The organism is Paraburkholderia sp. GAS206C, assembly GCF_050435645.1.
Classification (GTDB): Bacteria; Pseudomonadota; Gammaproteobacteria; order Burkholderiales; family Burkholderiaceae; genus Paraburkholderia; species Paraburkholderia phenazinium_B.
The window spans coordinates 457086-514261 of the sequence record NZ_JBNDKR010000005.1 but is presented as its reverse complement, the minus strand read 5'-3'; the positions used below and the strand labels follow the sequence as shown (position 1 = coordinate 514261).

The following is a 57176-nucleotide window of genomic DNA, read 5'->3' as shown; positions in this document are numbered from 1 at the left end:
TCGCGTAGCTTCTTTGCCACCTCGTAGCCGTCCATTCCCGGCAATCCAATGTCAAGGAGCACAACGTCCGGCCTGAAAGTGCTGGCGGCTTCCAAACCCTGAGGGCCATCCAGCCGTGTCTCCACCACATGCCCTTCACTCGCCAGAAGCATGGCCAGGGCCTCGCTCGCATCGGCGTTGTCGTCGATGATGAGGATCTTGCCCGGAGACGCCTTGATCGGTGTCTGCGGTGTGCCGATCTGTCCCACCCCGGGCGGAATCATGCCCACTGGAAGGTCGACGATGAACTCGCTACCGGTCTTGCCATCGCTGACGGCCTCGACCGATCCGCCATGCAACTCAACCAGCCGCCGGACCACCGATAGCCCTACTCCCAGCCCGTTATGAAGCTGACCGTGGAGCACGGGACCCTTGACGAACATGTCGAACAGCGTGCTGAGCATCGAAGACGGAATCCCCCTTCCGTTGTCCTTGACACGAAGCGAAAGCCGATTGCCCGTTCTTATTGCGGTCAGGCTGACCGTGCCGCCGGGCGCCGTGTATTTAGCCGCGTTGATCACGATGTTTTCGACAACCTGAGACAGACGGGTAGGATCGACATACAGCAATACCGGCTCGTCCGGTAGCGACACCGACAGCGTGTGATGCCGTTCGTCCACAATCGGCCGGCAGACCTCGATCGCGCTCTGGACGATCGCTTTCAGCGTGACAGCTTGACGATGAAGCTCGATGCTGCCACTCGTCATACGTGTGAGATCGAGCATCTCGTTGACCAGTTGCGTCATGGACCGACCCTGTCGCTGTATGACTCCGACGGCCCAATCTCTCTGCGCTGAATCGACCGTTTCCGAGGCGAGCAGGTCTCCCGCCGAACACAGGGCCGCAAGTGGATTGCGCAGCTCGTGCCCAAGCATCGCCAGGAATTCGTTCTTGCGTCGGTCGGCCTGTGCCAGGCGCTCAGCGCGTTCACGAAGCTGGGCGTTGCTCATACCGCGGTCGGTGAGCTCGCGTTCCGTCGTCGCGACAGACATGGCATTGCCTTGGCCGTCAGAGAGAATCGACAGGGTGATCCAGATATCGATCACGCGTCCGTCCCTTGTGACCCGCTGGGCTTCATAGGAATGCAGCGCCTCATTGTGCGCAGCGTAGCGGATGAAATCCAGATGATCTTGCCTCGTGCCGGACGGTAACATGTCGGAGACAGTCATACCCAACGCTTCGGCCTCGGTATAGCCATACAACACAGTCGCGGCCCTGTTCCACGCAATCACATGGCCGTTCAGATCGAACACCGTCATGGCGTCATTCGAATCCTGAACCACTGCGGCAAGACGGCGGGACCGTTCGTCTGATGCCTTGACGTGGGTAATATCGGTCCAGGTCACCACCACGCCCGCTACCGGCGCACCAGGCGTGGCGATATACGGCGTGATACGTCGAACGTACCACTGTCCGGTCGCCGTTTCGATTTCTGTGCCATCCTGGCCGGCCTGGGTCGACCGTACCCGGCGAATATCCTCCAGCAGGGCGTCGCCCAGAGGATTCCCGAGCGCATTTACGATCGGGCGGCCGATGTCAGCCAATGCCAGACCCAGGATGCGGGCAGCGCTTGGAGTAAAACGCCTGATCTCGCCGTGCTGGTCGAGGAGCAGCGTCGCGATTTCCGTGCTGGCCAGAAGATTCGTCACGTCCGCGCTAAGCACCTCCAGCTGATGAACCTTCTGTCCCATTTGGGAATTGACTACATTCAGTTGCTCGTTAAGAGCCTGCAGTTCCTCTTTCGAAGTCTCGAGTTCTTCGTTGGCGGAGCGCAGCTCCTCGTTCATTGAGAGGATTTCCTCGTTCGACACCCGCAATTCGCCATTGCTTTCTTCCAGTTCCTCGATCGTGCTGCCAAGCTCGACCTGCGTTGTGTGAAGTTCGCTCTCGAGGTGCCAGAGATCGGAGTCCACACCGGTCGGCACCAGCAACGCCGGGCGGTCAACCATCGGCAAGCGGGCGAAGAGGACAAGCCATGCCTTGCCTGCATGAGCCGTGTCGAATGGGCGCGTCACTGTTATTTTTATCGCCGGGGCGCCACCATCGGAGACGACCTCAGTGACTGGCGAGGCTCCTGGGTCCTGGGTCGCGCGGCGCAATACGATCCGCAGCTTGAGGCGCAGCCCCTCGCGTGCCATGTCGAGAATGTTGCCCGTCGGTTCGCCGGCTGGCTGCCTCAGGTACTCATCGGCCGCCCCGCTTACATAGAGAACCTGGTGAGCGGTATTGATCAGCACCGATGCCGAATTGTGCTCCTCGAGCAGGGTGGCATTGACCAGTTCTGCATATCCCTTGCTACGCACGCCCACGCGACTCGACGGTGGGAATGCCTCACGGCGCACCGTGGCTGTGGAAAACCGATAGCCCGACACGGCCGGGATGACGACAGGACTGCGTTGGTAGATTCGCCAGGCCCTCGAAACTTCCTGAAACTGGCTGGAATCCGGATCGGTGCTCTCGGATCGCCCCAGAAACAGATAGCGCTTCGGGTTGAGCGCAAAGTGAAACACCTCGAACACACGCTGCTGCGCTTCAGGCTCCAGGTAGATAAGCAGGTTTCGGCAGCTGATCAGGTCGACGCGGGAAAACGGCGGATCGGCAATGAGGTTCTGTGGTGTAAACAGGATCTTTTCGCGCAAGGCCTGATCGATCTGATAGCCATCGCCGTTTGCACGGAAAAAGCGCTCGAGTCGCGCCTCACCCACGGGTAAGGCGACACCAGGCGCATAGATGCCCTGTCGGGCACGCGCGAGGGCTGCACGGTTTACATCGGAGGCAAGAATCATGAATGACCGGGTAAGCTTACGCATCTCGATCTCTTCCGTAAGCAGCATAGCTATCGAATAGGCCTCCTCCCCCGTTGCGCACCCGGGCACCCAAACCCGCAAGGGCTGATCGCTCTGCGGCTCGTTGAGCAGATTGCTGAGGACGCGTTCGGCCAAGGCCTTCCAGGCCTCAGGATCGCGAAAGAATTCCGTTACCCCGATCATCATGTCCAGACTCAGCGCCTGGCTCTCCTCTGCCGAGGTCCTTAGGATTTCGTAATACGCGTTGAGGCTGTCTACCTGGTTGACCGTCATGCGCCGCGCAATGCGACGCTCGAGGGTACCTCGTTTGTAACCCCTGAAGTCGGAGCCGGCCGTTGCCAATGCCCTGAGAACCGGCTCGAGATCGGCCATTGCCCCGGGTTCACCTGACCCCGGCAATACTCCTTCGGTGGAACGCGCAATGTAATCGAACAACACAGCTGGCATTTTTTCGACCGGCAACACGTAGTCAACCAGCCCCGTCGCGATCGCATGCGTGGGCATCGAATCGTGTTCAGCCGTATCGGGCGCTTGCGCCATCACCATCCCACCAGCCGCCTTGATGGCTCTCAGGCCCGCCGAACCATCCGCGTTAGCGCCGGTGAGAACAATCCCGATCGCACGATCGTGCTGGTCGGCGGCCAGCGAAATGAAGAATTCGTCGATCGGCATCGGAATGATCGGGCGTTCGACCCCAGGCCACAGCCTGAAAGCGCCATGCTCGATAACGACCGACACTTTAGGTGGAATAACATAGACGTGTCCCGCACGCAGCGTTATGCCGTCCTCAATGGCCGATACAGCAAAAAACGTATCTTTGGCCAGCAGCTCCGGGAGGTGGCTTTCGGCGCCGGGCGCCAGATGGACCACGACCGCGAAGGCGATATCGTGCGGAATGGTGGAAGCCGCGCGAAAAAACAGGCTTAGGGCATGAAGAGCGCCGGCTGACGCACCGATAGCGACGATTCGGAGAGCACTAGCAGTTCTGGGTGTCGAAGAAATATTGTTGGCATTATTCATGACACGTCGCTTTAGACTGCTGGAACCTCAGTGTAGCCGCTTAAAGATAGCGGCTGGGAGAAAACTCGAGCACCACGCGCGATGGCACATCGCCGTGTGCCAGGCGCTGGAACACGTTGTTGATCGCCGAAAGCGGCTGCAGCTCGATGTCGGCCTTGACCTTGCCGTCGGCAGCAAAGGCAAGCGCTTCCGCCATGTCGCGGCGATTGCCAACGAAGGAGCCGCGAATCGTGATGCAGTTGGCCACGACATCGAACAGCGGCGTGGGAAATTCACCCGGCGGCAGTCCCACCAGCACGCAGGTACCGCATTTGCGCGTCATGCCGACGCCTTGTTTGAACGCCCCAAGAGAGGGCGCCGTAATCAGCACGCCATGCGCGCCGCCGCCAGTGGCCTTTCTCACGGCGGCAATCGGATCGCCGTCCTTCGCATTGACCACGGCGTCGGCGCCGAGGCGTTTCGCATGGGCTAGCTTGTCGTTGTCGATATCGACCGCGCACACGTGCAAGCCCATCGCTTTGGCATACTGAATCGCTAGATGCCCCAATCCGCCAACGCCGGAGACCACGACCCATTCCCCTGGCCGCGCCTGGGTCTCCTTGATGCCCTTGTACGAAGTGATGCCGGCGCAGATGAGCGGTGCGGCTTCGCGAGCCACCAGACCCGCCGGTATGCGGGCGACGTAGTTCGGGTCCGCCACGATGTATTCGGCAAAGCCACCGTTTTTCGTGTAGCCGCCGAACTGTGCTTCGGCGCACACGGGCTCGCGCGCCGTGAGGCAGAACTCGCAGTGTCCACAGGCGGAATACAGCCAGGGCACGCCGACACGGTCGCCCTCCTTCACCGCCGTCACACCCGCGCCAAGAGCGGTGACGATACCGATACCCTCATGGCCCGGCGTGAATGGCAACGTTGGCTTTAACGGCCAGTCCCCGTTCGCGGCATGCAGATCGGTGTGGCATACGCCACAGGCTTCGGTCTTGACCAGAATCTGGCCGGGAGCGGGTTCCGGAATATCCAGTTCCTTAAGCACCAGCGGTTTGCCGAACTGTTCGACAACGGCAGCTTGCATTTTGGATGTCATGGCTTGTTCCTCGGTTGCGATGGGTTCAGCGTGCTAAGCCACAGCGGGCAATCCGAGCCCCCTGACCGCTTCGCTCATCTTGATGAGCACGGTCTGGGCGTCGCCATAGACCATGTTGCACTTGTCTGCGTAGAAGAGTTCATTAACGATGCCTGCGTAGCCCTTGCCTTCCCCGCGCTTGATCACGAACACCTGCTTGGCGTGGTCGGCGTTGAGAATCGGCATGCCGTAAATGGCCGAGGATTTGTCGCTACGCGCGGCCGGGTTCACCACGTCGTTGGCGCCGATTACCAGCGCCACATCGGCGGTGGCGAACTGGTCATTGATGTCCTCGAGCTGGAAGATCATGTCGTAAGGGACGCCAGCCTCGGCCAGCAGCACGTCCATCTGGCCCGGCATGCGGCCCGCCACCGGGTGAACCGCAAACTTCACCGACACGCCGCCCAGTTGCAGCAGTTTGACGAATTCGTATAGCTTGCCTTGACCTTGCGAGACCGCGAGGCCGTAGCCCGGCACGATGATCACCGACGCGGCATAGCGCATCGCGATACCGGCGTCGCCCGGCTGTGTGGGCTTGAGCTCGCCCTTGATCTTGCCCTGCTTGTGCGTGACCACGTCACCGAAATTGGTGAAAATCACATTGCTCACAGAGCGGTTCATCGCCTTGGCCATCAGCAGCGTCAACAACATACCGGCCGCACCCACCACCATGCCTGCGATCATCAATGCAGGGTTCTGCAGCACGTAGCCTTCAATGCCTACTGCCAGGCCGGTAAAGGCGTTAAAAATTGAAATGACCACCGGCATGTCGGCGCCACCGATAGGCAGCGTCATCAGGATGCCGAGTGCCAGCGCGCAAGCGAAGAAAAGGTAAATCCATGTGGGCATGGCCAGGATCAACGCCGCATTGCCCGCGCTAGCGAAGACGATATAGGCGCCGACAACGACCGTCAGCAGCAGCACCAGCCCGTTGAAAACCTGCTGACCCTTCACGCGTACCGGCTTGTTGATGACGCCGTCGAGCTTGGCCCACGCAATCAGCGACCCGGAGAAAGATACCGCGCCGATCAGCGCGCCCAGCAACGTCATGATCAGTGCGGGTGCGCCTTGGGCCTTGTTGCCGAACAGTTCCACCGCGGCAATCGCGCCGGCCGCGCCGCCGCCCATGCCGTTGTATATCGCCACCATCTGCGGCATGGCGGTCATCGCCACCTTGCGGCCGCCCCACCAGGCCACCCCGCCACCGAGCACCAGCGCGACGACGGCGAGCCCCAGGTTGACCGGCAGGTTGGGCCGGGCTGCCGCGCCGACGTCAAAGGCGTACAGAAAGCTCGCGAGCACGGCCACTGCCATGCCGATCCCTGCGACGAAAATGCCCGAAGGCGCCGTCACCGGCGAAGACATGCGATGCAGGCCATAGAGAAAGAGAAAAGCAGCAGCGAGATCGACCGCGCCGATGCCGAGTTGGGGGATCAGGGTCAGCATGGGGGCGCCCTCAATGCTTCTTTGCGTGGATTGACTTCACCGAGCCGGACTTACCATGTGCGCCGTGCCCCGCGGGGTGGCCGCTCGTCCTGAACATGGCGAGCATGCGGTCGGTGACGGCATAACCGCCTGCGGCGTTGCCCGCGCCGAACAGCACGGCGACGAAGCCGATCACCTGCTCCTGTACCGTACTCGCGTTCAGGAGCGCATAGATGCCGCCCACCACCACGATGCCGTGTACGAAATTCGAGCCCGACATCAACGGCGTATGCAGGATGGCCGGCACGTGTCCGATGATCACCCAGCCGGCGAACGCGGCCAGCATGAAGATGTAAATTGCGACGAAGCCGGAAATGCTGATCTGGAAGTCCATCTCTATGTCCTTGGTTCGGGCGTGTTCGTGTTCGTGTTCGTGTTCGTGCTGGTGTCGATGCCGGTGCCTGATAACATTGCTCACGCGGGCGTAACAGGTGCGGCTTTCGCTGGCGGCTTTTTCGCAGGAACAACAGGTTTTGCTGCCGCGTCGCTCGCCTCTGCCTTGTTTTCGCCCGCGTGGGTGAGCACCGTTTCGGCGAGAACTCCGTCGCTCCAGTCGATCTCGATGACGTTGTCTTTCATGATCAACGCGAGCAGGTTGTACTGATTCTTCGCATACAGCTCGCTCGCGTCCTCGCCGAGCAGCGAAGGCACGTTCAGCGGCGCGACGATCGTCACGTTGCCGATCCGCGTAGTCTCGCCAGGCCGCGTGTCTTCGCAGTTGCCGCCGCCTTCCGCCGACAGATCGACGATCACCGAGCCGGCCTTCATGCCGGCCACCTGTGCGTGGCTGATGAGCTTGGGCGAGGCCTTACCGGGAATCGCGGCGGTTGTGATGATCAGATCGGCGCTCTGGATGTGCTTCGTCAGCACGTCCGCGACCTTGATTTTTTCCTCGGCGCTCAGCTCGCGGGCATAGCCGCCTTTGCCGCGCGCATCGATACCGGTGTCGACGAAAGTGGCGCCCAGCGAGAGCGCCTGCTCCTGAGTCTCGGGCCGCACGTCATAACCTTCGACGACAGCTCCGAGCCGGTGCGCCGTTGCAATGGCCTCCAGCCCTGCCACACCGAGGCCCATCACCAGGACATGCGCCGGTCCGATCGAACCTGCCGCGCTGGTGATTTTGGGCACCACGCGAGCAAGATGCGTCGAGCCGAGTTGCACCGCGTAGTAGCCAGCCAGCGCGGACTGGCTCGATAGCGCGTCCATGGACTGGGCGCGCGTAATGCGTGGCACCCGCTCCATCGCGAAGCAGGTGATCTTCTTTTCGAGCAGGCGCTTCAACAGCGCGGGTTCGTTGTGCGCGTAGACGAACGAAACGAGGATCGCACCTTCCTTCATTGCATTGACCACCTCCAGCGCGGGAGGCTGAACGGCGAGCACGACATCGGCTTCTTTAACCAGCGCAGTGCGGTCCGCTATGAAGGCAACGTTCCCGAACGCGGCATCGTCCAGATGAATCGTTGCGCCCGCCCCCGGCTGCATATGCAGCCGGGCACCCAGTTTGATCAGTTTCTGGACCACGGACGGCACGAGCGCCACACGGCGCTCATGGGCCCGGGTCTCCGTCAGAACGGCGACATTGATATACATGGCGGGCTTTCCTTGTGGCGATCAGGCCGGTGCGTCGAGGTGGGCGGTGCGGACCAGCTTCGTATTGACGAACTCCTGTATGCCCATGTTGCCGAGCTCACGGCCGTAGCCGGAATCCTTGATGCCGCCAAACGGCAGTTCCGCATCGGACCAGTCGATGTTGTTGATAAACATCATTCCGGTGTCGACCCCGCTCGCAACGCGTTTGCCGCGCGCTACGTCTTCGGTGAAGACCGAACCGCCCAGGCCGAAGTCCGAGTCGTTGGCGAGCGCGATGGCTGCGGCCTCGTCCTTGACGCGGAAGAATGAAACGACCGGGCCGAAGAACTCATCGCGGAAGGCCGGATTGTCAGGCTTGATGTCCGTCAGGATCGTGGTCTCCATGAACGAGCCGGGACGGTCGATACGCTTGCCGCCCATCACCAGCGTGGCGCCATGTGCCACCGCATCGTCGACCTGCTTGAGCAGTTGAACGAGCGCGGCCTCGGTGGACAAGGGACCGTGCGTGGTCTTCTCGTCCATTGGATCACCCGCCTTCAGTTCGGAGAGTGCCGACTTGAATTTGGCGAGAAATTTGTCGGCGATTGAATCGAGAACAATGAATCGCTTCGCCGCGCAGCACGTCTGGCCAGCGTTATACATGCGTCCCCATACCGCCCAGGGAACGGTCTTTTCGAGGTCGGCGTCGTCGAGCACGATGAAAGCATCGCTACCCCCTAGCTCCATCGAAGTCTTCTTGAGGTTCTGCCCCGCTCGCGCTGCAATGCTTCTGCCAGCCTCGACGCTGCCCGTCAGCGCCACGCCCTTGATGCGCGGGTCGTCGATGATCCGCTCGGACTGTTCGTGCGAGATCAGCAGGTTGGTGTACGCACCCTTAGGCGCGCCAGCGTCGAGCAGGAGCTTCTCGAAGGCGATCGCGCATTGCGGTACGCAGCCTGCATGCTTGACCACCAGTACGTTACCCGCCATCAGTTGCGGACCGGCGACGCGTGCGAGCTGGTAATACGGAAAATTCCACGGCTCCACGCAGAAAAGCACGCCGAATGGGCTATTTTCCATGTGAGCTTCACCGACTTTCGGATTCAGCTTGGTCGGCGCGAGGAACACTTTGGCATGCTCGGCGTAGTACGCGAGGATGTCGGCGCTGAACTTCACTTCGCCGCGCGCTTCGTCGATGCGTTTGCCCATTTCAAGGGTCGCCAGCCTAGCAAATTTATCGACGTTCGTGCGCATCAGCGTGGCGGCCTTAGCCACGATTTCGGCACGCTGGGCGTAGCTGGTGTGCTTCCATGTCTGAAAACATGTCTCAGCGGCGGCGATCGACTTTTCAAGCTGCTCGTCGGTAAGCTTGTCGAAACTCTTCAGGACCTTGCCGTTGTTGGGGTTGACGCTTTGGTAAACCATGGTGGTGCCCTCTTTAAATGGAAATGTGCTCGAGTCCTATCGAGGAACATCAAGCGTGTACAAGATCCAAGGGTATGTGTGTTTGTTATCCTAACTATTGATCCAGATCACTTTACAAGCTTGGGCCGGATGGCGGCTTCGAACATCGGTAAGCGCTTTTATTCGCGTCCAATCCACAGCCCACCATGCGCTGTCGGCCATGCGAACCGATTGACCCAGATCAAACCGTTGCTAGATATCGAAAGATTCGCAACCCAGCTTGTCCTGCACTCAGACTTGCGGCCGCCAGCCTGACGGCTGGCGCGCTGTCCGGCCTAACCGTCCTTTGTGACAAATTGCCTCGCGAGACTCGCCCAAACGGCGTGGCTGCATGCAGCGCAGAGGTTCATGGTTGCACGCTGGATGCGATGTGTCTGTACGGTAGCAGTCAACGCCCTTAAAACGGGTACGGAACCGTACCGACTTCCAGCCACACTGTGAGCAATCTATGGATGAGCGACCCGAGCCACGTTAGGCCTGAGGCGCGCCTCAGCTGCAAAAGAAAGGGGAACACACATGAAAATCCACCCGCAGGTATGGATACTGATCGCGCTTTTGCTGATCGTTAATCTGAGTGCGTGCATTCTGGTGCCGGTTGGCGGTGACGGTGATCATCACGGCGACTATCACTCTGATCACGGTCAATACTAGGCGCGTACGGTTACGCCACGTCCCAACACAGCGTTCGGCCGTCATCTGGGGCACCCGTACCCCGTCCTTCGATTTCTGGTTTTACGACAGCCTGTCGCCGCGATGAGGTAGACGGCCTAACCATGAGCGAAGGAGTCGCCCATGATCTCGTCGCGTTCAGCTGCGTCGGACAGCAGGAACTCTTTCCTCGCCTCATCCACTACGTGCCGTACGTACGCGCTATAGCCGGCGCGACCTACCGTTTCGATGTCCCAGTTACATGCCTCAGCATCCGGTGCATGCGCTTTGGGCAACGGTAAAGAGACGTCCCAGGGATAGCCGGACGCCGGCGGCTTCAGCAGTACCCGCCTATGGACTTCCTGCTGGATCTGCCTGGCAGTAAGCACCTTTCTGAACATGACGACCTCCCTGGGTCAATGTGTGGTCGGGTGTCTGTTGACGGCCCCCGAATGCCGGCATGACGTCAGGCGCCCTGCCCAAACGGTTCTTCTACGCCCGCGGCACTCACTTCCGCGGTGATGACCCGATACAGTTCGGCGAATCGCTCGTCTACCGTAGCGTCGAAGAGCGGATCAGGCTGCCCATACGCACCTGCGCTTTCGAGTTCATGCCAGTCCGCGCCGCTGAGGTTTTTCTCCGCGGCGGGGAACAGCGTCAACTCCTCGATGACCATGTTGTGCCGTAGCCGCTCGGCGTAAAGCCGGACACGGCTATCGACGAGCTCCTGTGACATGTTTTCGCCGCGTACCGCAGACTCCAGGTCCCGCAACAGATCACGACCATCCCGGATCAGCACTTGATGCTGGGACTCGATTTCCCGACCGAATTCGACCGATAGCGCTCTCTTTGCCAGCAGCTTCTCGACCATCCGGTCTTCGATCACGTGATGCGCAAGGTCGGCAAAGCGTGTCAAATAGCACAGCGCGTCGACCAGCAACGCGATATTCGGGGCGGTCGCATCCGTGCGCAGGCACGATTGACGATTGAGCAGGTTCACAAGGCGCGCAAGCCTGACGTGTTCCGCCTGAAGTTTCTCGATGATGACGCGCATGATATCCCTCCGCGTATTCAGCGTCGTTTTGATCCGGATGCACGAATCGCGATCACGATCGCTCGCCGTGCATGTCGTCCTGTCTATTTGTGTTTCAGGGCGTCTTCGACTCTCTACCGTCTTGCGCTACGCACCGTAATTACGGTGCGCTCAACGTCCGAGGAGGTCGGTACGGTGCCGTACAAGTGCGCAATCGGCAGTACGGCAGTACACAACGCCGAGCACTTTCGCAGATGCGGCAACTCACGATTCTCGCAACATGATCGATACGCCCAGTTCCCAAAAACACTGGAGGCATTGCTTCGGTCACGATGCAATGCCTTTGCAAAAGTCATCGGACGGCGAGTTTCATCTCGGGCTGCGCATTTCCATCACATGGACAGCCTGTCCTTCGACGCCCGCGAAGAGCAACACGATACCGGCCAGAAACGCGATGGTGCCGAAGCCATGAATCAATGGCCAGAACCGTGCATGACCGTCATGCAAACGACTCTAAGCTCGCGCACCGCTATTCCGTTGACCTGGATCAACCAATGGGGAAGCGCGTGGCGCCATCGAACCGTCGCCAGCGGCTTGCCCGATCAGATCGACCGGATGTCCGACCGTATGGCCCGCACGCGCATTACGCCAACTGATCGGCTGGCGCGACGCCAATGTGGCTTTGGTTGATCCAGATCAGCGCGAAGCCGTCTTCGTTGTCCATGATGAGTTCCCGACGGTCCGCGGCGAGTCGCGTATCATCAACGGCTTCCCGTTCAGCCACTGCAACGCAGCTTTGCGCCGGGTCCATGCCATGCCTATCGACTATCTTCGCAGCTTCGCCCGCCCCGAGCGCACCGATCAGAGCAACCGGCGCCTTGGCCGCTCGCTCGCGTTCATCGCCGGTGCCGCGAATGCCGGCGGCTTTCTCGCGGTCGGCCAATACACGTCGCACATGTCGGGGATCGTCTCGTCACTGGCCGATAACCTGTCGCTGGGTGACCTTGGCCTCGTGGTCGCGGGATTCAGTTCGCTCGTGGCGTTTCTGGCTGGCGCAGCGCTATCGGCCATCCTGATCAACTGGGGCCGGCGGCGGCGCGCACAAAGCGAGTACGCGATGCCGCTGATGCTGGAAGCCGCGTTATTGCTGTGTTTCGGTCTGCTGGGATCGAACCTCGAGAGTCATCGCGTCCTGTTCCTGCCCGCTACGGTTGGGTTGCTGTGCTTCGTGATGGGCCTGCAGAACGCCATTATCACGAAGATATCGAAGGCCGAAATCCGGACCACGCACGTGACCGGCCTCGTTACCGACATCGGAATCGAGCTAGGTAAGCTGCTTTACTGGAACGTCTCCGAAGCGGGCCCAGGCGTGAGTGCGGTCAGGGCTGACCGGTCGAAGCTCGGCCTGTTCGCTTCGCTGCTCGGCATGTTCTTCGCGGGCGGACTGGCGGGAGCGCTGGGCTTTAAATACGAGGGCTTCGTGTCGACCGTGCCGCTGGCGGCGATGCTGGTTGTGCTGGCGGTAGTGCCACTGGTGGACGATCTGGTGGGACAGCGGCGCTAGCTAAGGCCAGTCGTGTCCTACCGTCCGGCAATTCGTATCGAGGCCGCCCGCAAGCCGGCATGAAACAAATAGACGACAATTTCGCACGCACGCGCTATGTTGAACAGATTGCTCCTGCGTTCGCTTCGTCCGTTCAGGATCGCGCCTTCTCACGCTGAGCCACCGAATCATCACCGAGGCACGCTCGCATGTCCGGTCACGCCAAGCTTCCCGCCTATGACGCGGCGAACCGGTCCACGCCGGAGATCGCTCCCAACCGCCGACCCGTGCTCATTGCCGCGCTGACATTCGTGATGGCGATGGCCATCACCGTCAGCTCGGCGAGCCTTGTCCGCGACCATCTGCGGCATGCCGCACAGGCGCACTTCGAGTTGCGCACGCAACGCATCACGGCGGACCTGCGCGACGAATTCCGGGCCTGCGAGCAGGTAATGCTCGGTGCGAGCGGTCTGTTCGCCGATGTCTCGCCACCCGGGGCCGTCACACCTGAGCTCTGGTCCCGTTACGTGTCTCAAATCGATCTGGCCGACACCCTGGCCTCAGCCCGAGCGCTCGGGTACGCCGATGCGCCTCACCCCACAGCGCTGGGCGCATCCGGGTCGCTGTTCGCGCCCGTCAGAGTGATGTGGCCCAGGTTCGCCGATGCGGCGCGCCCCGATCGCGACCTCGGGGCCGATGCGACTGCGCGTGCGGCGCTCCTGCGCGCCGGCGATTCCGCACAGGTCTCGCTGTACGTGCACGCCGGCGGGCAACAGGCGCCCCAGGGCAATGAGCGCGCCATGCTCGATCTGTATTTGCCGGTGTATGCGGCCGGGTCCGCGCCGCTGTCGCGCGAAGCGCGGCGCGCTGCGATCTCGGGGTTCGTGGTTGCGGTGCTCGATACCGGACAACTTTTCGGCGACATCGTCATGCGTGACCCACGCCTTGCACTGCGCGTCACGGTGAGCAACGCGGGTGCACCAATGCCACTGTTCACCACGGACACGTCATCGGACGATTCCGCCGACGCCCCGCCGCTGTTCCACGAGACAGACACGCTGACTGTCGGCGGCGAAGCGCTAACGCTGTCCTACAGCACCAGCGACGCCGCTCTGAGCGCCATTCCCGATTACAGCAGCAACGCGGTCCTCGCCGCCGGAACGCTCGCCGCGATCTTTCTCGCCGGCATCGCCTTTCTGCTCGCCCGCCGTGCGGCAGGCACATCGGCGGAAACCAGCCGGGCGAGTTCTCAATCGACGCTCAACGAAGCCCGCATGATGGGCATCATCAGGTCATCGATGGAGGCGATCATCACCGTCGATGAAGCGCAGCGCATCGTGATCTTCAATCCGATGGCAGAGCGCATATTCGGCTGCTCTGCGATGGACGCCATCGGCGCGCCTCTCGTACGCTTCATTCCGGAACGCTTTCGCAGTGCACACGAAAAACATGTCGAACAGTTTGGCGTGACAGGCGTCTCGGAGCGCCAGATGGGCCGGCAGCGCGTCCTGTTCGGGCTGCGGGCAAACGGCGAAGAATTTCCGATTGAAGCGTCGATCTCGCAGATTCTCGACGCGAACGGCAAGCTGTACACAGTGGTACTACGCGACGTCACCGAGCGCGTCAGGGCCGATAACGCGCTAAAGGCGTCGCGCGAGGACCTGCGCGAACTGTCGGCGAATCTGCAAAACGTGCGCGAGGAGGAGAAAGCCCGCATAGCCCGCGAATTGCACGACGACCTTGGCCAGCAGTTGACTGCCCTGAAGATGGATCTATCGTCCGTCGAACTGGCGCTCGACGCCCTGCCCGCGGGCGATCCGGAAGTGCGCACCCAGTTGCGCGGCATGCGCCGTCTGATCGACGCGACCGTTGCGTCGGTACGGCGCATTGCGGCGGACCTGCGGCCCGTGATGCTCGACGACCTCGGTCTCGTGCCCGCGATCGAATGGCTCGCGAACGATTTCACGAACCGTTATGGTATCGACATCGAACGTCAGATCGAGCCGGGTGACATCGTGTTTACCCGTAATGGCGCCACCACCCTGTTCCGGATCGTCCAGGAGGCGCTCACCAATGTCGCGAGGCACGCGGACGCGACACTCGTCACGCTGGTATTACGCATCGAAGGCGAACAATGCATCCTGCGAATAGAGGACAATGGTCGAGGTACCGTCGAACCGGATGGCCGAAATAGCAAATCGTTTGGATTGCTCGGCATTCGCGAGCGCGCACATATGCTCGGCGGCTCGATCTCAATTGAAACGGCGGCCGCGCGCGGCTTTGCAATCACCGCCGTTTTCCCGCTGCATTCGATCCAACAGGATGAGACACTCCCATGACCCGCGTGCTACTGGCCGATGACCATGCGCTGGTGCGCGACGGTCTGCGCCACATCCTCAAGAGTGCAAGCGGTTTCGAGGTCGCGGGCGAAGCCAGCGATAGCACAAGCACCATTGCGCTCGTCCGCGCGAGTGCGGCCGACGTGCTCGTCCTCGACCTGTCGATGCCCGGGCGCAATGGCATTGAACTCATCAGACAGATCAAGGACGAGAAGCCCACGCTGCGCGTGCTGGTACTGACCATGCATGCAGAACAGCAATATGCCGTGCGTGCCTTCAAGGCCGGCGCGTCGGGCTATCTGACAAAGGAAAGCGCCAGTGCGGAACTGGTGGCGGCGGTCACCAAAGTGGCCGCCGGCGGCGTCTATGTGAGCCTCGCGATGGCGGAGCGCTTCGCACTGAGCCTGAACGAACCCGTCGACACCTTGCCGCACCAGCGGCTCTCTGACCGCGAATTCGACGTATTCCGGCGCATTGCCGCCGGCCAGACCATCTCGGAGATCGCGCAGGAACTCAGCGTCAGCGCTAAAACGGTCAGCACGTACAAAACCCGCATCCTTGAAAAGATGCAGATGCCGCACGACACCGCGCTCGTGCGTTACGCGATCCGTCACAAGCTCTTCGAAGAAAACGACGAACTCTGACCCCGCCGCCGCAGCGTCCGTAAAAAGTCGCAGACTTGAAGTGGGACAGGTGGCACGTCATCCCAACGGGGAAGTCGTGTAGGCAAACCCCTACACAGCTTCCATATAGCCTACCCGAACCTCATTCGCCGCCGATATTTTTTCAAGATAGTGCGGCCGATACTGCTGTCATGAACCCGAAAACGCTGGTGCCATGCTGAAAGTCTTCCTCGTTGAAGATTCGTCGCCGGTACGCCTGCGACTCGCCGCCCTGATCAAGCCGATTGCCGAAGCCAACGTGGTCGGCGAAGCCGAGGATGCCGGCACCGCGTTGACAGGCATTGCAAACAGCGGCGCCGACCTGGTGATCGTCGATCTGCGCCTCGCTGGAAGTGACGGCCTGGACCTGGTCAGCCATCTTTCGCACGGTGCCCGGAAGGTGATCACGATCGTGTTGACCAACTACTCGACGCAGGCTTTTCGCGCAGCCAGTTTCGCCGCGGGCGCCGATTACTTTTTCGACAAGACAAGCGAGTTCGACCTCGCGCGGGACACGATTGCGCACATTGCCCGCGCGCGCTCAGACCACATCATCGAATGAACCGGAGGTCAGCATGTTCAATGCAGCCCAATACGTGGACGATAGCGTGGACGACACGACGCTCGCGCTGCCACCGCCGTCGTCTGCCGCGTCTTTTGCCTTGTCTATTCCGAAGCGCGCCGGAAACGTCTGTTCAAACTGTCCGGTCCGCGCAACGTGCATGCCTGAGACCCTGACACCGTCCGAACTGGCCCGGCTCGACTCGATCATCTGCTCGACGCGGACGATCAGGCGCGGTGAATCGCTGTATCGCGCGAACGATACTTTCCAGAGCGTCTATGCAGTACGGTCGGGTTCGTTCAAAACTGTCGTCATGCATCGCGATGGCCGCGAGCAGGTGACCGGCTTCAACCTGGCCGGCGAGATGCTCGGCCTCGATGGTGTCCATACCGAGCGCCACAGCTGTGATGCCATCGCGCTCGAAGACAGCAGCGTGTGCATCATCCCGTTCAGCGTGCTCGAGGGCCTCTGTCACGAGATGAAGGCGATGCAGCAACATGTGCACCGGATGATGAGCGGCGAAATCGTTCGCGAGTCCGGTCTGATGATGCTGCTCGGCACGATGACGGCGGAACAGCGGGTCGCTGCGTTCCTGCTCAACCTGTCGCAACGCCTGAAAACACTTGGCTACTCCGCGGCCGAATTCAATCTGCGGATGACGCGCGAAGAGATGGGCAGTTATCTTGGGATGAAGCTCGAAACGGTGAGCCGCATGTTTTCGAAGCTTCACAAAGACGAACTGGTCGAAACTCACGGCAAGCAGATCCGGATCGTCGATTTCGAAGGACTGGCACTCATTTGATCCGCAACGCGAGGGGTCGTTGAGCTGTATCAAGAGCTCAATCGAATAGAGATTTATAGTCGTTTCATCGCGACGCCGTACATCCACACAGGGTTCAGCGTCACGCTTACGGAGCACCGCGATGCACTCTCGCCCTGCACCGGGCTTCCCGCAGGTGTCATGAGGGCGGCATCCCGCAAGGCTATCGAGAGCCCTTTCTCGAACGACGATCGCGTGCCGGTCGCCGACCTCATGATTCACGCGAGAAGACCATGTCTACTATCGAATCGACCCAACTGGACAACGCCGTTGGCGATACGCTGCCGCTCATTTTGCCGTCGCGTCACGCCTCCATCGACGGCATCGACGGCTACCGTGCGCTGGTCGCTGAAGCAAACGAGAATCACGAAGCATTCTGGGCCCGTCTCGCCCGGGAACATCTGAGCTGGCGCCGGCCGTTCACGCAGATTCTCGACGACACCAATCCGCCGTTCTACAAGTGGTTCGAAGATGGTGAACTGAACGCGTCGTATAACTGTCTCGACCGTAATCTCGCCAACGGCAACGCGAACAAAACCGCCATTGTCTTTGAAGCGGACGACGGTACCGTCACTACCATCAACTATCAGGCGCTCTATCACCGCGTTTGCCGCCTCGCCAACGCGCTGCGGGCAAAGGGTGTGAAGAAAGGCGACCGAGTCATCATCTACCTGCCGATGTCGATCGAAGGTGTCGTCGCAATGCAGGCGTGCGCCCGTATCGGCGCGCCGCATTCGGTCGTGTTTGGCGGTTTCTCCGCGAAGTCGCTCCATGAGCGGATGGTCAATCTCGGCGCAGTCGCGATTATCACGGCGGACGAACAGGTGCGCGCAGGCAAGACCTTGCCGCTCAAGACCATTGTCGACGAAGCGCTCGGTATGGGCGGTACCGATGCGATCAAGACGGTCATCATTTACAGGCGTACAGGTGGGCGGATTCCGTGGATCGCCGGGCGCGACGCGTGGTTGCACGAACTGGAACAGCGCCAGCCGGATACCTGCGAGCCGGAATGGGTCGGCGCAGAGCATCCTCTGTTCGTGCTGTACACCTCTGGTTCGACGGGTTCGCCCAAAGGCATTCAGCACAGCACCGGCGGCTATCTTTTGTGGGCGGCCGTGACGATGAAATGGACCTTCGACATCAAACCGGACGACGTCTTCTGGTGTACCGCAGACATCGGCTGGATCACCGGCCACACCTATATCTGCTATGGCCCAACCGCTGTCGGCGCGACCCAGGTGATGTTCGAGGGCGTGCCGACTTATCCGAATGCAGGCCGTTTCTGGGAAATGATCCAGCGCCACAAGGTGACGATCTTCTATACGGCGCCGACAGCCATCCGCTCCCTCATCAAGACCGCCGAAGCGGACGAAGCCGTCCACCCCCGCAGCTTCGATCTGAGTACGCTGCGCATCCTCGGCACCGTCGGCGAGCCGATCAATCCGAGCGCGTGGACGTGGTATGCGCAGCATGTTGGCCGCAACCGGTGTCCGGTGCTGGACACCTTCTGGCAGACCGAGAGCGGCGGCCACATGATTACGCCGTTGCCTGGTGCGACGCCGCTCGTGCCCGGATCGTGCACGTTGCCGCTTCCAGGTATCGACGCAGCCATCGTCGACGAAGCCGGTCATGAAGTGCCGAATGGTCAGGCCGGCATTCTCGTCATCAGGAAGCCATGGCCTTCGATGATGCGCACCGTCTGGGGTAACCCGGAGCGCTTTCGCACCGGCTACTACCCCGACGAACTCGGCGGCCAGCTCTACGTTGCCGGCGACGGGGCAATACGCGATCCCGAGAACGGCTATTTCACGATCACGGGACGTGTCGACGATGTGCTGAACGTGTCGGGACACCGGATGGGCACGATGGAAATCGAGTCCGCGCTTGCCGCCTGCCCACTGGTCGCCGAGGCAGCGGTGGTCGGTCGCCCGGATGAAACATTAGGCGAAGTCATCGTCGCATTTGTCGTGTTGAAAGGCACACGTCCCGAAGGTGAAGAAGCAAAACTGGTCGCGGCCGAACTGCGTGCATGGGTCGGCAAGGAAATCGGACCGATCGCGAAGCCGAAGGAGATCCGCTTCGGCGATGCCATGCCGAAAACGCGCTCCGGCAAGATCGTGCGCCGGTTGCTGCGGTCGGTAGCGAAAGGCGAAGCACTCGCACAAGATATGTCCACGGTCGAAAATCCCGCTGTCATCGCGCAGTTTGCCGATCTGGCCTAAAGGCGGTCATGCGCGATCTTCCCTCTGTTATCGCCGTGCGCCTGATGTATCCGGACGCGCGGCGCTACGGTTCATTTCTGCCATGCTGCAAGAGACGCTCATCATGAATACGAAGACACTCAATCCCGGTCCGCTTGGACTTGCCGGGTTTGCCCTGACCACCTGGCTGCTCAGCATGATCAACGCCGGCTGGTATAGCGCTGATTCGATGGGGCTGGTGCTCGCGGTCGCACTCGCCTACGGCGGTACGGCACAGGCGCTCGCCGGGCTCATGGAGATTCCACGCCGCAACACCTTCGGCGCCACCGCCTTTCTGAGCTACGCCGCTTTCTGGTGGTCGCTTGTGCTGTTCGTGCTGTTTCTGCACGATAAGGTTCCCGCAACGTTTGTCGGCTGGTATCTCGGCCTGTGGGGCGTTTTCACGCTGTACATGTGGGTTGCGACATGGCGCTCGCCCCGTGCACTGCAACTGGTGTTTTTCGCGCTGTGGATCACCTTCTTCCTGCTTGCCGCAGGCGAATGGACTGGTCTCGCCGTGCTGCACCATGCTGGCGGCTATGGCGGGCTTGTCACCGCTGCGCTCGCGTTCTATCTGTCGGCGGCGGAAATCATCAACGAAACGCATGGCCGCACTGTGCTGCCGGTAGGCCCAGCGCAGGACGCCTCCGCCGCGACGGTTATTGGATTGCCGCTGCGCATGCCGGCAATTCGCGAACGCAATCCTGCAACCGGCAGAAGCCCGGTTCAACCATGAATGCCGCGACGCAAGTGCCCGGCGGCCGCGTCGTTGCCGTGCGCGATGCGATCGTAGATGTCGCGTTCGACAGGGTCGCCCTGCCGCTCATCGAGCAGTCGATGTCGATCATTTCCGATCATGGACCGCCGATCATCGCGGAAGTGCTGGCTCATCTGGATGAGCGCACGGTCGGCGTGCTCGAAGATCGAGGTTGAGAGGATTGGTCACGGAACCACCGTCTCGTTATTGGAACCCTTCCGGGCTCTGGTGCGATAGGTTCGGCGAATCGGCTAAAGTATTCGACCCAACAATCTGGTGGTCGGTAATAAGCAAGCGGAAAGTCCTGGATCAGGTTTTATGTCATTCTGGACGAAGTTCAAACGGAGCGATTGACTCTGATCGACCCGGTAGGGACGATCGATATGCTCCATAACGGTCACTCGAAATGGTGCATCATTGATACCTTCCTTGACGATACCCGACGAAACCCTATCAATGTTTCCTGACGACATCAACGCTGGATGTTCCGAACTTTTCGACATTTGGTGCGAACGTCGCGCCGCACGTCCCTTACGCCACTTGCTTCGCGCGTGGCCGCTGGCAAGCGGGCTGACGGACGATTGGGGTGATCTGCACGAAGCGCTACGAGCATTACGAGCCGACTGCCGGACAGAGATTTCCGAAGCGAAGCGGGCGAGGGTTGACGACCTGATCCGTGCTATCGCTGTTACCTTCCTTCAGCGTTGAGCGGCTGCGGGAAGCCTATGAAATGTGATTGCGACGATCAGCCAGCAATACGCAGAATTGACGGGACTTTGGCGGCACTGTTTCCCGGCTTCCAGCGCGTTGATGCTGCGGACTGGACAGCGCTCCTACGATGCCAGACCTGCGGACAACTATGGGCTGTTGATGAATGGGACAAGTATCAGATTCAGTTTGCGGTAAAGGTCAACGCTACGAAAGGCTGGAATGCTTCAGACGAGGCTCTGCGAAAGGAGTATCTCGCTCAGTTGCGCGGGGAGAATGCGGCGGCAAAATGCATGTGGAATGGCTGCGAGAAGAATCAGTTGAACGGTAGCGCATACTGCGTCGACCATCTTTACGCCACTGGCGCAAGAACCTGACCGGGGCGCGAACTCGTACCGAATCGAGCAGCGAGTCGGAAGACGAGTATTCGTCGGCGTTGGTCAACTGGCGAGCTGCTCTCGCGAATTCAGCTGTGTGGCTCTACTGGGTGAACACGCTTGCCGTATCGTCCACAAAGAGAGGAAAGTCATGGAGAGCGCACCACGCTTTTAGTTGCAGGTGAATCGATTTCCAGTACGGGCGCGCCCATTCAGGTGCTGAGTCTTGCCAGACTGCTTCTGTTGGCAGATAGATGGCAGGAACTCCCATCGGCATCTCGAGAATCAATTCCCCAAGTGAACTCAAGCAGACAAGCTCTTCTTTCCATCGCGGCAGGAAGGTGAAATCCATATGTCGTACGACACCTAGTTTGCAACGGTCGAACTTGATTGTCGACGATCTGGACGTGCACGTCCACTGGCTGCTCATGGCCGGTCACTGCCTGATGGCGATCCGCAGCGCGCGACTCTCAATGGTCACCCAGCAGTTGCGGCAGTTGTTCCAGAGTGGGCAGGAAGTAATCCGGACAAACTGCACCATTGCGCTCCGCGCCTAGGGTGTATTTTCCGGTACCCACCAGTAACGATCTGGCGCCTATGCGTGTCGCACCAAGCACATCGGTACTGATGTCGTCACCGATGATCAGCGCTTCATCGGCACGGCAGCCAACATGAGCGAGTGCCCGCTGGAAGAACAGTTCTGACGGCTTGCCGGTTACCGTAGCCTGTCTGCCCGTGGCCGCTTCCAGCCCTACGATAAAGCTGCCGCAGTCGAGCTTGGGACCGTCATGGTCAAACCAGAAGAGCCCTTTTTGAGGCACAACCAATTCGGCTCCAGCTCTTAACATCAGAAAGGCCTGGTTCAGTACCTGAAAGTTGAACTGCTCGCCGATATCACTGATGACAACCACGTCGGGTTCTTTATCATTGATCGCAATGCCATCAAACATGGGGCGGATTGAAGACGGCACGATCAGGTGACATGTAATGCCGGGCCGCGATTTCAGATATTCAACGCATGCGGTGCCAGCGGTCTGGATTTCGTCGCTCTCGATCGCCAAGCCCCGGCTTTGCAATTCAGCAGCTAACAGGTCGGGACTCCGGCTGGTCGTGTTCGTCAGGAAGCGAACGGCCAGGCCTTGGCGTCGGGCACAAGCCACGGCGCCGGCGGCACCTGGTAAGGCTCTTCCTCTTCCCACAAGCGTACCGTCGACATCGAAAAGGATGGTCTTGATTGCACCCGGCAATGCCATCGCGGAATTCATAGTTTGCGCTCCCCAAGTTTGCCCACCGATTCTCAGCAGTCTGAGCGCCCGTGTCGACAGATGTGGAAAGTCGGCCGGCGCCGGGACTACAGTCCTGGCTTCGCGATAAATGCGAGCTTCTCATGTCCGTCAAACCCCGCTGACTCATAGAAGTGCACAGTTGCTTTATCCTTTCTTCCCGTCAGCAACATGACTTTATAGCAGCCAGCCGTCCAGCTCGATGTCAACGCCTCTCGAAGCACTGCTTTGCCGTAGCCCTTCCCGCGATGAGCGCTGTGAGTGACGACGTTCTCCAGGACACCGTAAGGCCTGCAACCACGGGTGAGATTTGGTATGACAGTCAGAGCACAGCTAGAAACCAGCTCGCTATCCATATATCCACCGAACAGGGTGTGACGAGGGTTCGCCATAAGCTCATTCCAGATTGAGCGAATAACCGGTTCATCCGGGAGCGCTTCATCGGCTGGATGCAGGTGACGATAGAGAAGGAGCAGTTGATCAAGCTCGGTCGGGGAAATGCTGCGTACTTGCAATTCAACACCCTCCTTCTTTCGAGAAGCGATTTTGCTTCGTGGTGGACCGAGTTATGGATAGTCCGAAACCGCCGGGCCTCTGTCGGTGAAGACCGACACGACGGCGCGCCGCTTTCCAAACGATGACCGGAGCGGGGCAGCGGTCCAGATAGCCCACGTTCGACCGTGTGGTCTGGATTGTCAACCAATTCATGTGTGGTTGTCGAAGGTACGCCAATGGCCGCTGACTGCCGGTTACAAGCGCTGCATTTGCAACGACGTGAGAGTTGTATTGACTACCTGAAATCCAAGGCGTTGGTAAAGATTAATCGCGCGATTTCCTTTCAAAACGCTTAGCTTGACAGGTACGCCGGCGGCATCTGCCTGCCGTAAAAATTCCCCAACCAGATAGGCCGCGATGCCGCGTCCCTGATGGGTCGGCGAGATCTGGATCTGTACGATCGTCCATTCATCCGGGTCCCGGAAGAATTTGAAAATTCCAAGTCTTTCCGATCCGCAACAGATTATGTAAGCGTCGTTATAGCGATAGCGAAGACGCTCCCAATGAGCGCGCTCGTCGGTCGACTCGCCAGCGCGTTCCAGGTGTTCGTCCATCGTCGCTCTCCGCAAGTCGAACAGAAACGGCTCGTCGGCCGCGGTCGCCGCACGAAGCATGACTTCAAAATTTTCCATTCGAAAGCGTCGACCGCAGCATTGGGATATCGACGATTGTTGACGATTCCCGCGATGTTGTCGACCGTCCGAAAGTGGCCGGCTACTGTCTCATGCAAACGGCATGGACCGCCCGAATCGCCTTCGGTCCCGATCGACAGCACGCGACCCACAGCGGACCACTGCCTTTGCCGACAGCAGACATTCAAAAGACGAATCGGACGATGGTTATGAGGCCTCACGCAGCCACGTAAGATAGAGGAACAGCCAGCAAGCAAGACCGCTCACTACCCCAACGGGAGCAACGAGCCGGATCAGCACGCTGAATGCGAAATGTTCGTTGTCAACGCGGGGAGACAAAAAGATCATGCCCGCCCAGAGGCCCACGGACAGCACCACGCCCATAGTCGCGAAATAAAGCCAGTGCCGCGTTCCGACTTTGTTGGCAACGATCATTCCGGCTACGTAGAAGGGGAAGATCGGCAACGCAAAAATCGCGAGGCCCAATAGGGCAGCGCCCAGCTCAACTCTGAAAAAGTGAGGAATGCTGAACACAAATCCGTGCTTTGCGGCGACACCAGGGAGTTGCGTACTTCCGACAATAAGGGCTGGAATAAACGTCATCGCACCCGCAGCCACGGCTATCGGATACGCGATGACTGACCGACCTAACGTGATGAATTGCCCATGCTTTGCCATTGCAACTCCAATGCGGCATTCGAAATGGTTCAGCCGACGCATCTGCGATTGTCACCAGACTTGATGCCCATGTCGAATGCCTGTTCCTGGCCGCTCCCGGCCTGTCCGCGATCGGCGGCACGCGACCCGATACAGTCTCTCACTCTCGTACGAAGCGGACATTGGCCATGCTGTGTTGGCACAATGAATGATGTACGTTCTAAGTGAACGCGTCCATCGTCTTTACGCCTGGCTGAGCTTCTCACGTCGATTTACAAGATACATTTGCCCACCCATTCCTCAAGAAGCGGGCGAGGTGTTCTGCGGGCATCAGATCGAGACCTACCGCCGCGAGCGTTTTCTCACGATGCGCGGCGTGCTTGCACGCCAGCTCGACTTCGGCAGCGGTTATTCGGGAATCTACAAGTCACAGGTCACCAAGCGCCGATCGAGCGCAGGCGGCAGTTAAACGCGCTGAGAAGCCACAGGGCGATCAACCCGCCGGGCCGGGCCACGGTAGCGCACTGGCGCGCGTGCCTACCTTACGCCCGACTATCTCGTAAATGGCCACATCATCATGCTCGAACGCAGCGGCCCAGCCGCTCAGGTAGTCGCACCAGGTCTGGAAGCTACGGTCATCGACGTGTTGCCGCAGTGCCATCGACTTCGTCCTGAAGTTCTGCTCCCACAAACGCAGCGTCCTCACACAATGCCGGCGCAGGTTCTGAATGTCTGACACCTCTAGTCCACCTTCCCGCATCGCAGTTAACGCATAGCCAAGGTCGGGTAGTTCGTCGTCCGGAAACACATATCCGCCGGAAAACCCGCCACCATCCAGGCCCAACTCGCTGCTAGCTGGTCCCGCCGCCATGATTCCATGACTGACCAGCACGCCATCCGTTGCGAGATGCTCCTGCAAGACGGAGAAGTACTCCCAAAGATCGCCGCGACTGTCGAACTCGAACATGCCCAAGCTCGTGATCCGGTCGAACCAGCCCTCGACATCGGGATAAGCTTGCAAACGGATCTCGACACGGTCGGCCAGGTCTGCTGCCTTAATGCACTCGTTGGCCCGATCGAACTGATTCTTCGACTGCGTAATGCCGACGCAACGCGCGCCGAACTTCTCGGCGGCCCGAATCACCAACGCTCCCCACCCGCAATCGACATCAAGCAGACTTTGCCCCGGCTTGAGCCCGATTTTCGTGAGGACGTGATCGATCTTTTTCAGTTGAGCGGTTGCGAGGTCTTCGTCGCCGTTTTCGAAATAGGCGCACGAATAGACCATGCGCGGATCCAGCAACATTGGGTAGTATTCGTGCGGCATGTTGCGCCGGCGCCTGTCCCGCTCCAGCAGCGCTTTCGCCGCAACCGACTTCAAAACGGCAGAAAGTTTTCGGTGTTCGGACCTTTCGACATTATATGGCTGTCTCTCACATGGCTTGGTGCGCGCGGACGTGCTCATCCGCGTGCGAACCTCGCTGATCCACCGGCTTACTTTTCCGTCCTGAGGCATCTGTCTCTCCGTTGCCCTGTTGTTTTTCACCGCCGTATATCGGCGTGCTCGCTCGGCATATCTTCCCGCTTGTTGGTCGGTGCGAGGCGCGTGCTGCGCGGAATCCAAACACGGCGGAATTGCTCGTGTTCATGCTCTTCGGCGAACACCGACATCGACGGCTTGAGCAGGTCGTGCCGCGATACGATGCCGAGCAGGTGATACGTTTTCTCGTCTTCGACCACGGGAACACGGTCGAGTCCGGTTATAGCGAGGCGAGCGGCCACGCTTCTACAGGTCTCTCCTGGTAGCGCGATGTCGGGCCGCGTTTGCCCGAAGAACGTGCCAAGCGGAGCACCGGCTTTTTCCGGAGGAATCCGGTCGAGCAGCGTCCGGTCTGCCATGCCCACCAGGATTCCGGAGTCGACAACCGGATAGGCACGATACTTCTGCCCCGCCCCGAAATAGTCTCGGAGTACCTCGGCGACCGTCGTTTTCGCGTCGATTGTCACGATGGCGCGGGTCATGACCTCTTCGACATAATGTCTTTCGAGTGGATCGATGCTGTACTCGCGATAGATGTGATAGCCGCGGCGGGCAATCTTTTCTGTCAGAATCGAGCGGCGCATGAGAAGGACCGTGAAACCATAGGCGACTGCGGCGGCCGCCAGCAGCGGCAGCAACGCATTCCCGTCGCCCGTCAGTTCGAACGCAAACACGGAAGCCATCACGGGCGCGCGCATCATGCCGCCGAGCGCAGCGGCCATGAAGATGAGCGGCCAGACCGCAGGCTCGCCTCCAGGCATGTACGGGCCGACGATGGCGCCCACGCCTGCGCCCATCATCAGCAACGGAGCCAGTACGCCACCGGATGTGCCCGAGGCCAGGGCAATGACCCAGATGATGGCCTTGACCAGGACAATCGCGATCACGATTTTCACAGCAAGGTGATTTTGCAGCAGGTCTCCGATGACGTCGTAACCAACACCGAGCGTGCGCGGCTGAAAATAGCCGCCGATACCGACCGCGATTGCACCCAATGCCGGCCACCACATCCAGTGGATCGGCAACTTGCCGAATATATCCTCCACCTTGTAGAGCCCCGTGGACAATCCCCAGGACAACGCACCGGTGATCACACCCGCGATGGCCGACGACACGAGACCCATCGGACCGAGCGGCAACGTATGCAACGGGAACAAAGGCCCGCTGCCTAAAAACAGCGGCCGGGTGAAACCTGCCACAGCACACGCGATGGCGACCGGCAAGAGGCTGCGAGGCCGCAGTTCGAACAGCAGGAGCTCAATGGCGAGCAGCACAGCCGCAACCGGTGTGCCGAACACCGCGGTCATGCCGGCCACCGCGCCCGCCACCAGGAGTGCCTTTCTTTCGGCACTCGACAGATGGAAATATTGAGCAATGAGCGAACCGATCGCTCCGCCCGTCATGATGATCGGTCCTTCCGCACCAAAGGGTCCGCCGCTGCCGATCGCGATCGCCGAGGCGAGCGGCTTGAGGATCGCCACTTTCGGCGACATCTTGCTCTTGCCGAACAGAATGGCTTCGATGGCTTCGGGTATGCCATGACCGCGAATCTGCTCCGAACCGTACCGCGCAATCAATCCCACCAGCAGGCCGCCAATTACGGGAATTGCAACGACGATTAGTCCAAGCGTGTTCTCCGACGGCGAATGGTTCGCCGTGGATATCGTCTGATAGAAAAACAGGTTCGTGAAGAAGCGGATCAGGTGCAGCAGAAAATCGGCGGCGACGGTGCTCAACGCGCCGCCGGCCGCCGCAATGGCACTGATACGCAGAAGCCGGACATCTGTTGCGAAGTCGCCTTTGTGCTCGCTCATGATTACCCTTGCCTGACAGCCAATGATCGATAACGTGTGGACGCTATATATATCATAATGTGATGTAATTTGCACAACGCTTATGAGTTTGTCCTTGCTCCCGTCACCGGGTGATCTGCCGGGATGCACGCAAGTCCTCGGCGTCAGCGTGCGGTTGTAAGCGTAGTCTTTTGGTTGGCTGTGGACGGTACTGTCTGTTCGTACGGGTCCGCAACTGTGCTCGGTCGACCGCGAAAGCGGACCCTGCGAACCACGCACGTGAGCTGCAATGTAATAACTCTCATGCCAGGGATGCGACGCTCATCGTCGCGAATTGAATGGCCGCATGCCGGGCGGATCGGACGTCTGAACGTCCGATCGACGTCGCATGTGAACGACGGTCTGCGGTCCGGCTACTGCCTGCTTCGTTTTGGCGTATGCCCCCAGAGATTTGCAAGCTCGGGATCTGCGCAGCGCAGCCGGAAGCGAATGCAACCGGGCAACCCCTGATTCTTCACCGGGGTTCTCATCGCATAGGAGCTCACAGCGGGAATTACATTAACAAGTGCCCTGCTGATCGAGTTTGGTTAGAACCTTATCGCACAAGGGCAAATCGCCGCCTATCAAGGATCTGCAACGATTCACGCACCGCGCATCGTCGAATTGACGGGTCTATTGATGCAACGTTGACAACTTTATTGCGTTCTACGGCAGCCTGACGAGGACCACCAGCCGCCTGTAACGGACAGCAAATAACGGGGCGCGCATAGGGCTACCACTTATTTCAGGACTTGCGCTTGCCCGCTGTAGGGCATCAATAACGCCTGTGCAAACGATTCGCACGACTCATCCTCCGTCGAGCCTTTGGCCACCGAATACACCTGCGCCACGGCAGCGCCGGCGGTTGCCGGTTTGCACCGTTGCCCGGAGAGGTGCCGTTACGCCCGTCCGCCAATGTCTCGCGTGGGCGCGAAGCCGGTTCCCAATCGGCATCATTGAGGAGGTCACACAGGGCGGCACCCAGCACGCCCCACACAACCAATATGGCAATCAGCCATACCGAAGCATTGTCGGCGTTCATAGTCAGATCCACCTATGCTGGAAACGCGCCAGTCGACAGATATCGATCGCCGCGATCACAAACGACAAACACAATCGTTGAATTCTCAACCTCATGCGCAATACGCAGTGCGACGGCGCATGCACCCCCTGCGGAAATGCCGCAGAAGATTCCCTCGATCGCGGCGAGCCGCCTGGCCGTGGTTTCGGCGGTCGCCTGACTGATCGACTCGGTTCGATCAATCCGCCCGGGCTCGAAGAATGCAGGCAGGTATCCGTCGGACCACTTGCGTATGCCGGGAATGCGCGAACCCTCTTCAGGTTGCGCCCCGACAATCTGGACGGCGGGATTCTGCTCTTTCAGAAACCGGCTCACGCCCATGATGGTCCCTGTGGTGCCCATCGCAGACACGAAATGCGTAATCCGTCCCTGCGTTTCGCGCCAGATCTCCGGACCGGTTGCTTCGTAATGTGCGAGCGGATTATCGGGATTGGAAAACTGATCGAGCACAATCCCCCGGCCTTCCCGCTCCATCTGCGCAGCGATGTCCCGCGCGCATTCCATGCCTCCGTTGGCCGGAGTCAAAATGATTTCTGCGCCGTACGCGGCCATGCTGCGGCACCGCTCCACCGACACATCCTCCGGCATCAGCAGCACCATCCGGTAGCCGCCCAGGGCGGCGATCATGGCGAGCGCGATACCTGTGTTTCCGCTGGTGGCTTCGATCAGCACGTCGCCGGGCCGGATGCGCCCGCGTTGCTCGGCCCCCCTAATCATCGACTGCGCCGCGCGATCCTTGACTGAACCCGCTGGGTTGTTGCCCTCCAGCTTGCCGAGAATGACGTTGTTGCGCGCCCGAATCAGCTCGTCCGGCAGACGGACAAGTTCAACCAGGGAGGTGTTGCCGATCGTGGTTTCAATCGTCCTGTAGGTCATATTCCAGAATATTGACGAGGGTGGGTCACGCAGACTGTTGGTGGGCCGGATCTGACCAACCCAGCCGATCAAGCGCGCGCGGAGGTCGCCTCTGCCCGCGTGTCAGTCTCCTGGTCTTCCCGCTCCATAGCAACCAGCACCGCGCAGGAAACCCGGTCCAGCAGCAACCCGTCGTTTTTGCCGCTCCACCAGCGCTTAAGCAGGCCGGTGCGTTGATGGCCGATGACGACCAGGTCGACTTTGAGCTGATTGGCGAAAAACGGAATCCGTTCCAGCGGATCGCCGATCGCGAAATGGGCGGTGGCGATTACACCGCGCGCTGCAAGCTTCGCTATTCCATCACGAAGGATCTTCTTTGCAGACTGCTCAAGGACATCGAACGGCACGGCAGACGCGATCTCGGCCGCTTGCACCCACGCCGCGCTATTCAGCACGGCAAGCAGGTGAGTTTCGGCCTTGAGTTGTTCCGCCAAGGCAGCCCCGTGGCGCAACGCCCTTCGTCCTTCACGCGTTGAGTCATAACAGAGCAGGATGCGGCCGAATGCGGGCATATCGACACTGCCTCCGATTCAAGACCGTTGCCATTCAATTGCGGCGTAGCCGCTACGCAACCACACACTGCTCGTGAGCGCGGTCGCCCCACTCAAAAGCCCGCTGCACCTTACCTCTATTATATATCACTTTATGATATATGTCTCGCGCACCGCGGCAATGCCTCGACAACAGGAAGGGCTCGGGCAGCAGGTAACGCCAGCGGTGCGATTCAAATCATCCCGTCCGCCGCACTGGCGGAAAACGCTTCGCACTGCGGTTAAACGTAACGCGGCGGAACCGCTCTCTCTTGTGTTCGTCTTCGAAATGCGCGAGAGACGGCTTGATCAGATCGCTTCGCGAGACGATCCCGACCAGACGGAGCGTCTGCCTGTCGGCAACCACGGGCAAACGTTCGAGACCATGGACTGCGAGCCGCGTCGCGACCAGCCTGCAGGTTTCATCGGGCAACGCAACAATCGGCGCGTTTGCGCTCAACAGATCGGCAAGGCGCGCATCGGACGCCTGGGCGGCCCCTGCGGTCCCTTTATCACGAAACTGCTCTAGCGCCGCGCGGTCTACCATGCCGGTCACTACACCGTCCTTGAGCGCCGGATAGGCTCGATGCGTTTGCGTGGTGCCAAAGAATGTCGTCAGCGCCTCGCTCACCGGCAGGTTGGCGTCGATCGTCTCGACGGACTGGGACATCACCTCGTCGACGTAGTGGCGTTCGAGCGGATCGACACCATACTCCCGGTAGATGTGGTATCCGCGGCGAGCGATCTTCTCCGTCATGATGGAGCGCCGCATGACCACGGTCGCAAAGCCGTGTGCCACGAGCGTAGCGGCCAGGAGCGGCAACAACGCGTTGCTATCGTGCGTCAGGCCAAACGCAAACACGATTGCCGTGAGCGGCGCACCAAGCGTTGCACCGAGTGTCGCTGCCATGCAAACGAGCGGCCACAGCGCTGGTTCGCCGCCTGGCAGCACGTGGCCAAACACGGTGCCAAGTCCTGCACCCAACATGAGCAGCGGAGCGAGCACCCCGCCCGACGTGCCGGAGCCCAGCGCAACCACCCAGATAATGGCCTTCACAACCAGAATGGCGATAGCGACCTGCAGCACGACATGCTGATGCAGCAGGTCTCCGATCACGTCGTAGCCCACGCCAAGCGCGCGAGGTTCGAGAAATCCGCCGATCCCCACCACAAGGCCGCCGAGCGCGGGCCACCACATCCAGTGAACAGGCAGCTTGCCGAACAGGTCTTCGGTCTTGTACAAAGCAGCGGACAGGCCGGAGGCTAGCGCCCCGCTCAACAGGCCGGCAATCACGCATGACACGAGCGAGAGCGCGCCAGGAGGCGCCGTTTCGAGGGGAAACAGCGGACCTGTACCGAAGAATGCCGCGCGCGCAAAGCCCGCGACTGCGCACGCCAGTGCAACCGGCAAGAAGCTGCGCGGCCGCCATTCGAACAACAGCAGTTCAACCGCCAGCAGCACGGCGGCCACGGGCGTCCCGAAGACTGCTGTCATACCGGCAGCCGCACCGGCCACCAGCAGCGTTTTGCGTTCCGCCGACGTCACCTTCACGCACTGCGCGATCAGCGAACCGAGTGCACCGCCTGTCATGATGATCGGGCCTTCGGCACCAAACGGGCCGCCGCTGCCGATCACGATGCCGGACGACAGCGGCTTGAGAATCGCGACTTTCGGTGACATGCGGCTCTTGCCGAACAGGATAGCTTCGATTGCTTCCGGAATACCGTGGCCGCGGATTTTCTCCGAACCGTAGCGCGCCATGAGACCCACGATCAGGCCACCCACCACCGGTATCGCGATCACCCAGCCACCGAGCGTGTTCAGTGCCGGCGATCGATCCGCGAAAGAGAACGCACCGAAGAAAAACAGATTCGTGAACAGGTGAATCAGGCTCAGCAGCACAAACGCCGCGAGCGTACTGAGCGCGCCAATCGCTGCCGCTAGCAGGGAAATTTCAGGAAGCCGCGCGTTGGATGAGAAGTCGCGCTTATGCGTATCGTGGTTCATGGTTACTCAACGTCGATCTGGGGAACCTTGAAGGCACCCTTGAGGGATTTCAATTCGGCACGATGCATTTCCGCCAGACGGGAGAGCACCTGCTCGCCCGCTTTCAGCAGATGAACCTCGACCTGGCGGCGATCGGTGTCGCTGATCTTGCGCCGGACGAGATCAAGTGCCTCACAACGGGACACTAGGGCGACCACGCCGTGGTGCTGCGACTGGAGCCGCTCCGCGAGTTCGCCGATGGTCGCCCAGTCGCGCTCCGGATAGCCCTTGATATGCAGCAGCAACAGGTACTGCAAAGGGGTAATACCTTCGCCCTGCGCGGCCTGCTCGGAAAATCGCTCGAAGCGGCGCATCTGGTAGCGAAACTCGGACAGTTGCTCGAAGTTCGTCTTGCTCAAACCGCGCGCGAGTGTTTTCATCGGAGTCCCGGTGTAGAAGGCAAAAGCGCGATTATATCGCTTTATGATATTTACATCTGAAACCGACCGAGGCACAGGGACAACGGCTACGCTGCGCGCTGCTGCCCGTTATATGTCTGGCGGTACAGGCCCGCAATCAGATCCGCCTCGGTAATCATCCCGGCGAGTCGCTCCTCGACATCCAAGACCGGAATATGGTGGTGTCCGTCGTTTGCAAAAAGGGGCAACAGTTCCGCGAAAGATGTATTCGCAGTCACGGTACGCACGTCGGGATTCATCAATGCGCCAACCACCGGCGCCAACGCCATGCCTCGCCTGATCCAGCGTTGCACCAGCGGCGGCAGAATCGACGCGCTCCCGAAGGCCCGTTTGTCAACGAGGTCAGCGCGCGTGACGATGCCGATCACGCGCCGTTCCGCATCGATGACGGGGAGCGCCTTGATACCGTGCTCCTTGAGCAGACCCCATGCCTGCGAAGCCCGCGTCGTCGCTGATACGGCCACCAAGGGGCTTGACATGATATCGGCGCAACTCAGTTCGCCGACCGTGCGCGCATAGGCCTGCAACTGGACATCGCGCAGCAGCGATTCCAGATCGTCGACGTTGATGTCGAGCAATTCGCCGCGCCGGTTCAGCGCCGCATCAAGGTCCGCGCGCGTGAATCCGGCCGCAGGTGCCGCCGGAGATCCCGTTGCACGCTGACCCACACCCGGATGTGCGACGTGCGGATAACGATGCCCAGTGGCCGCGTGGTACACGATAGCGGCGACCAGAAGCGCCGCAGACTGCATGGCAATGGGCTCAGCGACAAAACGGTAGCCCAGAGCGTGAACGGCCGGACCACCGAGGACCGCAGTCAACGCGACTGCGCCCGACGGGGGGTGGACACAACGCAGCGCGAACATCAGGCAAATCGCCAGCGCGACGGCCAGCGCGGCGGCGCCGACCGGATTGGCGATCCAGCTTGCACAGGCGACACCCACCGTAGCGGAGACGAGATTGCCGCCAATGATCGACCACGGTTGCGCAAGCGGACTTGCCGGCACCGCAAACAGCAACACGGCCGACGCGCCCATTGGCGCAACCAGCAGCGGAATGCTTGCAGCCGGTCCGAGCAGGACGTGCATGGTTCCGCCGGTAAACGCGATCCCAAGCAACGCACCGAGGCACGATCTCAAGCGTTCCGGCCAACGGACGGCGATGAGACTGGGAAGAAAGCCAGATAACCAGCGGGAAACAGCGTAGGAGGACAAGATTGGACCGGGCGTGGGTAAATGGCATGACGCGGGAAGGGACTACACCTTAAGGTCTAACCCTCCCGAAGCGAAAGAACGTCTTGTCATTATTATATTTCATTGTGATATAAAAGCGGATTCTGAGCCGATCGCTGGTGGCAGAACCGGGACCTCCAGCGGCCCGCCTCCGCGTTCGGCGGTCACACGGCGCCCCGACGGACGGCCTATCCGGCTTGAATATGTCATATCATGATCTAAAATGAAAGCAGGCCTTCTCGTGACTGATGTTTGAGCACAGGCAGTCCGGATGAAATTACAAGGATGATTCGCCCGGATTGCGTGCGCCCATGGGGACGCCACGTTCGCTCGAATGCACAAATCCGGTCATCCTGAAGGCCTCGACTGTCGTCACGGAAGACAATCATCCGTTGCGACGGATCGCGCCAGGCCACAAGGAGCTATCATGCTGATCACGTTTCAAACGCCCGCTGCGCCAGATGTAGTAATGCTTAGGGATCTCGCCCAGTATTTGCTGGGGCTCGTCGGCAAGCGACTCGATACGCGCGGCGTCATCCTGCACGATGAACTGCCCCTCGCAATCAGCCGGCTTGAAGCGGCAATCTCGGACGACGAAAAAGCGGAGATTGTTCTCGAATCGTTTCAGTACTCGCGCGAGCACCACCAGCAATCGGGCAGTGGGCTGTCGCAACGGGCGTGGCCGTTTCTCGACATGTTGCGCGAAGCCCGAAAACAGAATGCCGATATCATCTGGGGGCTGTAGAAGCCCATTGCAGTGTGGATGGAGGTCTGGTAGACCTAAGTCAGATGGGCCAGCAACGACATACTGTCGATATAGTCTTTCGCAATCGCAGTGGCAATTTTCAAAGCGTCTCCTGAGCGCGCAAAGACCCTTTGTTTCGGATCACATAGCAGCTTTCGATGTGACCCGGTGCTGTCTTGCCACTCGATAACGGCCACCGGCTGATAGACGACGCCCAACTGCGCGCCTTCGCCAGCATCCCGATCGATCTGCGCACCCGCGTAGATCTGGCACGACCGGTATTCTTCGTACGCGTACCTGTTCATCACACACCCGTTTAAAATCTTGCGCGAGACTTAATCGGCAACCTCGAACAGAACACCGCACGACACGCGCTCAAGCAGAAGCGCATGATTTTCTCCGGTCCACCAGCGCGCAAGGAAGCCGCGCTGATGGTGCCCAATAACGATCAGGTCGACCTTCAACGAATTGGCAAGGCGCGCTATCTGATCCACGGCGTTTCCCACCGCCGCATGCCCTGTCGCGCTCACGCCCCATGCTCTCAGCCTGTCGATCCCTTCCTTTAGCGTTTCTCTTGAGGCTTCCTCATCAATCTCGAACCTGGCGGACGACACGACGTCGAATCCGCTTGACCAGTACGTGCTGTCGAAAACTGACAGCACGTGCGTCTCGGCCCCTAGCTGTTGCGCAAGCAGCGCGCCGCGGCGCAACGCGAGTCGGCCTTCAGGCGTCGCGTCATAGCACAGGAGAACCCGGTCAAACAGGACCATCTGTATCCCCTCTACAATCGGCCAACGCGCACCTCCCTTCCGTGGCAGCGAGTCAGACGATCATCGGCACCGCTTCGATAAGAGCAACGCCCAACAACGCGCCAACGGCCGCACCAATTAACGCGGGGTGCCAACGGTTGAGCCGCAGGGCTTCCCCCAGATTGCCAATCAGTATCATCCCAAGGATGGTCGTGATTGCCACCAGAAATCCCACGGACAAATCATGTCGGAAAAGCATTCGTCCTCCTCTTGCCGCTCGTTGCCGGCAGTTTTTATTATATGTCATGTTGTGATATACGCAATCGTGACTTCCGTATCACGATTGACGCGTCAAAAATGACGAAGGCCACCTGGCAGAACAGACTTGGCCTGCCACGCGGCCCTTGTCCTGCCGGAAAGACAGGTTGGCGAAACCTATCCCGTCTGCCCATGACTCCCCTTCTTACTATCCAGATGCTCCGTCTGCGCAGCCGCATGGCGCGCACTGCTTAGGTTCACGGAGTCATTGTGCCAGGTCCGTCGGTCATGGAAGCGCCCAGCGCGGCAGGTGATCTCATAACGCGCACGTTTGCGGCGTTCGCTCAGTCCGAACGCGATCAACTGATGGAGCGCACGCACGCCAATGTCGCACAGGCCAAGGCAGAAGGCAAAATCTCCGGTCGAATGTTATCGCTGACGGCCACGCAACGTACGGAAAACCAACGGTGCCGTTGCAGTCAAAGCGTGACAGGCATTGCCGGCAATCACAGTCACTGATCACACCCATCTCTCGCGCGCCCGCGAAGATGAAAAAATCCGCTTTCGCGACATTCAGGCGCAACCGCGCAAGACCATTTCGTCGCCCACCTGGAGCGGCATCGAATCCGAGCACGTCTCATACAGCGCGAGCTACACGAACGTACGTGAACCGATCCCCTGGCGCACCCTCTCGGGACGTCAACAGCTTTACCAGGATCACCGTGGATGCGCGATTTTGGCGAGTCGCTGTGCGTCTACAAACCACCGATCGATACGCGCAGTACGGTGGGCATCGGGGACACCCGCTCGAACGGCAATCTCGAGATCGCACTGAACTTCCTGACGCCTCATCAGAAATAGGGCATACACAGCACCTACACCGACAATCTGTTGATGCTGACACTCTCGCGCGGAGGCCCCATCGTCTGGGCATCGGAGATCGACGCCAGAAAAATAGGCGTGGTCGATAACGACTGGATTGAAGCGTTCAACGTGAACGGTGTATTGACTGCCCGCGCGGTCTATCGTTTCGGTATGTAAACAACCCGGGGCAGCGAGTTCACACCGATTCCTCAGTTTGCTGGCACATTAAATAATTGCAAATAATCAAATATTTGCTGTATATACTGCATCCAGATAACGCATCCAGAAAAAACTGATGAGCAACAAAACAGTCCAGCGGCTGATGCAGGAAAGCCGGCGCGGTCATCCTATCGATTCAGACATGCTCCGGAACATGGGCATCAGCGCTGCGCTCGCGGCGCATATGGTCAAATCCGGGTGGCTGCAACGGCTCTCGCAGGGCGTCTACCTTTTGACCGGGGACATTCCGACAAGGGACGGTTCGATCGCGTACCTGACTCGACGCATCGCCGGTCTTCACGTTGGGGGGAAAACAGCCCTTTCCTGGCAAGGCGTGCGTCACAACATCGCGTTTCGCGAAAATATTGTGCTGTGGGGTCAGAAGCCCTATCGCATCCCCTCCTGGGTGGACCGGCACCTGATCTACTCATTTCAGACCACTGCCCTGTTTGACGACGACCTGCCCTACGAAAAAGGCCTAAAGCCGCTCCCTGCTGGTGACCCGGAGGTCAAGGTGTCGGTACCCGAGCGAGCCATGCTGGAACTCGCCAGCGACATTGGCAAAGGTCAGTCGATTGAGGAAGCGGGCAACCTGATGGTGAGCCTGCGTAACCTGCGCGCTGACGTGCTGGACGAGTTTTTGAGCCACTGCCACCGGGTGAAGGTTGTCAGGCTCGTCCGTGACCTCGGACTTGAGGCCGATTTTTCGTGGGCTCGAGGACTTCAGAAGCATGTGGACCGTCTTGGCGCCGGGAAAAGATGGTCGAATCAGACAAAAAATGGCCGCATAACACTCAAGCCAGAACGAACGAAATCTACGTAGACACCGTCCGGCTGATGCTGGGCATCGCACCGATCATCACCCCTCTGTTCGCGATGAAAGGTGGAACCGCGTTGAACCTGTTCTTGCAGGAGATGCCTCGCCTCTCTGTCGACATCGATGTGGTCGTGAAGAACCCGAAACTTACCCGTCACGAAGTGTTGTTTAACCATAGGCACTCGATGGCAGGCGTCTACGAGAGTGACTTCGTCGGGATGACGATCGAGACTGTCGGTCTTGATGTACTCGAAGCGACGCAGGAGCGTCCGCATCGGGAACTGCCGACCGCCCTGACCGAACCACACCGCCAGTTCCTGATTTCCCTGCTTCGCACCGAACCCGACTGGTCCCTGATGCCCTACAAGCACCTGAGCAAACTGCCGCCCATAAGGTGGAAACTCATCAATCTCGAAAAGCTCAGAAAGAATAATCCGGCACTGTTCGAGAAGCAGGAGGCCTTGCTGCGTGAGGGCTTTGCCGCTATTGACAGTGGGAAAGAAGCTTCGACCTGACTAGCTGCAATCCGTCCTCGACCGGCCTGCCGAAACAAGAGTGCATGATGAAGAAAGCCGTGCGGAACCGGGGCGGCGCGGGTCGCGGCGAGACAGTCAAGCGCCAGCGCCTGTCCGTAGAGCGTGAGATTGCAGAAGCCATGCGCAAGGTAGAACCCCTTTCCGGAAACTCCAGAGAGCGAGATGTCAACGCGATCTCAACGGCTGGCCTGACAGCCTCCAATAGCGCCTACGAGGCGTTGACTGACGATTTCAAGCAGTCCACGGATGAACTTACGCAACTACAAAGCAATATCAACACCTACGTCAATTTCATATCAACTGCCAGCAGTGTCGTCGCGGGACTTGCCAGCGAGATCCCCTTGGTAGCGATGACGTAGTCCCTTACACTCGGCAGTTCAAGACGGCGTCATTTGATGTCGTCGCAATTTCCGTTCTCCGCAAACTTATCAGCGCCCCTTGACTGTTTTGACGCCGACGTCCGGACTTTGATTGGAGAAAAGCATGTCGGACATACACGTACCGCGATCGAAAAGCGGGCGCACTGAACAGCCCGCTTAACGAGTCTCACCTCATGGCACGGACCGGGCCATCCTCCTGTCGCCGATACTCGTCGGAATCAACATCGTAGGCTCGTCATTTCTTTGGAAAGTCGTCGAGCGTCCCGCTGACTGCCGCAAATTTGCGGTGACCCTCGCCGCCTTCGTACCCGTGCTGGTCGGAACACGCCACCATAACTTGGCAACACACTGATCGTGGCATAAGACCGGCTGCGCCGCTTACATCAGTAGCTTCCCTCCTGCCCGCCGCGATTGCAATTCAGAAGGTCGAGCAAAGGCGCCGCACTTCAACCGACGAGCGCCAATTTTCAAAGGAATTGAGCGCGCGACGCTGCGGTATGGATATTCACGTTTGATTTTTTTCGAATCAGACTACCTAACGGTGCAAATCATTTGCACCCATCTCTCATGATCAACAGACCAACGTCGACGACTGTCGTTAGCTTGTAGTTGGACATAGCCGAATGCCCAAGTCGATTAATTTTTCACGGGTCGAAAGCACTTGTTCGTCAAAGTGGGCAGCAACTCTTCGCTGTTGGCGTCGACGAATGACTGGTCTGAGACAGTGAGCGGGCGTAGCTGTGTCGCGGAGGGGTGAACGGGCGCCTGGAGTCGGTTGACGAACGTCCGCTGTATTTGCTAACCATCGCCAATATGATCTCACCTCTGAGAACCGTTTACTTCCATGATGCCGCTTCCTGGAAGTCCTCACCATCCTGGATACACTCACCTATTTGCAAAGGTTCGAACCGGTGAAATAGCGTGTGTTCGATGTATCACCCTTGGCGAAATATAAATTTCACCCACCTCCGCGTTATCCCGCGTCAGCGGCTCCCGAAAATCCTCACCTATTGTTTTTGCGAGCAGTCCTCCGAGATTTCCTCGCCTCGGAAATCGCTCACCTCCGTGACGTCGTCTCCTGGAAGTCCTCACCATCCTGGATGCGCTCACCTATTTGCAAAGGTTCGAACCGGTGAAATAGCGTGTGTTCGATGTATCACCCTTGGCGAAATATAAATTTTACCCACCTCCGCGTTATCCCGCGTCAGCGGCTCCCGAAAATCCTCACCTATTGTATTTGCGAGCAGTCCTCCGAGATTTCCTCGCCTCGGAAATTGCTCACCTCCGTGACGTCGTCTCCTGGAAGTCCTCACCATCCTGGGTGCGCTCACCTATTCACAAGGTTTCGAACCGGTGAAACAACGGTTCCTCGATGTATCACCGTGGCGGAATGGGAACTTGATTACAGATGCTTCATACCGCCGGCACCGGCTCCTGGAAATCCTCACTTTGTATTGGCTAACCGCTCGCTCAAGGTCTCTTCGTCTCTGGGAATCGCTCACCTCGATTACCTGGAATCCCTCACCATCCTTGAAGCACTCACCTATCCGCAAGGCTTTGAACCGGTGAAATATTGCGGGTTCGAAGTATCCCGTGCGGAGTATTGATTTGGCAGCACCAAATGACAGTGCATAGCATCCATGACTCAGTTGGTAACCGCCCCCCTTCACAAGCCTGGCACACAGGGGAGACGAACCGTCAAAATGGACGGCGACTCTTCTAAGTGCTACCAGCAGCCCTCGACGCAAACTGCGCCGAGCCAGCATTCTCCGCGCGCGAGGCTTCTGCCCGCAAACACCGTCGCTTCGTCCGTGGTCGGTATTTGTCGTCAGTGCTTCCGAGTCGATTGACTTCGCCAACAACGTAACCGTCCGACCGCGACCGTTCTTGACAGCGTGTTGAGTCAGGCGGCGGCGTGGTGAAGCTGATCGGCGACGACCCATGGCAACAGTTCGTCGACGCGATTGCCCATTACTTCGCCATACTCAGTCAGCAATCCCCTCAGACTGTTGATCTGCATCGTTCGGAACTTCACGAGCTGCTGCCGCATGCGATGCATCGCCAAGACCGCCTGCTGCGCCTCAGTCTTTACGGCGACCGCTTTCGCTGGTTGCTGAAGTGCCATCCAGATCGCCCGGGCATCAGCCACGTCATTCTTGTTTCCTGTCACAAACGCCTTGACGAACTTGGCGGGCATTACCTTCACCTGATGCCCCATTTCTATCAGCCGCCGCGCCCAGTGATGCGCACCACTGCACGCTTCCATTCCGATCAGACAAGGCGTGCGATTCGAAAAGTGTTCGAGAAACGCTGCGCGTTTGATCTGTTTGCGAACAATCTCGCCAGTCTCGGGCTCGACCCAATGAAGCTGGAAAACGTACTTCGCGATATCAACACCGACTGCCGTATGCGTCATCTCTGATTCTCCGGTTTGCCTGTCAAGATCCTGATGATCTCCTATCTCGAAGGGTTGCCTGGGTCTCGCTGCGACGCGCGATCATCGTACGGCCGTCAGCGGTGGGAGGGGACCGTTCATTTCATTCCATGATTCCTTTGTGGACACAGTCACATTTGTGCCCCAGGAAAGCATGGCTTCGCCTTCATCGGCCGTCTATACGGTCAGGGTCGGACGGTTACCCAACAACTGTGAGGCTTACGAATGGACAATTCGCATACGCCAGTTTTTTGCACACTCTCCTCGGACCCCTTATGCACAAAGGGAAGTCGAGACTTTTATTTAGTAAAGCGAATTTAGTGAGTGGCCGTAACGGAGAAAAATTGGCGAGATTTGCCTTGCTCGGATCTTGTGCTCCTATTGCCGGCGCCCGCTCCAGCTATGGCTGACAAGGTCAAATTCCATATCGTGAGATCTGTGGTCGCAACTTTATTGTCCGTTTTAGGCAATTTTCCAAAAGTCGCAACTTTATTGTCCCGCGATACCCGCCTCAAAACTTGTACTTCACCTGAAACCCAATGGTGAACGGCAATTGATCGGATGGAATCGGTGGGATAAAAATCAGGTTCGCCCCTACCCGCTTGTAGTCGAACATTACGATCGGCGCCGCCACCGGTCCAACCGTGTGATTGCGGCCCAAACCCCAGTTGCCATAGTTGTAGCCCGAGATAATGCCGCCGATCACCGCGAGTCTGACGAAGCCCCAATGCGCAAACTCCGGCGCCCACAGGCCGCCGCCATAGTACGAAGGGCGCCGCAGCGAGTTGCGAAAGCCACCTGCCGTTACCCCCCATTCGCCGTTGAACCAGCACTCGACGCCAAGGCCGGGATTGAACTCGTTGAAGTGGGTGCCGGGATCAGGATCGATGTGATACGAACCGAGCATCGCGTCAAACCATACTCCACCAACGCACCAGTCCGCCGCGTGAGCGGTGGATGCCACCGCAAAACTGGCGACGAGCGCCACGAGCGAGCGCCGGATGTTGTTGCTGGTCTGCCGCAAATGCATATGTTCTCCGCCACCGGTCGAGCGCCGGCGTATTGAATGTGCTGGTAATTGTCTGGTTGGCCGTCCGTCGCGCACTGTACCTCAACCCGTACGGTCAGTGTTGAGGCGACGCTCGGAAAGATGGGCACGCAGCCTGCGCAGCCGCGCCCAGTCAGCACAATAGCGGAAAGCAGTGGCAGATCGGTGAACGCCCTCAGGCGCTCACCTTTGAGTAGCGGGCCGCGTGCTCATGCGGCCTTTGTCTGAAGTGTCGCTCGCTCGCGCTCACAGCCCCAGGTCCGAGAGTCCCGGATGATCGTCCGGACGGCGTCCCAGCGGCCAATGGTAGAGACGGTCCGCTTCGCGAATCGGCAGATCGTTGATGCTCGCGTGGCGACGCGCCATCAGGCCGTGCTCGTCGAACTCCCAGTTTTCGTTGCCGTATGAGCGAAACCAGTTGCCGGCGTCGTCGTGCCACTCGTACGCAAAACGCACGGCGATGCGATTGTCCGTGAAAGCCCACAACTCTTTGATCAGGCGATAGTCGAGCTCTCGCGTCCATTTGCGGCGTAACAGTCCGACAATCTCCGCGCGGCCCGTCACGAATTCGGCGCGATTGCGCCACACGCTCTGCGGCGTGTAAGCCAGCGATACGCGTTCAGGGTCGCGGGTATTCCAGCCATCTTCGGCACCACGCACTTTCTGGATCGCGGTTTCGCGCGTGAAAGGCGGCACAGGGGGACGGGTTTCGATTGGGTCAGCCATGGTGATTGCTCCAAAGGTCAGGTGGGCGCACGTCGGGAAGGCGGTCGTGCGTGGGTGGATTCCCGGTTCTGCACGCTCGGCGCGTTTATCGCGTTGAGCAAGTGTTCTGCGGCCGCACGCGCATCCAATGCCGCGTCGGGTTCGCCGCTCACCAGCGCCACGCCAATGGCGCCGTCTATCAGGATCAGCCACTGACGCGCGAGGCGTGCCGCTTGATCACTGTCTGCGACGTTGCGCTCGGCCATGTATTCGTCGCACTGCGTTCGCACGAAGACCAGCAGGCGTTCTTTGTGCTCGCGCGCGACGACGCGGATTGGATCCTCCGCACCGGCGATTTCGCCCGCCGCATTCAGAAACGCGCAACCGTGGAAATCCGCCGAGGCGAACCACTCGCGCAATACGTCGAACATGCCGAGCAGACGCGTGCGCGTGCTCTCTCCATGGCGCAACGTGCCCTGGATAAACCAGTTCATCCAGCGTTCGTCGCGTCGCTCGAGCGCTGCGGCGACCAGCGCATCCTTCGATCCAAAGTGCGTGTAGAAGCTTTTGCGAGCCGTGCCGGACTGCCGGACGATCGCGTCCACTCCGGTTGCGTGGATACCGCCGGCGTAGATCAGCGCCTCAGTAGCGTCGAGCAGGCGTTCACGTGCGCTGCCGGAGATGAGCGGTTCAGTTGAAGTAGCCATGGACGAAGGGTAGAACGATCATTCTCCTTCGTCAAGAAAAATTCGCCCGTGGGAATTTTTCTGGCGTCGGCAGCGTTAACCTGAAAGTGCACCGTAAGCGCCCGGTCGATGAACGAATGAACGCTTGGGCGTGGGCGTACGGTTTGCGTTATCCTGGCGTGGGCCGAATCAGGGAGCAAAACGATGAAGAAGGACGCTGTTCGTGCAGCTTTGGTGCGCGCGTTGTCGATTGCGGCGGTCGCTACGGCCGCCGCGTGTACGCCGTTGCAGGTCGTCACGCACTCGGTCACGCAGACCGAAGCAAGTGTGCCGACCGGCCAGTACACGCTCGACCCGCATCACTGGAGCGTCACGTTCGATGTCGAGCATCTGAAGTATTCGCGCTTCACGATGCGGTTCGACCGCGCCACCGCCCAGCTTGACTGGAACGCGGGCGGCCTCGACAAGAGTTCGGTGGACGTGAACATCGACGCTGCCAGCCTCAACACCAACGTGCCGCTACTCGACAAGCAGGTCAAAAGCGACAGCGTGCTCGACGTGACACAGTATCCGCAGATCCACTTCGTCAGCACCGGTTTTGAGCGGACCGGCGACGCGCGCGGCAAGCTCACCGGCAATCTGACAATCCATGGAGCGACGCAACCGGTGACGCTCGATGTGGTGTTCAACGGCTTCGGCCCGGATCCACTCACCAAACAGGACACGCTCGGCTTTTCCGCCGAGGGCACGTTCAACCGGTCGAAGTTCGGGCTAGCGACGTGGTATCCGGCCGTGGGCGACGACGTACACGTGCGGATTCAGGCGGAATTCGTCCGGCCGGCCGCGGGCGCCTGAGGGGCGCCGCGCGGTGCGGTGCGGCGTGGTGCAGTAGAAGTCACACGGTCCAGTCTAGAATCACCTTGCCGCTCTCTCCCGAGAGCATCGTGGCGAAGGCACGCTGGTAATCGCTGACAGGGAAGTGGTGCGTGAGGATCGGCGACAGGTCCAGCCCGCTTTGCAGCATCGCGACCATCTTGTACCAGGTCTCGAACATCTCGCGGCCGTAAATGCCCTTGATTTCCAGACCCTTGAAGATCACCTGGTTCCAGTCGATCGCCGTCTGTGCAGGAGGAATGCCGAGCAACGCAACCTTGCCGCCGTGATTCATGGCTTCGAGCATGCTGGTGAATGCACTTGGCACCCCTGACATTTCGAGGCCGACGTCGAAGCCTTCGGTCATGTGCAGATCGGCCATCACGTCGCGCAACGATTCGCGCGAGACGTTCACCGCACGTGTCGCGCCCATCTTGCGAGCGAGTTCGAGACGGTAATCGTTGACGTCGGTAATCACGACGTTGCGCGCACCGACGTGTTTCGCAATCGCCACCGCCATGATGCCGATCGGACCTGCACCCGTGATCAGCACGTCTTCACCAACCAGGTTGAACGACAGCGCTGTATGCGTGGCGTTGCCGAACGGATCGAAGATCGCGGCGAGGTCATCGGAGATTTCCGGCGGAATCTTGAAGGCATTGAACGCCGGAATCACCAGATACTCCGCGAATGCGCCTTCGCGATTCACGCCCACGCCAACGGTATTGCGGCACAGATGCCGGCGTCCCGCGCGACAGTTACGGCAGAAACCGCAGGTGATATGGCCTTCGCCCGAAACGCGATCGCCGATCGCAAAGCCGCGGACTTCCTGGCCCATTTCGACGATCTCGCCGACATACTCGTGACCGACGTGCATCGGCACGGGGATCGTCTTTTGCGCCCAGTCGTCCCACTTCCAGATGTGAATATCCGTACCGCAGATGGCCGTGCGCTTGATGCGGATCATCACGTCGTTATGGCCGACTTCGGGCTTGGGCACATCCGTCATCGTCAGGCCGGGAGCGCGTTCGAGTTTTGCGAGTGCTTTCATATGCGCCTCCTGGTCAGATGATGCCGAGCGAACGGCCGACGCGTGCAAATGCATCCACGGCGCGGTCGATCTGTTCGGACGTGTGCGCGGCGCTCATCTGCGTGCGAATGCGCGCGCGGCCCTTCGGCACCACCGGGAACGAAAAGCCGATCACATACACGCCTTCTTTCAGCAGTTCATCTGCCATGCGTGAGGCAAGTTGCGCGTCGCCGAGCATCACCGGGATGATCGGATGTTCGCCCGGAACCAGCGTGAAGCCGAGCGCGCTCATCTTGCTGCGGAAATGCGCGCCGTTGGCCCGCACGCGATCACGCAGTTCGGCGCCTTCCGCGCTCGCGAGCAGTTCAAGCACCTTGAGCGAAGCGGCAGCGATACTTGGCGTGAGCGTGTTGGAAAACAGATAGGGACGCGAGCGTTGCCGCAACAGTTCGACGATCTCCTCGCGTGCCGCCACATAGCCACCCGATGCGCCGCCCAGTGCCTTGCCGAGTGTGCCCGTGATGATGTCGACGCGCGACAGCACGCCGCAATGCTCCGGTGTGCCGCGGCCGTGTTCGCCAATGAATCCAACCGCATGCGAATCGTCCACCATCACCAGCGCGCCGTAACGATCGGCCAGATCGCAGATGCCGGCGAGGTTGGCGATGATGCCGTCCATCGAGAACACGCCGTCTGTGGCGATCAGCTTGAAGCGCGCGCCGGCGGCATCGGCTTCTTTCAGTTTTGCTTCGAGATCGGCGAGATCGTTGTTCTTGTAGCGAAAGCGCTTGGCCTTCGACAGCCGCACACCGTCGATGATACTGGCGTGATTCAACTCGTCGCTGATGATCGCATCCGATTCGTCGAGCAACGTTTCGAACAGGCCACCGTTCGCATCGAAACAGCTCGAGTAGAGAATGCAGTCGTCAGTTTGCAGAAACGCGGCGAGCGCCTGCTCCAGTTCCTTGTGAACGGTCTGCGTGCCACAGATAAAACGCACCGACGCCATGCCGAAACCATCGCGATCGAGTCCGTCTTTGGCGGCTTCGATCAGGCGCGCATCGTCGGCAAGACCTAGGTAGTTATTTGCGCAGAAGTTCAGGACGTCGGTTCCGTTTGCGAGCCGCACGTCAGCCGATTGCGGGCTGGCGATTACGCGCTCAGTCTTGTAAAAACCGTCGGAACGGATCTGCTCGAGCGTGCTGCGCAAATGGGCGAGGTAGGGTTCACGCATACATCGGGCTCCTGTAGGGGCGGTGGACCGCGTGGCCGTGATGTTCGGCACTGTGGCGGCCTGCTATAGTCGGATAATGGTTTTATCGAACAATTTCGATTTTTCGAACTTAAGTTCGGTATGTCGAACAACTTTAAACGATAGGTCAAAAAATGGCAAGTTCGGGAACCCGGCGCGCAGCAACCGGCGCTGCACCCACTTTAGCCCAAACTGTCGCGGCACCGCCGCGGGTAGGCGAACAGATCCAGCGGCTGCGAAGCGAACGCCGCATGACGCTCGATGACCTGTCGCGCGCGGCCGGCGTGTCGAAGTCGATGTTGTCGGAAATCGAGCGTGACAAGGCCAATCCCACCATCGCGGTGGCATGGCGGCTAACCAACGCTTTGGGCGTCAGTCTCGATTCGCTGTTCGCGCCGCAAAAGGCGCCCGAGGCGATCGCCGTCTCGGGTCCGCACGAAATCCCGACGTTGAGCGGGCACGACGCTAAATATCAGTTGCGCGTGTGGGGGCCGATCGAGCTGGCGGGCAAGTTCGAGTGGTACGAGTTGACGCTGCAGGCTGGCGGAGCGCTGGTCTCGAATGCGCATGAACCGGGCACGCGCGAACATTTGACTGTGCTGCATGGGTCGATCGAGATCGAGGCTGCCGGTACCACCAGGCGGTTAAAGGCGGCAGATACGGCACGCTACGTCGCAGACGAACCGCACGCTATCCGCAATGCCGGGAAAAGCGAGGCGAAGGCTTTACTCGTGGTGATTCATGGATAGTCGGCGGGCACGGCCGCGCTGTACCTCCTCCAGTCCTGATATGCGGGCGGAATGAACACACGCGCTTGAGTACTTGGCCGTTCGGCCGAGGTTGCTTTGGATACTGTATATTTGTACAGTATACGCGGACTGACCGGAGCCGAAATGAACGAACTCACATCTCATCATGCCGACCAAGGCCTGGCTGCGCTGCGTTTCCAGGCCGCGGCGCGCGATCTTGAACACATCGTCCGCAGCGTCGCTGCTCGCTATATCGTCCAGCAAGTACCGTTAACCTGGCGGCTACTGCACGCCATCGAGGCGGAAGCGCTCGCTGACCTTGGTTTCGCCGGCCGGCACGACGCGCTGATGCTTGGGTTGTTCCAGCGTCCTTCTGCGCTTCCTTATCCGGAAACTGACGAGCCTGTGGATTTCGGCGCGTCGAACGCTTTGCCGGCCGTGTTCGCGTTTGCGGTATGTGTATATGAAGAGGCCTATCGCAGGGCCGCGCAAGCGGCGCCCACTCGCGGCGCGCCTCGCCGCGCACGGGCGTGGGGTGGGTGAGTCCCAGGGATCGGGCGGGTCCGCCCTGGTTTGTTAGATAGATTTGTTCTCGGTCTGGAGTAGACTGACCTACAATAATACGCAACTAACAGTAAATCATTTCATGGCCTCTCCCCACTCGCCCGGCTCCGCCGACCGAGACATCCCAGCTACCGATCTCTTCGACCAGGAACGCGAAGACTGGCGTCGCGATCCTCGCATCGCCTTCGACGCATGGCTCGCCAAACAGCACTTTCGTCGATCTTCGGCCGAGGTGTACCAGGCACAGTGGGGACTCTTTCTTGACTGGCTAAAAGTTAGGCATGCCAATCTGATCACCGTCGACGGAAAAACCATTGCCGACTTTGTTGCCGGACTGGCAATCCGAAAACCGCAGCGTGTACGGTATTTACGTTTGATCGAACGGGTGCTCGACCACGTTCGTGAGATCGAATCCGCTTCAACGAACCCCGCGCGATTTATCGCGCAGGACGGCGAGGCCGCCTGGCGCAATGCACGCGACAACGAGCCCACGGGTTTTCTTACTACCCACGAGCGAGCACTACTGATCGCCCATCTGTTCTCGCCGGTGACCGACCTCACTGCGGCTCAACGTTGGAGGGAACGTCGCGATCGGGCGTTGATTGCTGTGTTTCTTGGTGGAGGATTGAAAACAGGTGAAGCTCGAACGCTTACGGTTAGTTGCGTTGTAGCGGGGTCGCCTTGGGTCATAGTCGAGTCACCCAATCCAATGATGACCCGGCGCACACGGTTATCGCCATTTGCTATCGCTGCGCTCGACGCATGGCTCGCGGAGCGGCGCCTGTGTGAACTCGCCGGCAATCTCGTATTTCCGGCGTCTCCCTCTGGACGGCCAATGCACAAGGCAACGATGCTGCGTTCTATCGATGCATTGATCGACGCTGCTGGCTTCGCCGAGTCGCGCGAATCGCGGGCAAGTCCGCAAACCTTACGCAATACCTTCGCCGCCGATCTGTTTGAGACGGGCGTCGCGCCGGATCTGGTAGGTGAGTGGCTAGGATTTATGCAGCCGGTTTCCGCGGCTCGACTCCATCGGGCATGGAAGGCATGGTCGGATCAGCAGAAAATTCCGACCTGCGACGAGGCAGATTCCACCGGGCCCTCTGGAAGGACAAGTCCGCGGGGCGGGCCTTCGACTGGTTAACAGTGTGAAAATCAGCCCGGAAAGGCTCACCTTTCCGGTCCCGAATTACCTCACCTTTCGCCGGATGCCGAGATGACCACGAGGTGAAGTGAGTGTGGTTACGCTACGGAACTCACCGGCCTAACGGCCAAAAACCGCGTGACGGCCTCGAGCCGTGAATGTCCGAGCCCTGACGAGTGCTCACACTCGGGACACTGAAGTTCGAACCGGTGATCGACTTCAGAGAGCTCGGGTTCACCTTCCTCGCATTTTGGACAACGCAACGGAAGCGTGACATGACCGTCGGCAACCGTGCCGATCGTCGCGAGGTCATCGGCACTCAAGCGGCCGGTATTGGCAAGCGTGCACAACAGGGCGGCGACTTCCGGATCTACGCCTTGCTGCGCGCGTAGCAGTGCAATTTCACCCGTCAGCGCATCGAGCTCGTCGGACTGTTCGCGCAGTTGAGCGTCCAGCCGGTCGCCTCTCGCTTTTGCCGCAGCGATTTGCTGGATAAACTCGAATTCTTTCCGGCTGGCATCGCGAACGCCGGACTGGTAGGTCGCCGCCATGCTACGTAACGAATCGAGCTCAACAAGCATGGGCTTGACGCGGCGCTCGGCCTCGGCCACGGCGTCCTTGATCTGTTGCGCGTAATGCTCGGTGCTTTGACGCAGTTCGATATGCAATGTATCGATGCGGTCGCGCAGCGCGGCGTTGGTGGACTGCTCCGTTTCGAGACGTTTGCGGAGAGCCTCGTTTTCGGCGTCGAGACGCCGAACGCTTGCCTGCAAACTGTCCTGATGAACACTGCCGTGGGTATTGGCTGTGGCCAGCTCCGCTTCGAGCATCCGAACCCGTTCCCAGGCGGCATCAGCACGTGCGTCACTTCGACGAATCGCATCTTCCGACGCCTGCCGGCGAATCTCAGCTTCTCTCGTTTCGCGTTCCGCGGCGGCGATCTGTGCCTGGATGTCCTCGCGTTCGCCGTCGAGGGTCGAGCGCGCGTGTTCGATGGCTTCCTCGAACAACGCCCCGAGTAATTCACCCGCGCGATCTTCAAGTGCTTTCGGGATAGTTCCAGCACCGATTCGAACACGGGATGCACCGCGAATCCGTTCCCAGAAGCTATCAATGTCTTTGGGGATATCGCTGGCACTTCCGGTTTGGGTCAGATCCCGGACCGCTGCCATGGACGGCCGAATGCCGAGATCAAAAAACAGACGCTTGCAGGCATGAAGCGATAATTCTTGCCGGCGTGCACCGCTCTCACGCATCGATTCCAGCTCCCGGCGGATCGCCTGACGCTCTTCGTCCAGATTCATTTACACCTCGAGGTTGCTCGATTTCGATGAATCATAACAATTTACGTAGCATTTGCTACAAGTTTATCGGGGTGCGATGCATTCGTGCTGATCGGTGACCGATTTAGTGAAAGTGAACGTTGCGATAGTTGCCTTTGATGGAATTTCCGTGAAACAAAACTAAGAATAGCCAATAACCCATTGGATAGAAAAGAGTTTTTTGCCTTTCCAGTCGTGCAGAGACTGTTTCACGAAGCGGAATGCGGGGCGGGTGTGTGATTCCGGCTTGTCCGAAGGACGCGCGGGGTGGGAATTCTTGAGAGTAATAAAAGTAAACACCCTTGAACCCTTATTAAAAACGTTAACGCCACGGCAGAGCCTTACCAGGCAAGGGTTTGCGGGTAGTCAGGTGAAGCTTTACGGGAGACTGGGTGAGGAGTTGCAGGATGGTCGGGTGATGGGGTTCAGGGACCGGGGTGAGGACCTGCGGGACAGTGAGTGAGCGGCTTCAGGAGACGCTTACAAGACGGCATCTAATGATAGGTGAGGTTTTGCGGGACCTGGCGGGCCGTGCAGGCCCACTGGACGTAAAAATGATCTCACAGACTCGAGATCGGTGCGGTGAGCGCTTTCGGGAGGGCTTTTTGTCCCTCTTTTTGGCGCAGATTTGGGGCGTCGGAAGCCCTCGGTGAGACAACGCAGGAGAAAACGCGTACCCAAGGTGAGGCTTTTCGGGGAATCGCCCGCTTTTATGCCCGAATTTTGTGCACTGATTACCCTAAGGTGAGGGTTTGCGGGAGCTACTCCATATTTTTAAGCCCTTGAGGTGCCGAAAGAACCAGGCGAGAGACTTCGAGGTGCCAAGGTGAGCCTATACGGGAGGCTGCCAAGGGGAGCTGGATGATGATCGGAAAACTCACCGCCAAGCCATAAGGTGAGTGTTTTCGGGATTCATCCGGATGCGAAAAATCCCTCCAGGTGAGGTTTTTCGGGAGGAAGTTTGTGGTTACTTCCGTGGAAAAGCCTACACAGCTTGATTGGTGAAGAAGGATCGCAAGGCCTTGATTCGTCGATGGTGAGTTTTTACGGGAGAGTGCTGCGATGCTGGAATCTGATAACGGTTGTTCGGACAGAACCGTTAAGGTGAGGTTTTGCGGGACCCGATTATTTCAAGCGTTACTCGACGTAGTTTCTCTAACTGTATGAAAGTATTAATTTTTTTACCGATATCGGGGATGGGTGAGACTTTTCGGGAGCCTGAAACGGTGCTGGTGCACGCTAGCCATCGAGCTGAAGGCAAAGGGTGATTGAGCTCAAAGGTGAGGACTTTCGGGAGTGTTTCGATGCCCTGCTCCTATGCGATTTGCTGTGAGCCGCGTGTTTTCGCGGGTTCACGAGAGGGCTAAGGTGAGGGTTTTCGGGGGCGGTTGGAAAAGGATTGCGTCCGCAGAGGCATCGCCGTTCTGTTCATAAGAGCGGCGACCCCGTCTGCATCTGGCGGGATGGCGTTGGATGCCGCTTCGATCCGGCTGGCAGCGGGCTTCGGTGCGATCGAGCGTCCTTCCTGTCCTGCTTACAGTGCCGGGGAGCGCGCCGTCTATGCACGGCCGGATGGCGGCCTTGGCGCCGCTCTCAGGTCTTTCCGTGGACGGGTGCGTGCGGGAGTGCCTAATATGGCCGCCCGGTTATGGTGCGCTTGCCACGATGTGAGCACTTCACCCTCGGACCACTCTTCCGGCGGGATGAAAACCTGGGACCAAGCGACCCCCAAGAGGGCGAATCAAGTCGTGTATTTACGACTTTTTTTTATGGTGAGCCGATACGGGAGCGAAACCCTCCCTTTCGCAACGCACCATGGAACAGGTGGCTTTTGCCTGGCCCGCGACGAGCAACGAACCCCGCGACCTGGCCTTAAACAGTAGAGGTGAGAGTTTTCAGGAGTGAATCGAGGTGAGTCGCGATCCGTAAACTCACTTCACCGGGAATGGTGAGATGGCCCCTATAGACGTGCTTCACCACAGCCGGTATGCTTCCGCCAAATCCCTCCTCGACCCGACGCATGGCCACGACGAAGCGCGCGAAGAAGACTGATGTGGTGAGCCCGAGCTCAGCCGAATTGCGCAAAGCCGTCGAGGCGATCGCGATTCAGCCCAAGAGCGGGAAGATCACCCTCCTCACCCGAAAGCTGTTCAATGTTCTGCTTGCTGTCGCCCAGCAGGCAGACGAGTCCGGCGACACCTACCGCGCTTTGCTTTCGGACATTGTCGCCAACTCGGCATTCGACTCGAACGATACCGCGCTGGTCAAAGAACACCTGCGGCGGATGGTGTCAGTGCAGGTGGAATGGAGCACCGGCACCTCCAGTCAGAAGCCCGGCCGCAAATGGGGCATCTCGACGCTAATCGCAGACGCGGAAATTCTCGAAGATCCGACTACCCGGCGCGTATGGGTGGAATTCTCGTTCGCACCCAAGATCAAGAAAAAGCTGCTCGACCCTGTCCAGTATGCGCGGTTGAGTCTGCAGTTCCAAAGCCAGTTGCGAAGTAGCGCGGGCTTGGCGCTATATGAGATCTGCGTGCGCTATCTGACCAATCCGAGTCACCTCACGATGCGCGAGTCGTGGGAATGGTGGCGCCCAATTCTCTCCGGCACGCCCGACACCGAAGCGGGAGACGAGGCAAAGCGCGAGTACAAGTACTTCAAGCGCGACTACCTGCGGCCGGCTATTGCCGAAGTCAACGCGGTCACCAACATCTTTGTCGAGCTGATCGAACATCGGGAAGGCCGTCGCGTCGCCGAGATCCAGTTCCGCGTGACGGAGCGTAAGCAGCCGATGCTGGCGCTCGACGAACATCCGAACGTCTTCGACAGTACGCTCGTCGACCGCATGGTCAAGATCGGAATTCCGCTCAAGGAAGCCCAGACGCTTTACGCGGATAGCGAGGAAAACCGGATTCGCGCCGCGTTGCAGATGACGGAACAGCGCATGCGCAGTACCTCGCTGCCGCCGGTACGCAGCGCACCGGCGCTTTTCAAGGATGCATTGAAGAAAGGCTATGCGCCGCCAGTCGAATCACTGGTGTCGGGCAGCGCCGGCAAGGCGGCGGTGGCAGCGCCGGCGGACGATCTCAAGGCGCGCCTGCTTGGCGAATACTCAGGTTATCGTCGCAAGGAAGCGCGGGCGCTCTACGATGAACAGGGTGAAAACGAGCGGGAAATTGCGCGCCGGTCGTTCGAGGACGACGAGTTGCCGGGTCTTGGTTCGCACATGCGCGACGACTGGCGCCGTCGCGGACTCGACTCGAAGATTGTTGAAACCGCGTTCTTCGACTGGCTGGCCCGCAAGACCTGGGGTGAGCCAACCGATGGCGACCTGCTCGCGTTCACCTTGAGCCAGTCCCGCGCCGCGTGAAGCCTGCTAGCTGCTAATTGCCAGTGCGGCGTCGTTGCGACGCCGCACCAACAGGTTACTTCGGCAGCAACATCTGCTCGATCTGCCTTAGGATGTCGTCGCGCTTTTCCTTCGACAGACCCTTCAGTCGGAGTTCGATACGGTCGTCTCCATACGACTTCAGATCTCCCACCGACACGCCATCCAGCTTGATCTCAAGACGCTGCGCGTAGCGTTGTCGTCCCGCCGGTTTGGTGTTTTCCTGCGCGCTGGCCCGCCCTTTAACGATGTCGGCAACCTGGCGCGTGCTCAGATCATCAGAGAGGATCTTGTTGATCAGACGCAACGTGGCGTCCGAGCCGCGAGCGCCGTGGTATCGGCCAACCTGATAGGCCATGTTCGACCCGAAGCGATCCGTTCTTGCGACCATCTCCTGCATCACTACCTCTGGCAACTTGGCAATGGACAAGGCCACTGCGACAGTCGACTCATCCAGTCCCAGATGCTCGGCCAGTTCCTTCTGACTCTGGAAGTACTTTTCGTCCAGAAAGCGCTTCCAGACGACCGCGTTGTCGAACACTGTCTGCGAGTCGCGCTGAACGTTGAGATCGTAGCCGAGCTTGTAGCTCTCGAGACCGATCGGCAGATCGATGACGATTGCCTTCACCGACTCCTTGTTGGCTTCCTTGAGCGCACGCACCCGTCGTCCGCCATCGCTCACGAAATACGTGCCCGGGATGTCGTAGTCGGGGATCACGTGGATCGCCTGCTGCTGGCCCTGCTTTGCCAGATTGACAGCCAACTCGGCGATCGATGTCTTCAGATAAAAGTGGCGGGGATTGAACGGACTGGGCTTGATCGCCTTCAGCGCGATCTCAATCACCTGCCCGGGACGGTATCCATTCTCGACGCGCCACGCATGGTACGCGGCAGATTCATTCAGCGTTTCCGCCAATTCGGCTTCGGTAGCGGGCGGTGCGGAGACGGGCTGACTCGATCGGCCCGCGATGTTGCTCACCTTCGGAGCATTTTGCACCAGGCCATCAATGGCGTTGAGGCGGTCGAGGGCAGTCCGCTTCTCGCTGGTCGTCGTGTCCGGACGTGCTTGAAAGCCTTTGGCGAATTGGGAGGGTTTCATTCAGTGTCCTTTATGCGCATAAATTCAGGGGAGCAGGGCGGCGATCTCGTCGGCGAACGCACGTACTTCGGCGGCCGCGAGCTTGGCGCCGCGGTCATTCATCTGCAGCACAGTCTGCCCGAGCGCCATGGCCTGCTTATAGGCTTCGCGGGTAGGAATCTGGGTCTTGAGCAGCGGAAAACCTAGTTCTTCCAGCGCACGCTTGAGTTCGCGGGTCAGCATCCGCTTCTCTTCGGTCTTGTTGAGCAGAAAGACAGCGCGCAGGTCTTCGTTCATTGACTGGGCTTGCTGAATCAGCTTGACCAGTCCCACGCTCGACCAATAATCGGCCGGGGACGAAGAGGTCGGGATGATGGCTACGGTAGCGGCGAGCAGGACGACGCCGGAGACTTTCTCGGTGATGGATGGCGGGCAGTCTACGACGATGATGTCATAGTCGCCGACGAACTTCTTGATTTCGCGGTGGATCTGGCCACCGAACTCGGAGAGATTGACGACCGGAAAAGGGATGCCCGATTCGCTGTCCGATGATGCGCTCGTCCAGTGGACCAGAGTGTTTTGCCCGTCAGCGTCGACGACGAGGACCCGCTTACCTTTCTCATGGAACGCAGCGCCGAGGTGCATCGCGATTGTGCTTTTCCCGACTCCACCCTTCTGTTGAGTTACCGCGATGATTTCTGCTGCCAATCTTCACCTCTCTTTTTAGACGCTGATGGATTTTACCTTGATGAATTTGTATTTCAATCTGTTTTGTCGTTAACGTGCGACGCGTTAGCCATTCGGCCGAGGTTTATGCGCATAAAGAGGCCGGTTGATTGGCGAGTGGGTGGTGGAAGCGTGTCGCAACAGGAATAGGACGGATAGTTGCGAGGTCCGTTTGCGTGAACATGACGTTGTGCTGTGGCGGTTACGTGGCGGCGATCGTGGAAGTCGAGCGGGGCCGTGTCCTGACCCAGCTCGATCAATATCGGGAACGGGTTGGAGGCGCCGGCGAATGACTGCCTCCGCGCTCGGTGATATCTGGGAGCAGATTGCTATGACTTAGCGGCTGACTTGGGCCTACTGCTTCTTGCCGGTGGGGAGGGGGTGATCGCGCAGGGCACGGACTTTATGCGCATAAACAGATCGTTCCGATCGGCCGCATGATGTCACGGCGACGGCCTCAGGCGCGAGTCGGGCGGCAGGCATACCACGGTTCGCAAAGAATGCGGTCCGATCGCCATGCCGAGCGACGCATCCTCACGGGGTGAAAGCCTGGGACAATCGCTATGCCCTAACTGCTCACCCGAGCGTGTGGTCGTTCGCCAACGGGGCCAAGGCCATTGAGCGACGGGTACCGACTTTATGCGCATAAACGCGATCCACCGCAGCCGGCTACGAGAATCTGGGGGCTGCCGTCGCAGATGTACATCGCCCAGCGGACGAAAGGAGCACCCAGCCTCGTTGGACCATTGCTGGGGCAGTACGCCTCTCACTGTCAATGTCACCCTCCCGGCTACGTAACAGCGAGGCTTTACCCACCCACGAGCCCTTCCACGGGGCGCATTCCCGACACCTCACCCATAAGCGGCCCCGAGCCAAACCAACATCGCACGACGGCCACTAAGCTAGCCACCAACATTTCGCAAAAAAACCGTATAAACAAAACTTCGCGATTGAATCTACACCTACCCCGCCAGCCAACCCTACCCATCACAGCCTTAATTTCACCCCACAATCAACGCTAAAATCGCCACCGCTCTCCAGCCGGCTGGCATCCAACCAAAACACCACCATGATCACGATCTATCACAACCCCCGCTGCTCCAAATCACGAGCTGCAGTCGACCTGATCACCAGCAGTCTCAACGTCGCAAACGAGCCCATGGAGATCGTGGAATATCTGAAGCACCCGCTATCCTCCGCGCAACTGAAAACGCTGAACGCAATGCTCGGTTGCCCCGTCCGCGAAATGCTGCGGAACTCCGAGAGCGTCTACGAAGAACTCGACCTTGACCGCACCGACCTCTCCGACGATCAGTTATACGAAGCGATTGAAAAACACCCCATCCTGATGCAGCGTCCGATCGTCGTTCGCAATGGTCGAGCGATCATCGGACGGCCACCCGAGAACGTCGAATCGTTGTTCATCTGAATCCCCCACTTACGCCCGGCTTCGCTACGCCGAACCGCTGACGCCCGCTACAATCGCCGTCATCCGCGCGTGGCCGCGGACGCGTCAATCAACACAAAGGGACATCGTGCATTTACCGACAACACTCGCGCCGTGGTCGCCCCACGACACCCAACTGATCCTGTCGTGCGTACTAGGGCTTGCGCTGATCATCGTTTTTATCAGTGCGCTCAAACTGGCACCGTTCCTGTCGATACTGGTCGGCACGTTCGCTGCCGG

53 protein-coding genes and 3 pseudogenes (2 of these 56 cut by a window edge) are annotated in these 57176 nt (G+C 59.4%); 24 read left to right on the top strand and 32 right to left on the bottom strand.

The window, feature by feature from the left end:
• The 6 genes from P3T20_RS17150 to P3T20_RS17125 all read right to left on the bottom strand — a co-directional run.
• Positions 1-3866: the 5' portion of a CheR family methyltransferase gene (locus P3T20_RS17150; protein WP_429287438.1), read on the bottom strand. The gene continues 163 nt to the left of window position 1, outside the view; the window shows 3866 of its 4029 coding nt (coding positions 1-3866); it begins with the start codon at positions 3864-3866; the stop codon falls past the left edge of the window.
• 40 nt (positions 3867-3906) lie between these two features.
• Complete coding sequence (locus tag P3T20_RS17145) at positions 3907-4950, bottom strand: zinc-dependent alcohol dehydrogenase (protein ID WP_074266860.1); 1044 nt, start codon at positions 4948-4950, stop codon at positions 3907-3909.
• A 33-nt stretch (positions 4951-4983) separates the two neighbouring features.
• The gene (locus P3T20_RS17140) at positions 4984-6435 is read right to left on the bottom strand and encodes an NAD(P)(+) transhydrogenase (Re/Si-specific) subunit beta (RefSeq protein WP_074266861.1); all 1452 of its coding nucleotides are present in this window, start codon (positions 6433-6435) and stop codon (positions 4984-4986) included.
• Between the two features lie 10 nt (positions 6436-6445).
• A complete protein-coding gene (locus P3T20_RS17135) occupies positions 6446-6808 on the bottom strand; it encodes an NAD(P) transhydrogenase subunit alpha (RefSeq protein WP_074266862.1) in 363 nt (120 codons plus the stop codon).
• Between the two features lie 80 nt (positions 6809-6888).
• Entirely contained in the window at positions 6889-8064 is a 1176-nt protein-coding gene (locus P3T20_RS17130; protein ID WP_074266863.1) for an NAD(P) transhydrogenase subunit alpha, read from the bottom strand.
• 21 nt (positions 8065-8085) lie between these two features.
• Positions 8086-9468 (bottom strand): NAD-dependent succinate-semialdehyde dehydrogenase, encoded by a 1383-nt coding sequence (locus P3T20_RS17125; protein WP_074266864.1) that lies wholly within the window; start codon positions 9466-9468, stop codon positions 8086-8088.
• 555 nt (positions 9469-10023) lie between these two features.
• Between P3T20_RS17125 and P3T20_RS17120 the strand changes: the two genes are divergently transcribed.
• Positions 10024-10158 carry a hypothetical protein gene (locus tag P3T20_RS17120; protein ID WP_302050862.1) on the top strand — a complete coding sequence of 45 codons (135 nt, stop codon included), beginning with the start codon at positions 10024-10026 and terminating at the stop codon, positions 10156-10158.
• 116 nt (positions 10159-10274) lie between these two features.
• Here the strand turns inward: P3T20_RS17120 and P3T20_RS17115 are convergent, their stop codons facing one another.
• Both P3T20_RS17115 and P3T20_RS17110 read right to left on the bottom strand, forming a co-directional pair.
• Positions 10275-10556: a hypothetical protein gene (locus P3T20_RS17115; protein ID WP_074266865.1), complete on the bottom strand. Its 282-nt coding sequence runs from the start codon at positions 10554-10556 to the stop codon at positions 10275-10277.
• Between the two features lie 65 nt (positions 10557-10621).
• The gene (locus P3T20_RS17110) at positions 10622-11209 is read right to left on the bottom strand and encodes a hemerythrin domain-containing protein (RefSeq protein ID WP_074266866.1); all 588 of its coding nucleotides are present in this window, start codon (positions 11207-11209) and stop codon (positions 10622-10624) included.
• A 375-nt stretch (positions 11210-11584) separates the two neighbouring features.
• Here P3T20_RS17110 and P3T20_RS17105 point away from each other — a divergent pair, with 375 nt between their 5' ends.
• The 9 genes from P3T20_RS17105 to P3T20_RS17065 all read left to right on the top strand — a co-directional run bounded on the left by P3T20_RS17105 (position 11585) and on the right by P3T20_RS17065 (position 20287).
• Positions 11585-11878 carry a hypothetical protein gene (locus P3T20_RS17105; protein WP_143787642.1) on the top strand — a complete coding sequence of 98 codons (294 nt, stop codon included), beginning with the start codon at positions 11585-11587 and terminating at the stop codon, positions 11876-11878.
• 124 nt (positions 11879-12002) lie between these two features.
• Positions 12003-12752, top strand: a complete 750-nt coding sequence (locus P3T20_RS17100; RefSeq protein WP_074266867.1) for a YoaK family protein — start codon at positions 12003-12005, stop codon at positions 12750-12752.
• A gap of 293 nt (positions 12753-13045) precedes the next feature.
• Positions 13046-15070 carry a PAS domain S-box protein gene (locus tag P3T20_RS17095; protein WP_074269255.1) on the top strand — a complete coding sequence of 675 codons (2025 nt, stop codon included), beginning with the start codon at positions 13046-13048 and terminating at the stop codon, positions 15068-15070.
• Positions 15067-15714: a response regulator gene (locus tag P3T20_RS17090; RefSeq protein ID WP_074266868.1), complete on the top strand. Its 648-nt coding sequence runs from the start codon at positions 15067-15069 to the stop codon at positions 15712-15714. Before P3T20_RS17095 ends, P3T20_RS17090 begins: the two co-directional genes overlap by 4 nt.
• Before the next feature lie 193 nt (positions 15715-15907).
• Entirely contained in the window at positions 15908-16294 is a 387-nt protein-coding gene (locus P3T20_RS17085; protein WP_074266869.1) for a response regulator, read from the top strand.
• Between the two features lie 13 nt (positions 16295-16307).
• The gene (fnr, locus tag P3T20_RS17080) at positions 16308-17096 is read left to right on the top strand and encodes a fumarate/nitrate reduction transcriptional regulator Fnr (RefSeq protein ID WP_083611571.1); all 789 of its coding nucleotides are present in this window, start codon (positions 16308-16310) and stop codon (positions 17094-17096) included.
• 251 nt (positions 17097-17347) lie between these two features.
• Positions 17348-19336, top strand: coding sequence for an acetate--CoA ligase (gene acs, locus P3T20_RS17075; RefSeq protein ID WP_074266870.1), 1989 nt, complete (start codon positions 17348-17350; stop codon positions 19334-19336).
• A 103-nt stretch (positions 19337-19439) separates the two neighbouring features.
• Entirely contained in the window at positions 19440-20090 is a 651-nt protein-coding gene (locus P3T20_RS17070; RefSeq protein WP_074269257.1) for an acetate uptake transporter, read from the top strand.
• Positions 20087-20287 carry a hypothetical protein gene (locus tag P3T20_RS17065; RefSeq protein ID WP_074266871.1) on the top strand — a complete coding sequence of 67 codons (201 nt, stop codon included), beginning with the start codon at positions 20087-20089 and terminating at the stop codon, positions 20285-20287. The genes P3T20_RS17070 and P3T20_RS17065 overlap by 4 nt, the downstream gene beginning before the upstream one ends.
• 1012 nt (positions 20288-21299) lie before the next feature.
• Here P3T20_RS17065 and P3T20_RS17060 read toward each other — a convergent pair.
• From P3T20_RS17060 to P3T20_RS17040, 5 genes are all read right to left on the bottom strand, one after another.
• Positions 21300-21548 (bottom strand): hypothetical protein, encoded by a 249-nt coding sequence (locus tag P3T20_RS17060; protein ID WP_074269468.1) that lies wholly within the window; start codon positions 21546-21548, stop codon positions 21300-21302.
• 118 nt (positions 21549-21666) lie between these two features.
• Complete coding sequence (locus tag P3T20_RS17055) at positions 21667-22461, bottom strand: TIGR01458 family HAD-type hydrolase (protein WP_217272831.1); 795 nt, start codon at positions 22459-22461, stop codon at positions 21667-21669.
• An 86-nt stretch (positions 22462-22547) separates the two neighbouring features.
• A complete protein-coding gene (locus tag P3T20_RS17050) occupies positions 22548-22994 on the bottom strand; it encodes a GNAT family N-acetyltransferase (RefSeq protein WP_074266877.1) in 447 nt (148 codons plus the stop codon).
• Positions 22995-23228: 234 nt separating this feature from the next.
• A complete protein-coding gene (locus tag P3T20_RS17045; protein ID WP_074266878.1) occupies positions 23229-23666 on the bottom strand; it encodes a GNAT family N-acetyltransferase in 438 nt (145 codons plus the stop codon).
• Positions 23667-23873: 207 nt separating this feature from the next.
• Positions 23874-24344, bottom strand: a complete 471-nt coding sequence (locus P3T20_RS17040; protein WP_429287437.1) for a hypothetical protein — start codon at positions 24342-24344, stop codon at positions 23874-23876.
• 295 nt (positions 24345-24639) lie between these two features.
• Between P3T20_RS17040 and P3T20_RS17035 the strand changes: the two genes are divergently transcribed.
• Positions 24640-24792: a hypothetical protein gene (locus tag P3T20_RS17035; RefSeq protein WP_429287436.1), complete on the top strand. Its 153-nt coding sequence runs from the start codon at positions 24640-24642 to the stop codon at positions 24790-24792.
• A gap of 24 nt (positions 24793-24816) precedes the next feature.
• Here P3T20_RS17035 and P3T20_RS17030 read toward each other — a convergent pair whose 3' ends face one another.
• From P3T20_RS17030 to P3T20_RS17000, 7 genes are all read right to left on the bottom strand, one after another.
• Positions 24817-25788: an SAM-dependent methyltransferase gene (locus P3T20_RS17030; RefSeq protein ID WP_083611776.1), complete on the bottom strand. Its 972-nt coding sequence runs from the start codon at positions 25786-25788 to the stop codon at positions 24817-24819.
• Positions 25789-25865: 77 nt separating this feature from the next.
• Positions 25866-27677 (bottom strand): chloride channel protein, encoded by a 1812-nt coding sequence (locus P3T20_RS17025; RefSeq protein ID WP_429287435.1) that lies wholly within the window; start codon positions 27675-27677, stop codon positions 25866-25868.
• Between the two features lie 1072 nt (positions 27678-28749).
• Complete coding sequence (gene cysM / locus P3T20_RS17020; protein WP_074266881.1) at positions 28750-29652, bottom strand: cysteine synthase CysM; 903 nt, start codon at positions 29650-29652, stop codon at positions 28750-28752.
• 68 nt (positions 29653-29720) lie between these two features.
• Positions 29721-30203 (bottom strand): universal stress protein, encoded by a 483-nt coding sequence (locus tag P3T20_RS17015; protein ID WP_074266882.1) that lies wholly within the window; start codon positions 30201-30203, stop codon positions 29721-29723.
• A 217-nt stretch (positions 30204-30420) separates the two neighbouring features.
• Complete coding sequence (locus P3T20_RS17010) at positions 30421-32229, bottom strand: chloride channel protein (RefSeq protein WP_429287434.1); 1809 nt, start codon at positions 32227-32229, stop codon at positions 30421-30423.
• A gap of 2 nt (positions 32230-32231) precedes the next feature.
• The gene (locus P3T20_RS17005) at positions 32232-32648 is read right to left on the bottom strand and encodes a MarR family winged helix-turn-helix transcriptional regulator (protein ID WP_429287433.1); all 417 of its coding nucleotides are present in this window, start codon (positions 32646-32648) and stop codon (positions 32232-32234) included.
• 86 nt (positions 32649-32734) lie between these two features.
• Positions 32735-33901, bottom strand: coding sequence for an HPP family protein (locus tag P3T20_RS17000; RefSeq protein ID WP_074266884.1), 1167 nt, complete (start codon positions 33899-33901; stop codon positions 32735-32737).
• Between the two features lie 445 nt (positions 33902-34346).
• On the opposite strand from P3T20_RS17000, the gene P3T20_RS16995 reads away from it, so the two are divergent.
• Positions 34347-34664, top strand: coding sequence for a DUF1840 domain-containing protein (locus P3T20_RS16995; protein WP_074266885.1), 318 nt, complete (start codon positions 34347-34349; stop codon positions 34662-34664).
• 35 nt (positions 34665-34699) lie between these two features.
• Here P3T20_RS16995 and P3T20_RS16990 read toward each other — a convergent pair whose 3' ends face one another.
• Genes P3T20_RS16990 through P3T20_RS16980 form a run of 3 tightly spaced genes read right to left on the bottom strand, consistent with a single transcriptional unit; the run spans position 34700 to position 35672 of the window.
• Positions 34700-34969 carry a hypothetical protein gene (locus P3T20_RS16990; RefSeq protein WP_074266886.1) on the bottom strand — a complete coding sequence of 90 codons (270 nt, stop codon included), beginning with the start codon at positions 34967-34969 and terminating at the stop codon, positions 34700-34702.
• A 30-nt stretch (positions 34970-34999) separates the two neighbouring features.
• Positions 35000-35434, bottom strand: a complete 435-nt coding sequence (locus P3T20_RS16985) for a universal stress protein (protein WP_074266887.1) — start codon at positions 35432-35434, stop codon at positions 35000-35002.
• Between the two features lie 52 nt (positions 35435-35486).
• Positions 35487-35672, bottom strand: coding sequence for a hypothetical protein (locus P3T20_RS16980; protein ID WP_074266888.1), 186 nt, complete (start codon positions 35670-35672; stop codon positions 35487-35489).
• A gap of 287 nt (positions 35673-35959) precedes the next feature.
• Here P3T20_RS16980 and P3T20_RS16975 point away from each other — a divergent pair.
• From P3T20_RS16975 to P3T20_RS16955, 5 genes and pseudogenes are all read left to right on the top strand, one after another.
• Positions 35960-36073 (top strand): annotated as a pseudogene (locus P3T20_RS16975) (hypothetical protein); the annotation flags it as partial.
• Between the two features lie 55 nt (positions 36074-36128).
• Positions 36129-36694, top strand: a pseudogene (locus P3T20_RS16970) (molybdopterin dinucleotide binding domain-containing protein); the annotation flags it as partial.
• Positions 36695-36830: 136 nt separating this feature from the next.
• The gene (locus P3T20_RS16965) at positions 36831-37577 is read left to right on the top strand and encodes a type IV toxin-antitoxin system AbiEi family antitoxin domain-containing protein (protein ID WP_074266890.1); all 747 of its coding nucleotides are present in this window, start codon (positions 36831-36833) and stop codon (positions 37575-37577) included.
• Positions 37514-38086 (top strand): nucleotidyl transferase AbiEii/AbiGii toxin family protein, encoded by a 573-nt coding sequence (locus tag P3T20_RS16960; protein WP_083611572.1) that lies wholly within the window; start codon positions 37514-37516, stop codon positions 38084-38086. Before P3T20_RS16965 ends, P3T20_RS16960 begins: the two co-directional genes overlap by 64 nt.
• 44 nt (positions 38087-38130) lie before the next feature.
• On the top strand, positions 38131-38466 hold the full coding sequence (locus P3T20_RS16955) for a hypothetical protein (RefSeq protein WP_143787646.1): 336 nt from the start codon (positions 38131-38133) through the stop codon (positions 38464-38466).
• A gap of 1954 nt (positions 38467-40420) precedes the next feature.
• Here P3T20_RS16955 and P3T20_RS16950 read toward each other — a convergent pair.
• The 4 genes and pseudogenes from P3T20_RS16950 to P3T20_RS16935 all read right to left on the bottom strand — a co-directional run.
• Positions 40421-40903, bottom strand: a pseudogene (locus P3T20_RS16950) (IS110 family transposase); the annotation flags it as partial.
• Between the two features lie 529 nt (positions 40904-41432).
• The gene (locus tag P3T20_RS16945) at positions 41433-41951 is read right to left on the bottom strand and encodes a hypothetical protein (protein ID WP_429287432.1); all 519 of its coding nucleotides are present in this window, start codon (positions 41949-41951) and stop codon (positions 41433-41435) included.
• 264 nt (positions 41952-42215) lie between these two features.
• Positions 42216-42695: a DUF1348 family protein gene (locus P3T20_RS16940; protein WP_074266894.1), complete on the bottom strand. Its 480-nt coding sequence runs from the start codon at positions 42693-42695 to the stop codon at positions 42216-42218.
• A 17-nt stretch (positions 42696-42712) separates the two neighbouring features.
• Positions 42713-43381: a TetR/AcrR family transcriptional regulator gene (locus tag P3T20_RS16935; RefSeq protein WP_429287431.1), complete on the bottom strand. Its 669-nt coding sequence runs from the start codon at positions 43379-43381 to the stop codon at positions 42713-42715.
• A 183-nt stretch (positions 43382-43564) separates the two neighbouring features.
• On the opposite strand from P3T20_RS16935, the gene P3T20_RS16930 reads away from it, so the two are divergent.
• Positions 43565-44215 carry a YceI family protein gene (locus P3T20_RS16930; RefSeq protein ID WP_429287430.1) on the top strand — a complete coding sequence of 217 codons (651 nt, stop codon included), beginning with the start codon at positions 43565-43567 and terminating at the stop codon, positions 44213-44215.
• A 40-nt stretch (positions 44216-44255) separates the two neighbouring features.
• Here the strand turns inward: P3T20_RS16930 and tdh are convergent, their stop codons facing one another.
• Complete coding sequence (tdh, locus tag P3T20_RS16925) at positions 44256-45284, bottom strand: L-threonine 3-dehydrogenase (protein ID WP_429287429.1); 1029 nt, start codon at positions 45282-45284, stop codon at positions 44256-44258.
• Positions 45285-45297: 13 nt separating this feature from the next.
• Complete coding sequence (locus tag P3T20_RS16920) at positions 45298-46497, bottom strand: glycine C-acetyltransferase (protein ID WP_429287428.1); 1200 nt, start codon at positions 46495-46497, stop codon at positions 45298-45300.
• Between the two features lie 152 nt (positions 46498-46649).
• Between P3T20_RS16920 and P3T20_RS16915 the strand changes: the two genes are divergently transcribed.
• The 3 genes from P3T20_RS16915 to P3T20_RS16905 all read left to right on the top strand — a co-directional run bounded on the left by P3T20_RS16915 (position 46650) and on the right by P3T20_RS16905 (position 48972).
• Complete coding sequence (locus P3T20_RS16915) at positions 46650-47264, top strand: helix-turn-helix domain-containing protein (RefSeq protein ID WP_074266899.1); 615 nt, start codon at positions 46650-46652, stop codon at positions 47262-47264.
• A 144-nt stretch (positions 47265-47408) separates the two neighbouring features.
• Positions 47409-47807: a DUF2471 family protein gene (locus tag P3T20_RS16910; RefSeq protein ID WP_429287427.1), complete on the top strand. Its 399-nt coding sequence runs from the start codon at positions 47409-47411 to the stop codon at positions 47805-47807.
• Between the two features lie 103 nt (positions 47808-47910).
• Positions 47911-48972 carry a tyrosine-type recombinase/integrase gene (locus P3T20_RS16905; protein ID WP_429287461.1) on the top strand — a complete coding sequence of 354 codons (1062 nt, stop codon included), beginning with the start codon at positions 47911-47913 and terminating at the stop codon, positions 48970-48972.
• Positions 48973-49070: 98 nt separating this feature from the next.
• Here the strand turns inward: P3T20_RS16905 and P3T20_RS16900 are convergent, their stop codons facing one another.
• A complete protein-coding gene (locus tag P3T20_RS16900; RefSeq protein WP_429287426.1) occupies positions 49071-50276 on the bottom strand; it encodes a DNA-binding protein in 1206 nt (401 codons plus the stop codon).
• Between the two features lie 2005 nt (positions 50277-52281).
• Here P3T20_RS16900 and P3T20_RS16895 point away from each other — a divergent pair.
• Complete coding sequence (locus tag P3T20_RS16895; protein WP_367946968.1) at positions 52282-53667, top strand: replication initiation protein; 1386 nt, start codon at positions 52282-52284, stop codon at positions 53665-53667.
• Positions 53668-53722: 55 nt separating this feature from the next.
• Here P3T20_RS16895 and P3T20_RS16890 read toward each other — a convergent pair whose 3' ends face one another.
• A complete protein-coding gene (locus tag P3T20_RS16890) occupies positions 53723-54784 on the bottom strand; it encodes a ParB/RepB/Spo0J family partition protein (RefSeq protein WP_429287425.1) in 1062 nt (353 codons plus the stop codon).
• A 24-nt stretch (positions 54785-54808) separates the two neighbouring features.
• Positions 54809-55471, bottom strand: coding sequence for a ParA family partition ATPase (parA, locus tag P3T20_RS16885; protein WP_074266906.1), 663 nt, complete (start codon positions 55469-55471; stop codon positions 54809-54811).
• 1087 nt (positions 55472-56558) lie between these two features.
• On the opposite strand from parA, the gene arsC reads away from it, so the two are divergent.
• Complete coding sequence (gene arsC, locus P3T20_RS16880; protein ID WP_429287424.1) at positions 56559-56918, top strand: arsenate reductase (glutaredoxin); 360 nt, start codon at positions 56559-56561, stop codon at positions 56916-56918.
• A gap of 106 nt (positions 56919-57024) precedes the next feature.
• Positions 57025-57176: the start of a gluconate:H+ symporter gene (locus tag P3T20_RS16875; RefSeq protein ID WP_074266908.1), read on the top strand. The gene runs 1225 nt beyond the window's last position; the window shows 152 of its 1377 coding nt (coding positions 1-152); it begins with the start codon at positions 57025-57027; its stop codon lies off the right edge, out of view.

Bases quoted from the DNA above. Each gene is read 5' to 3' on its own strand.
- P3T20_RS17145 (WP_074266860.1), bottom strand. From the start codon at position 4,950: ATGACATCCAAAATGCAAGCTGCCGTTGTCGAACAGTTCGGCAAACCG.
- P3T20_RS17140 (WP_074266861.1), bottom strand. From the start codon at position 6,435: ATGCTGACCCTGATCCCCCAACTCGGCATCGGCGCGGTCGATCTCGCT.
- P3T20_RS17135 (WP_074266862.1), bottom strand. From the start codon at position 6,808: ATGGACTTCCAGATCAGCATTTCCGGCTTCGTCGCAATTTACATCTTC.
- P3T20_RS17130 (WP_074266863.1), bottom strand. From the start codon at position 8,064: ATGTATATCAATGTCGCCGTTCTGACGGAGACCCGGGCCCATGAGCGC.
- P3T20_RS17125 (WP_074266864.1), bottom strand. From the start codon at position 9,468: ATGGTTTACCAAAGCGTCAACCCCAACAACGGCAAGGTCCTGAAGAGT.
- P3T20_RS17120 (WP_302050862.1), top strand. From the start codon at position 10,024: ATGAAAATCCACCCGCAGGTATGGATACTGATCGCGCTTTTGCTGATC.
- P3T20_RS17115 (WP_074266865.1), bottom strand. From the start codon at position 10,556: ATGTTCAGAAAGGTGCTTACTGCCAGGCAGATCCAGCAGGAAGTCCAT.
- P3T20_RS17110 (WP_074266866.1), bottom strand. From the start codon at position 11,209: ATGCGCGTCATCATCGAGAAACTTCAGGCGGAACACGTCAGGCTTGCG.
- P3T20_RS17105 (WP_143787642.1), top strand. From the start codon at position 11,585: ATGGACAGCCTGTCCTTCGACGCCCGCGAAGAGCAACACGATACCGGC.
- P3T20_RS17100 (WP_074266867.1), top strand. From the start codon at position 12,003: ATGCCTATCGACTATCTTCGCAGCTTCGCCCGCCCCGAGCGCACCGAT.
- P3T20_RS17095 (WP_074269255.1), top strand. From the start codon at position 13,046: ATGGCGATGGCCATCACCGTCAGCTCGGCGAGCCTTGTCCGCGACCAT.
- P3T20_RS17090 (WP_074266868.1), top strand. From the start codon at position 15,067: ATGACCCGCGTGCTACTGGCCGATGACCATGCGCTGGTGCGCGACGGT.
- P3T20_RS17085 (WP_074266869.1), top strand. From the start codon at position 15,908: ATGCTGAAAGTCTTCCTCGTTGAAGATTCGTCGCCGGTACGCCTGCGA.
- fnr (WP_083611571.1), top strand. From the start codon at position 16,308: ATGTTCAATGCAGCCCAATACGTGGACGATAGCGTGGACGACACGACG.
- acs (WP_074266870.1), top strand. From the start codon at position 17,348: ATGTCTACTATCGAATCGACCCAACTGGACAACGCCGTTGGCGATACG.
- P3T20_RS17070 (WP_074269257.1), top strand. From the start codon at position 19,440: ATGAATACGAAGACACTCAATCCCGGTCCGCTTGGACTTGCCGGGTTT.
- P3T20_RS17065 (WP_074266871.1), top strand. From the start codon at position 20,087: ATGAATGCCGCGACGCAAGTGCCCGGCGGCCGCGTCGTTGCCGTGCGC.
- P3T20_RS17060 (WP_074269468.1), bottom strand. From the start codon at position 21,548: ATGGATTTCACCTTCCTGCCGCGATGGAAAGAAGAGCTTGTCTGCTTG.
- P3T20_RS17055 (WP_217272831.1), bottom strand. From the start codon at position 22,461: ATGAATTCCGCGATGGCATTGCCGGGTGCAATCAAGACCATCCTTTTC.
- P3T20_RS17045 (WP_074266878.1), bottom strand. From the start codon at position 23,666: ATGGAAAATTTTGAAGTCATGCTTCGTGCGGCGACCGCGGCCGACGAG.
- P3T20_RS17040 (WP_429287437.1), bottom strand. From the start codon at position 24,344: ATGGCAAAGCATGGGCAATTCATCACGTTAGGTCGGTCAGTCATCGCG.
- P3T20_RS17030 (WP_083611776.1), bottom strand. From the start codon at position 25,788: ATGAGCACGTCCGCGCGCACCAAGCCATGTGAGAGACAGCCATATAAT.
- P3T20_RS17025 (WP_429287435.1), bottom strand. From the start codon at position 27,677: ATGAGCGAGCACAAAGGCGACTTCGCAACAGATGTCCGGCTTCTGCGT.
- cysM (WP_074266881.1), bottom strand. From the start codon at position 29,652: ATGACCTACAGGACGATTGAAACCACGATCGGCAACACCTCCCTGGTT.
- P3T20_RS17015 (WP_074266882.1), bottom strand. From the start codon at position 30,203: ATGCCCGCATTCGGCCGCATCCTGCTCTGTTATGACTCAACGCGTGAA.
- P3T20_RS17010 (WP_429287434.1), bottom strand. From the start codon at position 32,229: ATGAACCACGATACGCATAAGCGCGACTTCTCATCCAACGCGCGGCTT.
- P3T20_RS17005 (WP_429287433.1), bottom strand. From the start codon at position 32,648: ATGAAAACACTCGCGCGCGGTTTGAGCAAGACGAACTTCGAGCAACTG.
- P3T20_RS16995 (WP_074266885.1), top strand. From the start codon at position 34,347: ATGCTGATCACGTTTCAAACGCCCGCTGCGCCAGATGTAGTAATGCTT.
- P3T20_RS16990 (WP_074266886.1), bottom strand. From the start codon at position 34,969: ATGAACAGGTACGCGTACGAAGAATACCGGTCGTGCCAGATCTACGCG.
- P3T20_RS16985 (WP_074266887.1), bottom strand. From the start codon at position 35,434: ATGGTCCTGTTTGACCGGGTTCTCCTGTGCTATGACGCGACGCCTGAA.
- P3T20_RS16980 (WP_074266888.1), bottom strand. From the start codon at position 35,672: ATGCTTTTCCGACATGATTTGTCCGTGGGATTTCTGGTGGCAATCACG.
- P3T20_RS16965 (WP_074266890.1), top strand. From the start codon at position 36,831: ATGAGCAACAAAACAGTCCAGCGGCTGATGCAGGAAAGCCGGCGCGGT.
- P3T20_RS16960 (WP_083611572.1), top strand. From the start codon at position 37,514: ATGGTCGAATCAGACAAAAAATGGCCGCATAACACTCAAGCCAGAACG.
- P3T20_RS16955 (WP_143787646.1), top strand. From the start codon at position 38,131: ATGATGAAGAAAGCCGTGCGGAACCGGGGCGGCGCGGGTCGCGGCGAG.
- P3T20_RS16945 (WP_429287432.1), bottom strand. From the start codon at position 41,951: ATGCATTTGCGGCAGACCAGCAACAACATCCGGCGCTCGCTCGTGGCG.
- P3T20_RS16940 (WP_074266894.1), bottom strand. From the start codon at position 42,695: ATGGCTGACCCAATCGAAACCCGTCCCCCTGTGCCGCCTTTCACGCGC.
- P3T20_RS16935 (WP_429287431.1), bottom strand. From the start codon at position 43,381: ATGGCTACTTCAACTGAACCGCTCATCTCCGGCAGCGCACGTGAACGC.
- P3T20_RS16930 (WP_429287430.1), top strand. From the start codon at position 43,565: ATGAAGAAGGACGCTGTTCGTGCAGCTTTGGTGCGCGCGTTGTCGATT.
- tdh (WP_429287429.1), bottom strand. From the start codon at position 45,284: ATGAAAGCACTCGCAAAACTCGAACGCGCTCCCGGCCTGACGATGACG.
- P3T20_RS16920 (WP_429287428.1), bottom strand. From the start codon at position 46,497: ATGCGTGAACCCTACCTCGCCCATTTGCGCAGCACGCTCGAGCAGATC.
- P3T20_RS16915 (WP_074266899.1), top strand. From the start codon at position 46,650: ATGGCAAGTTCGGGAACCCGGCGCGCAGCAACCGGCGCTGCACCCACT.
- P3T20_RS16910 (WP_429287427.1), top strand. From the start codon at position 47,409: ATGAACGAACTCACATCTCATCATGCCGACCAAGGCCTGGCTGCGCTG.
- P3T20_RS16905 (WP_429287461.1), top strand. From the start codon at position 47,911: ATGGCCTCTCCCCACTCGCCCGGCTCCGCCGACCGAGACATCCCAGCT.
- P3T20_RS16900 (WP_429287426.1), bottom strand. From the start codon at position 50,276: ATGAATCTGGACGAAGAGCGTCAGGCGATCCGCCGGGAGCTGGAATCG.
- P3T20_RS16895 (WP_367946968.1), top strand. From the start codon at position 52,282: ATGCTTCCGCCAAATCCCTCCTCGACCCGACGCATGGCCACGACGAAG.
- P3T20_RS16890 (WP_429287425.1), bottom strand. From the start codon at position 54,784: ATGAAACCCTCCCAATTCGCCAAAGGCTTTCAAGCACGTCCGGACACG.
- arsC (WP_429287424.1), top strand. From the start codon at position 56,559: ATGATCACGATCTATCACAACCCCCGCTGCTCCAAATCACGAGCTGCA.